The organism is Enterobacter sp. MGH 33, assembly GCF_000534535.1.
Taxonomy (GTDB): domain Bacteria; phylum Pseudomonadota; class Gammaproteobacteria; order Enterobacterales; family Enterobacteriaceae; genus Enterobacter; species Enterobacter hormaechei_C.
The window spans coordinates 3,552,369-3,610,039 of the sequence record NZ_KI973212.1 but is presented as its reverse complement, the minus strand read 5'-3'; the positions used below and the strand labels follow the sequence as shown (position 1 = coordinate 3,610,039).

Sequence of the window (57,671 nt, the reverse complement as noted above, 5' to 3'; positions counted from 1 at the left end):
GCGGAGCACTGCCGCGCAACTGGCGTACGTAATAATCACCCATCTGCATCTCCTGCCCGATGGAGAGCGTGCTTCCTGCCGTGGTGCCCATGTCCGGCAATGAATCGGACGAGTCAGCGAAAGCGGGCAACACCTGACCCACCGTCACGGCGGCAATCAGTGTCGCAACCAGTGTTTTTCTCAACTGCCTGAACATAACCACTGTCCTGTATGTTGGATGTGCTAATTTGACCGATGAACCCGCATAACGTTCATCTCCGCTGCTCTGCGAGTGTAGCCGTGTTAAGAGATGAAGAAAATCCCATTCATCAGGGTTTTGCGAAACCTGACAGTGAAACAAAAAGGAAAGTCTTTTTTGTGACAGTTAGATACAATTCACCGTCTCACTCCCGCCATTCGATTCAGGGAAGGGTTGTATGCTCGAAATGTTAATGCAGTGGTATCGGCGTCGGTTTAGCGACCCGGAAGCCATTGCTTTGCTGGTCATTCTGGTTGCCGGATTCGGTATCCTGTTCTTCTTTAGTGGCCTGCTGGCGCCGCTACTGGTGGCGATTGTGCTGGCGTATCTGCTGGAGTGGCCCACCGCGCGTCTGGAACATATCGGCTGTTCCCGCCGCTGGGCGACCAGCATTGTTCTGGTGCTGTTTGTCGGCATTCTGCTGCTGATGTCCTTCGTGGTGATGCCCATCGCCTGGCAACAGGGGATCTACCTGATCCGCGATATGCCCGGCATGCTGAATAAACTGTCTGATTTTGCCGCCACGCTGCCGCGCCGCTATCCTGCGCTGATGGACGCCGGGATCATCGATGCGATGGCCGAAAACATGCGCGCCCGCATCATGACCATGGGTGACTCGGTGGTGAAATACTCTCTGGCCTCGCTGGTAGGCCTGCTGACGCTGGCGGTTTACCTTGTTCTCGTGCCGCTAATGGTGTTCTTCCTGGTCAAAGATAAAGAGCAGATGCTGAACGCGGTGCGCCGCGTGCTGCCGCGCAATCGCGGTCTCGCCGGTCAGGTCTGGCAGGAGATGAACCAGCAGATCACCAACTACATTCGCGGCAAAGTGCTGGAGATGATTGTGGTGGGCGTGGCGACCTGGATTGGCTTCGTGATCTTCGGACTGAACTACTCGCTGCTGCTGGCGGTGCTGGTCGGATTCTCGGTTCTGATCCCGTATATCGGCGCGTTTGTGGTGACCATTCCGGTAGTCGGTGTGGCGCTGTTCCAGTTTGGTCTGGGTACGGAGTTCTGGAGCTGTTTCGCCGTATACCTGATTATTCAGGGACTGGACGGGAACCTGCTGGTACCGGTGCTGTTCTCAGAAGCAGTTAACCTGCATCCGCTGGTGATTATCCTGTCAGTGGTGATTTTCGGCGGGCTGTGGGGATTCTGGGGGGTATTCTTCGCCATTCCGCTGGCGACGCTGATTAAAGCCGTGGTCCACGCGTGGCCGGACGTGCCAGCGGTGGAAGAGAAGTAGATTTAGTGCGGGCTGATGCCCTCACCCCAACCCTCTCCCGCGGGGAGAGGGGGCAAACACTAAAAACGGTAGCGCATGCTACCGTTTTGCATTTACCTTGTAGCCCGGGTAAGCGCAGCGCCACCCGGCACTAAAATGATCACGCGTTCTCTTTCAGCCACTTCAACACCACGTCGTGGTGGTTGCTGGTTTTGAAATCATCAAACACGTGCTCAACTTTACAGTCAGCGTCAATCAGGAAACTGATGCGGTGAATACCGTCGTACGTTTTGCCCATAAAGGACTTCTCACCCCAGACGCCAAACTGCTCGCAAACCTGGTGGTCTTCATCGGAAAGCAGCGTGAAGTTCAGCAGCTCTTTTTCCGCAAAGCGTGACAGCTTCTCTGGCTTATCGGTGCTGATGCCCAGCACTTCCACACCGACCTTTTTCAACTCATCCATGTTGTCGCGTAGACCGCAGGCCTGTACGGTACAGCCCGGGGTCATGGCTTTCGGGTAGAAATAGACCAGAACACGCTGTCCCTGGAAGTCGGTCAAATTTACTTGCTCGCCGTCTTGATCCGGTAAGCTAAATTTCGGTGCGATATCACCGGCTTTCAGTGGGTTCATTACTCAACTCCATCCTGTTCGTGCTGCGAATAATCGACGACGCTTATACTGCCTTGCGCGTGTAATTCTGTACAGAGGGCTTTGAACGCTTGCTCGATATTTGACGCATCCTGCGAGGCAGGGCTGTGTGCGGTAATTTGAATAAACAGCGTCGGGATTGCGTTTTCATCGCCCGGCTGCGTGCGGGAAACCAGTTCGGCAATGTTCATCTGATGGCTGTCAAACAGCGCCGTAAAACGTTCAATCAGATGAGGTGAATCAGGCACTTCAACCTGTACCCAGACCGTGGCAGGCAGAGCCGGACGCGGGCGCGCGGTGGTGCGCTTCATCACAATCAGTAAATCCAGCTCTGCGCCTTTCAGCGGCAGGGTAGATTCGATGAGGGTAATGGCATTCCATGTTCCGGAAAGCAGCATGATGAACGTGAACTCTTCGCCAAGCATAGCCAGCCGGCTATCTTCGATGTTGCAGCCGCAGCTGCTCACGTGGCGAGTGATGGTATTCACGATACCCGGCCTGTCAGCACCCAGCGCAGTGATAACCAGGTAATGTTGTGATGAGGTTGTCAAACCTGTTCTTCCTTTGCGTGGTTAAGTCTTCCTAAGGAAAGCATAAAAAAAACATGCATACAACCGCCTGAGAGCCTCAGGTCGCTTGCTTTTATTACAGTTCCAAACGTAACATTGAGGCTCTTGTTCGCACAGAGGATGGCTCATGTTCACGGGAAGTATTGTCGCGCTTGTTACACCGATGGATGAAAAAGGTAATGTCTGCCGGTCAAGCATGAAGAAGCTCATTGATTACCATGTCGCCAATGGAACCTCGGCGATCGTTTCGGTAGGGACTACCGGTGAATCCGCTACGCTGAGCCACGAAGAGCACGGCGACGTTGTGATGCTGACCCTGGAACTGGCGGACGGGCGTATTCCGGTCATCGCGGGGACGGGCGCAAACGCAACGGCAGAAGCGATTAGCCTGACTCAGCGTTTTAACGACAGCGGCATTGTCGGCTGCCTGACGGTGACCCCTTATTACAACCGTCCTACTCAGGAAGGTTTGTTCCAGCATTTCAAAGCCATCGCTGAACATACTGACTTGCCACAAATTCTGTATAATGTGCCGTCCCGTACCGGTTGCGATATGCTGCCGGAAACCGTTGGCCGTCTCTCGAAAGTAAAAAATATTATCGGGATTAAAGAGGCGACAGGGAACTTAAGCCGCGTTCATCAGATCAAAGAGCTGGTTTCAGACGACTTTATCCTGTTGAGCGGTGATGATGCGACAGCGCTGGACTTTATGCAGCTCGGTGGTAATGGCGTGATTTCCGTTACGGCGAACGTGGCGGCGCGTGATATGGCTGACATGTGCAAACTGGCCGCAGCCGGTCACTTTGATGAAGCTCGCGTGATTAATCAGCGTCTGATGCCGTTGCACAATAAATTATTTGTCGAACCCAATCCGATCCCAGTGAAATGGGCATGTAAGGAGTTGGGGCTTGTAGCAACCGACACGCTGCGTCTGCCAATGACACCGATTACCGACCACGGTCGTGAAATTGTCGCTGGCGCGCTGAAGCATGCCGGTTTGCTGTAAAGTTTAGGGAGATTTGATGGCTTATTCAGTACAGAAGTCGCGCCTGGCGAAGGTTGCGGGTGTTTCGCTTGTTATGCTCCTCGCTGCCTGTAGTTCAGACTCGCGCTACAAGCGCCAGGTGAGCGGTGATGAATCCTATCTGGATGCGCCGCCGCTTGCTGAACTTCACGCGCCTGCCGGCATGATCCTGCCGATCCAGAACGGTGATTATAATATTCCGGTTACCAACGGCAGTGGCCTGGTGGGTAAAGCGCTTGATATTCGTCCGCCGGCTCAGCCTCTGGCGCTGGTGAGTGGCGCGCGCACGCAGTTTACCGGTGATACGGCCTCTCTGCTGGTGGAAAGCGCACGCGGTACCACGCTGTGGCCGCAGGTTGTGAGCATTATTCAGTCGAAAAACTATACGATTGATAAACGCGACGACGCCAGCCAGACCTTAACCACCGACTGGATTGAGTGGAACCGTCTCGATGAAGACCAGCAGTATCGTGGTCGTTATCAAGTCTCCGTTAAGCCGCAGGGTTATCAGCAGGCGGTTACCGTCAAGCTGTTGAATCTTGAGCAGGCAGGTAAACCGGTTGCCGATCCGGCCGCCATGCAGCGCTACAGCACTGAAATGCTGAACGTGATTGCCGCAGGTCTGGATAAAAACGCTACCGATGCCGCAAACGCCGCGCAGAACCGTAACGGTTCAACGTTTGATGTGCAGAGCGGTGCAGACGATACCGGCCTGCCAATGCTGGTGGTGCGTGCGCCGTTTAATCAGACCTGGCAGCGCCTGCCAGCAACGCTTGAAAAAGTGGGCATGAAGGTGACCGACAGCACCCGTTCAACGGGCAGCATCACAGCGACCTATAAGCCGCTGTCTGATAGCGCCTGGCAGGAGCTGGGGGCAAGCGATCCACAGCTGCCTTCCGGTGACTACAAAATCCAGGTTGGCGACCTCGATAACCGCAGCAGCCTGCAATTTATCGATCCGAAAGGACACACGCTGACCCAGGCGCAGAACGATGCGCTGGTCGCTGCCTTCCAGGCCGCATTCAGCAAATAATAGTGAGGGCTGGTTAATCCAGCCCTTTTTATTTTCGTGCTACGCAAACGTGTGCGTGGCATAATATGGCCAGTTTTGAATACAAATCATCACACCAGGAGTAATGAAGATGCAGAAGCAAGCTGAGTTGTATCGTGGCAAAGCGAAAACCGTATACAGCACGGAAAACCCGGATCTGTTGGTGCTCGAATTCCGCAATGATACGTCAGCAGGAGACGGCGCACGCATTGAGCAGTTCGATCGTAAGGGCATGGTGAACAACAAGTTCAACCACTTCATTATGACCAAACTGGCCGAAGCCGGTATCCCGACTCAGATGGAAGCGTTGCTGTCCGATACGGAATGTCTGGTAAAAAAACTGGATATGGTGCCGGTTGAGTGCGTGATCCGTAACCGTGCCGCAGGCTCCCTGGTGAAGCGTCTGGGCATTGAAGAGGGTATCGAACTGAATCCACCGCTGTTCGATCTGTTCCTGAAAAACGACGCCATGCATGACCCGATGGTCAACGAATCCTACTGCGAAACCTTCGGCTGGGTAAGCAAAGAGAACCTGGCGCGCATGCAGGAACTGACCTACAAAGCCAATGACGTGCTGAAAAAGCTGTTTGATGACGCGGGCCTGATCCTGGTCGACTTCAAGCTGGAGTTCGGTCTGTACAAGGGCGAAGTGGTGCTGGGCGACGAATTCTCGCCGGACGGCAGCCGCCTGTGGGACAAAGAGACGCTGGATAAAATGGACAAAGACCGTTTCCGCCAGAGTCTGGGTGGCGTGGTCGAAGCGTACGAAGCGGTTGCTCACCGTTTAGGCGTTAAGCTCGACTAAACTGCGCATTTGCCAAAGGATGTTGGCATCCTTTGGCGTCTTATCCTTGTTTACTATGGTAATCCTTTCATTAACCGCCTACGATCATAGCTATTATAAATGGAATAGTTCGAGGTGTTTATGCGCTGGCAAGGGCGTCGTGAAAGTGACAACGTAGAAGACAGACGCAGCAGTGGTGGCGGTGGTCCGTCTATGGGCGGGCCAGGTTTCCGGTTACCCAGCGGCAAGGGCGGCATTATTCTGCTGGTCGTCGTGCTGGTGGCGGGCTACTACGGCGTCGACCTGACCGGTTTGATGACCGGTGAAACCGGGCAACAGCAGCAGTATTCTCAGCGCTCCATCAGCCCGAATGAAGATGAAGCGGCGAAATTTACTTCCGTTATTCTCGCGACGACCGAAGATACCTGGGGTCAGCAGTTCGAGAAAATGGGGCGGACTTATCAGCCGCCAAAACTGGTGATGTACCGGGGCGCAACCCGCACCGGCTGCGGCACCGGGCAGTCCGTTATGGGGCCGTTCTACTGCCCGGCGGACAGCACCGTCTATATCGATCTCTCCTTCTATGACGACATGAAAAGCAAGCTGGGCGCCGACGGCGATTTTGCCCAGGGCTACGTGATCGCGCATGAAGTCGGCCACCACGTGCAGAAGCTCCTCGGTATTGAGCCTAAAGTGCGTCAGATGCAGCAGAATGCTTCTCAGGCGGAGGTGAATCGTCTGTCCGTACGCATGGAGCTTCAGGCCGACTGCTTCGCTGGCGTCTGGGGACACAGCATGCAGCAGCAGGGCGTGCTGGAAACAGGCGATCTGGAAGAGGCCCTGAATGCCGCACAGGCGATTGGTGACGATCGCTTGCAGCAGCAGAGCCAGGGGCGCGTTGTGCCAGACAGCTTTACCCATGGCACCTCGGAGCAGCGCTACAGCTGGTTTAAGCGTGGCTTCGACAGCGGCAACCCGTCGCAGTGTAATACCTTCGGCAAAGCTATGTGATGTTGGGGTTTGAACAGCTGGTCAACCAGCTTCAGCGTACCGGGCACCGCCGGCTGGTGGTGCTCAGCGGCGATGAAGCGTGGACGTTGAGCCAGGCGACCATCCTGCGCGATACGTTACCAGGAGACTGGCTGTGGCTGGAGGAAAACCCCTCTAAGACCATCAGCGGCCTGCTGGGACGTGAATACCTTCACGCCGTTTTTGACGCGCGTCGCGGGTTTGACGTCTCGGCCTTCGCCGCCCTCAGCGGGACCCTGCGCGCCGGAAGCCTTCTGATTCTGCTGGTGCCGCCGTTCTCCGTCTGGGCTAACAGGCCCGACGCGGATTCTCTACGCTGGAGCGACAGCGCCGAGCCGATCGCCACCCCGCACTTTGTTCACCACTTTTGCCGGACGCTTGACGCCGATTCAGATGCCATCGTCTGGCATCAACATCGTCCTCTGTGCCTTCCCGTTGCGCCAGTTTTACCCGCCTGGCAGCCCGCCAGCGGTGAACCGCAGCGCGAGCAAGCTGAGATCCTCGACGCTCTTCTGACCATGCCTGCGGGCGTGGCCGCCGTGACGGCACCGCGCGGACGCGGAAAGTCCGCCCTGGCGGGCATGTTGCTCAACGGCATTCAGGGGAGTGCAGTCGTGACGGCACCGGCAAAAGGGGCGACGGATGTCATCGCGCGTTTCGCCGGGGAACATTTTCACTTTATGGCCCCGGATGCGCTGCTGGCCTCCACAACAGAAGCTGACTGGCTGATTGTCGATGAGGCGGCCGCCATCCCCGGCCCGCTGCTGGAGAAGCTGGCGTCGCGCTTTCCCCGCGTGTTGCTGACCACCACGGTGCAGGGTTATGAAGGCACGGGCAGGGGATTCCTGCTGAAGTTCTGCGCCCGGTTCAGCGGGCTGCGGCGTTATACCTTATCCACGCCAGTTCGCTGGGCTGCCGGATGTCCCCTTGAGCGGATAGTGGCGAACGCGCTGCTGTTCGACGATGCGCTTATCGATCGCAAACCGGAAGGCGAGGTACGTTTAACGTCGCTGGAGCCCGGGATGTGGGAGAGCGATCCGACGCGCGGGGCAGGCGTGTATGAACTGCTTTGCGCCGCGCACTACCGGACGTCACCCCTCGATTTACGCCGGATGATGGACGCCCCCGGCCAGCACTTTGCTGTTGCTCAGGCGGGCGCGGAGATCGCGGGCGCGCTCTGGCTGGTGGAGGAGGGGGGATTACCCCCTGCACTTAGCCGCGCAGTCTGGGCGGGCTTTCGTCGGCCGCGTGGAAATCTGGTGGCGCAGTCGCTGGCAGCGCACGGCGGCTCGCCGCTCGCGGCGACGCTGAAAGGCCGACGCGTCAGCCGCATTGCGGTTCATCCCCATCGCCAGCGGGAAGGCATCGGCCAGCGGCTGATCCGCAGTGCCAGCGGAGAAGATTATCTCTCGGTCAGCTTTGGCTATACCGACGAGCTGTGGCGTTTCTGGCGGCAGTGCGGGTTTGTGCTGGTGCGAATGGGCAGCCACCGGGAAGCCAGCAGCGGGTGCTATACGGCGATGGCGTTGCTGCCGCTGAGCGAGGCGGGGCATCAGCTCTGCGAACAGGCGCATCAGCGGTTATGTCGTGATATGCGCGTCCTGTCGGCCTGGAATGGCGAAAAGATCCCGGTGACGGATGCATGGGAAGCTACCCTTAATAGTGACGACTGGCTGGAGCTGGCGGGGTTTGCCTTTGCTCACCGGGCGTTTTCAACTTCGGTTGCGGCGCTGACGCGGTTGTTGTTAGCCGTGGACATGCCGCTCCCGGCGCTGCGGGGGAAAATGGAAGGGAATACGCACGATTTCGGGCGCAAAGCGTTGCTGGCGAAGCTACGCGAGGAAACCGCTCACGCGCTTGAAAGGCTTGATTACTCCCGTAGCCAGCAGCTGAAAGCCGACATTTTGCAATGGCAATTTTTTCAATGACTTCTTCAGTAAAGTGGCATGGTCATTACCCCGCAGAGGCGTAAAATCCTGCTTACCAATTAAGGAGATCGCCATGAAACATGACCATTTTGTTGTGCAAAGCCCGGATACACCTGCTAAACAGCTCCTGCTTCTGTTTCATGGCGTGGGCGACAATGCCGTCAATATGGGACAGATTGGCAGCTGGTTTGCACCCGTTTTCCCACAGGCGCTGATCGTCAGCATCGGCGGCGTGGAGCCGTGCGGTCCGGACGGGCGGCAGTGGTTTTCCGTCGAGGGCGTGACGGAGGAGAATCGTCAGGCGCGTATTGATGCCGCTATGCCAGCCTTTATCGATACCGTGCGTTACTGGCAGCAGCAGAGCGGCGTAGGCGCCGACGCAACGGCGCTGATTGGCTTCTCTCAGGGCTCAATCATGTCGCTGGAAAGCGTAAAAGCGCAGCCCGGACTGGTGTCCCGCGTGATTGCCTTTAACGGGCGTTTTGCGACGTTACCGCAAAGCGCGACCACGCAGACCACGATCCATCTCATTCATGGAGGGGAAGACCGGGTAATTGAGCTTTCGCATGCGGTTGCTGCCCAGGAGACGCTGATGCGCGAGGGCGGAGATGTGACGCTGGATATCGTAGACGATCTGGGGCATGCCATTGACGATCGCAGCATGCAGTTCGCGCTCGATCATCTGCGTTATACCGTACCGAAGCACTACTTTGATGAAGCGCTCAGCGGCGGTAAGCCGAATGACGATGATATCGTCGAGTTTATGTGAGGTGTCCCCCTCTCTTTAGGGAGAGGGGAAACAGAGCGATTACTTCTTCTGGTCCTTCTTCGGCCAGTCGTCTTCATCGTCCCACTTGTCGTTAAAATCACGGTGCGGCGGAAGATCCGGTTTGTTGGCAAGGAACTTTTTGTGGTCAACGCGCTTGAGATCTTTAATCACGTTAAGCAGCACGCCTACCAGAAATACCAACACCAGAATCCACCAGTACTTTGAAAGCCAGTCCATTCGCTAATCCTCTTTAAGCACCCGTCAGGCGACGAGCTGCTCCATAATACGTTGATACATGCGGGCCAGCAGTTGTAAATCGGCAGCGTTCACGCATTCATTGATTTTGTGAATCGTCGCGTTAACCGGACCCAGTTCGACAACCTGTGCGCCCATGCGGGCGATAAAGCGTCCGTCAGACGTGCCGCCCGTTGTCAGCAGTTGTGGCTTAATTTCATTATAGTGCGCAATGGCGTTCACCACCGCATCCACCAGTTTACCGCGCTGCGTCAGGAACGGCTGGCCAGACAGCCACCAGTCGAGGGTATAGCGCAGCTGATATTTCTCGAGCAGCGCAATCACGCGCGCTTTGATCATCTCGTCGGTCAGTTCGGTGCTGAAGCGGAAGTTAAACTGGACGAAGAGATCGCCGGGAATGACGTTGTTGCTGCCGGTGCCAGCCTTGATGTTGGCTATCTGCATGCTGGTTGGCGGGAAAAATTCGTTGCCTTTATCCCATTCAATGCCTACCAGTTCGTTCAGCATCGGCGCGGCGCGGTGTACCGGGTTCTCCGCCAGGTGCGGATAGGCAACGTGGCCCTGCACGCCATGAATAGTCAAATTACAGGTCAGGGATCCACGGCGGCCATTTTTCACCACATCGCCAACCACTTCGGTGCTGGACGGTTCGCCCACCAGACAGTAGTCCAGACGTTCATTGCGCGCCATCAGCGCCTCAACGACCTTCACGGTGCCGTTGTGGGCGCTGGCTTCTTCATCGGAGGTAATCAAAAACGCAAGACGGTTTTTATGGTTCGGATGCTGGGCGACGAAACGCTCTGCCGCCACGACCATCGCAGCCAGAGAACCTTTCATGTCCGCAGCGCCGCGTCCGAAAAGCATGCCGTCGCGGATGGTCGGCTCAAAAGGCGGGTTGATCCAGCGGTCTGCGTCGCCTGCGGGAACTACGTCAGTATGTCCGGCAAACGCCAGCGTCTCTCCCTGACCGCGCCATGCCCAGAAGTTCTGCGTATCGCCAAAATCCATATGCTCCACGGTAAAACCGATGGCACGGAGGCGCTCAATCATTAATGCCTGACAACCTGCGTCGTCCGGGCTAAGGGAAGGACGGCGAATAAGCTGCTGAGTCAGCTCAATGACCGGGCATGACATAGACTACACCTCAACGAATAAATCTGAATAAAGGGTTTCACTGAAACCCAGCAGCATAGGCTGACCTGGCTTGCAGAGCAATGGGCGTTTGATGATTGCCGGCATTTCAAGCATCAGTTTGGCTGCGCTGTCGGCGTCGTTGATCGTGGTCCGGAGAGATTCATCCAGTTTTCGCCAGGTGGTCCCGCGGGTATTCAGTAGCGCTTCCCACCCCAGTTCGTTGATGGCGGAATGGAGAAACGCGGGGTCAAGCCCGTCGGCACGGTAATCGTGGAAGCGATAGTCGATGTTGTGTGCTTCCAGCCAGCGGCGGGCTTTTTTAATCGTGTCGCAATTCTTAATGCCGTACATCACAATCATAGTGAATCCTTTTGTTCTTTTGTGGATTAAATGTTCAATATTTTCGAAGATATATCCTTAAGTGGAATATAACACATTCGGAATTTTTCGGGATTTACAATTCTCCATAATTCAACGAACAGCTGTAAGCTGAATAGTCTTTCATCTTTTAAGCATAGTTGTCCACCCTGTTTAAATTGCCAATAAACTCAGGGGGAAATTAAAAATGCTGTCATTTTTCCGACTATTTCAAAATATTGCTGTAGGTCACATAAAATTTACCCGACAACGCTCATAGTGATCCTAAACCTACCAGCACAGCGGGGCTCAATCACAGCAATCGGTTAAAGTGGCTTCACAATGATGATACGTTTTCGTAGAATGCACATAATAATAAGAGAGGTTGTTATGATTGAACGTGAACTGGGGAACTGGAAAGATTTTATCGAAGGCATGCTTCGTAAATGAATTTCCGGTAAGAAATGCAAGAGCACTTAATTAACTAAAATAACCATAGTGTGAAAGAATCACACAATAAAAAGGCGGCCTGTAAAGCCGCCTTTTTTATTTCAACGTGTTATTCCGGCTTATCCTTCAGCGGGAAACGACGGCGTACCAGCACAAAGAACAGCGGTACGAAATAGATAGCCAGAATCGTCGCCGAAATCATTCCCCCCATAACGCCCGTTCCCACCGCGTGCTGGCTGCTGGAGCCTGCGCCGGAGCTGGTGGCCATCGGCAGGACGCCAAACACAAACGCCAGAGAAGTCATCAGGATCGGGCGCAGGCGCTGACGACAGGCGTGCAGCGTGGCGGCCATCAGTTCGTGACCTTTGGCATTCATCTCATTGGCAAATTCGACGATCAGAATGGCGTTTTTCGCCGACAATCCGATTACGGTGAGGAGTCCGACCTGGAAATAGACATCATTTTCCAGGCCGCGCATCCAGGTTGCCAGCAGCGCTCCGATGACCCCGAGAGGTACCACCAGCATCACCGAGAACGGCACTGACCAGCTTTCATACAGCGCCGCCAGACAGAGGAACACTACCAGCAGCGAAAGGGCATACAGGGCAGGCGCCTGAGCGCCGGAAAGCCGTTCCTGGTAGGACATCGCTGTCCACTCCAGGCCAAAGCCGGTCGGTAACTGCTGAACCAGTTTTTCCATAATGTCCATTGCGGTACCGGTACTGACGCCCGGCGCGGCTTCACCAACAATCTCCAGCGCCGAATAGCCGTTGTAACGCTCCAGACGCGGTGAACCGGTCTCCCAGCGTGACGTCGCAAATGCCGAGAACGGCACCATGCCGCCGGTGTTATTGCGCACATACCAGCGGTTGATATCGTCCGGCAGCATGCGGTATTTGGCGGCAGACTGAACGTAGACCTTCTTCACGCGGCCGCGATCCATAAAGTCATTCACGTAGCTTGAGCCCCATGCCGTTTGCAGGGTGTCGTTAATGTCGTCGATGGAGACGCCCAGCGCCTGCGCTTTACGCTGGTCAATATCCACCTGTAGCTGGGGACTGTCATCCAGACCGTTATGACGAACGCGGGTAAGCTGCGGATCTTTCCCGGCCAGCTCCAGCAGCTTGTCGCGAGCAGCCATCAACGCGTCATGCCCGGCACCCGCGTGATCCTGAAGCTCCATATCAAACCCGGCTGAGCTGCCCAGGCCGCTGATGGCGGGCGGGCTGCTGGCGAAAACGCGCGCTTCCTTGATTTTGTTGAACGCTTTGGTTGCACGTTCAATGATGGCAAAGGAGGAGCCGGTATCGCTGTCGCGCTGGTCCCAGTCTTTCAGGCGCACAAACATACGCGCCACGTTCTGCCCGTTACCGCCAGGGCCAGAGCCGACGGTGGAGAAGACGGAGACCACGTTGTCTTTCTCCTGAGTATGGAAGTAGTTCTCAACCTTCTGCACCACTTTCAGGGTCTGCTGCTGGGTCGAGCCGCTGGGTAACTGTACGGAGGTGATAAACATGCCGCGATCTTCCAGCGGCAGGAACGAGGTTGGCAGCCGCAGGAACAGGAAGACCATGCCGCCGAGCAGCAGGACATAAACCACCATCCAGCGCACGCTGCGGTGCAGTACTTTACCCACGCCCGCTTCATAGCGCGCCGCATTGCGGTTAAACATGCGGTTAAACCAGCCGAAGAAGCCTTTTTGACCGTGGTGTTCGCCCTTATGCAGCGGTTTCAGCAGCGTCGCGCACAGGGCAGGGGTAAGGATCATCGCCACCAGTACGGAGAGCACCATTGCAGAGACGATGGTGATCGAGAACTGGCGATAAATCGCGCCCGTGGTGCCGCCAAAAAACGCCATCGGGATAAATACCGCCGACAGCACCATGGCGATACCGACCAGCGCGCCCTGAATTTGTCCCATCGATTTGCGCGTGGCCTCGCGGGGCGAAAGCCCTTCCTCGCTCATGATGCGCTCAACGTTTTCCACCACCACGATGGCATCATCCACCAGCAGACCGATGGCCAGCACCATGGCGAACATGGTCAGGGTGTTGATGCTGTAACCGAAGGCATACAGCACCGCAAAGGTACCCAGCAGCACCACCGGCACCGCAATAGTGGGGATCAGCGTAGCGCGGAAGTTTTGCAGGAACAGGTACATCACGAGGAACACCAGCGCGATAGCTTCGAGCAGGGTTTTCACCACATCTTCGATGGAGGCTTTTACGAACGAGGTGGTTTCGTAGGCGACTTTGTACTCCAGTCCGTGCGGGAAGAAATGCGACAGCTCATCCAGACGCTCTAGCACCCGCTGCGCGGTCGCCATTTCGTTGGCGCCGGAGGCCAGTTTCACCCCCAGCCCGGACGCGGCATTGCCGTTGAAGCGGCTCAGGTAGTCATATTTTTCCGCCCCCATTTCCACGGTGGCGACATCCCCCAGACGCACTTCCGAACCGTCCTGATTCACGCGTAGCGTGATATTGCGGAACTGTTCAGGTGTCTGGAGCAGCGACTGGGAGTTGATGGTGGCGTTAAGCGCCTGGTTGTCCACGGACGGCGTACCGCCGAGCTGCCCCACGGCAATCTGGGCGTTCTGCGATTCGATAGCGTCGGTGACATCTTTGGCGGTCATCTGCACGCTGTTCAGCTTGTTGGGATCCAGCCAGATACGCATGGAGTACTGCGAGCCGTAGGCGTCGATATCACCCACGCCGTTGATACGGCTGAGCGGGTCCTGAATATTACTGGCGACGTAGTCCGCGATGTCCTGCTTATCCATTGAGCCATCGGTTGAAACAAACGCGATGGTCAAAATATTGGTGTCACCGGTTTTACGCACGGTCACCCCCTGGTTCTGCACTGCCTGAGGCAGTTTACGCAGGGCCGATTGCAGCTGGTTTTGCACCTGCTGCACCGCTTCATCCGGATCCGTGCCCGCCGTAAAGCTCAGGGTTACCGTCGCCTGGCCCGTGGCGCTGCTCTGTGAGGACATGTACATCAGGTTATCGAGACCCGTCATGTTCTGCTCGATAACCTGGGTGACGGTATTTTCCAGCGTCTGTGCCGAGGCGCCAGGGTAGTTCGCCGTGATACGCACGTTGGGGGGCGCGAGGTCAGGGTATTGCTCAACAGGAAGGGACGTAATCGCCAGGACACCCGTCAGACACAACAGGATTGCAAGCACCCAGGCAAAAATGGGGCGATCGATGAAAAAATTCGCCATTAAAGTGTGACCTCGTTTTGCTGCACGTCATTATTGTTTATTGCCCGCCTAACTTTAGCGGTAAGGCCCAGGTCAAACGTGGAGAAATAAAGGAGATAATGTAAATTATCATGCGCTTTTTTCAGCGCGCCTTCTTTCTCGCTATTTTTCAGCCTGGGCCGCAGGCGTCTGGAACGTTACGCTGACCTGTGTCCCGCCCTGTGGCGGCTGAGAAAAGTGTAATGTCCCGCCGAGCCGTCCCGCGCGTTCGCGCATGATATTCAGCCCGTAATGCCCCGGCGGTTCACTGGCGTCGCCGATACCAATGCCGTTGTCGCGGATCGTGACCGTGTGAGTGCCGTCCGCGATGGTGACGCAGCTGACCACAATCTCGCTGGCGTCGGCATGTTTAATCGCATTCAGCACTGCCTCACGCACAATCTGTAAGAGGTGCACCTGTTTTTGTGCGTCCAGCGCCAGCGATGAGAGACGGCAGTCGAGCACCAGCTTCGCGCGGGTCTGGCTTTGCAACCCGTCGAGAGACTCCTGTAGCGCGGCAGGAAGATTGGCGTGATTGAGCGTCAGGCGGAAGGTGGTGAGCAGCTCGCGTAGCTGATGCCAGGCATTATTCAGCTCGCGGGAGAAGTCCGTAATGATGGTCTGCGCCGGAGCATTGTCGCCGGGCACGGCATGCTTCAGCAGCGTAAGCTGAATACGCAAATAGGAGAGCACCTGCGCCAGCGAATCATGCAGCTCGCGCGCGATGGTGGCGCGCTCCTCCATCAGCAGCAACTGCTGATAATGTTTCTGCGCCTGATTAAAATAGAGCCCCCGGCCCAGCATCGTCGCCACGCTTTCCATGAGCGGCAGCGGAACATCCCCGGTCGCGCTTTGCCAGCGCAGTTCGCCGTACAGGGTGTCCTGCATTAACACCGGTAAATTGTGCATTTTCTCGCCCGGGGACTCCTGTCCTTCGTAAAGCTGCCAGTCGTCACTGGTGCGCAATTGCAGGTAATTCATCTGCGTATAGTCATGCACAATCTGCAAAATATGCCGGAAACAGTGGCTGTCTATCTGCCCGGTATTCAACGCCTGTGAGCATTTAAACAGCATTTCGAGCTGCTGATGCGCTTCATTCAGGTGGCGGGTTTTTTCAGCAACGGAGCGCTCAAGTGAACGGTACAGGGTGTGTAATTCCGCCGACATATGGTTGAAGGCGCGGGAAAGCTGGCCCAGCTCGTTGGGAAGCGTAGTATCCGGCGCGGGAGTGTCGAATTGCCCCTGTTCGATACGCTCGCTCGCCGCCACCAGATTATTCAGCGGCAGCACAACCTGACGGCGGATGCGCCGCAGGGTCACCACCGCCAGCAGCAGGATGCCCAGGCCACCCGTCAGCGACATGAAAATCACCAGCTGAATTTTATGTTCGGTGTAGTGCTGTAGCGCCAGCACAAAGGCATCTATCCGGCCCACGAAATCCTCTATGTGGTTCTGATACCATCCGGTATCGCCGCTGGCGATGCGCGTGTCCATCTCCTGCCAGCCAAGGTGCAACTGCTGGTAACGCTGTTTGACGTCCTCTGGCACATACCAGCGGTTTAGCTTCTGCAACGCAGGCGCGCTCAGCGTTTTTTGCCAGACCGCGCGGTGCTCTGCCAGCGATGGGCCGGCGCGCTGCATTTCGTAGCCCAGGCGGTAGCTCTGCATACGCAGCGAGCCGGCGATGTTAATCGCCTCGGCGTCGCGCTGGCTGCTGGCGAGTGTGACCAGCGCAATGGCGCTGATCAGAACGGACAAGACAATCATCGAAAAGAAAGCCCGAGCCAGGCTTCCCGATACGGGGCGTTTAACGGTCACTCATCAGCTTCCTGAATTAAATTGATCTGCCACAGGTTCACTGGAAATAGTTCGGCTTCCTGGGCATTTGAACATTGCGTCGCCATGCCGCTGTGGGTAAATACGATAACAATAGAAAGAACAAGGTTATTGAACCAAAAACAGGTGTTGTTATGAATCGTTTTATTATGGCCAACGCTCAACAGTGTATCGGTTGTCGCGCCTGCGAAGTTGCCTGTGTGATGGCGCACAACGGGGAGCAGCACGCGCTGAGCGAGCGCCATTTTCATCCCCGCATTACGGTCCTTACCTCAGGCTTGCGAAAAAGCCCCGTGACCTGCCACCACTGTGAAAACGCGCCCTGCGCGCAAAGCTGCCCGAACGGAGCCATCACGCAACACAGCGACAGCGTACAGGTCAATCAACAAAAATGCATTGGCTGTAAAGCCTGCGTGGTGGCCTGTCCGTTTGGCACGATGGACATGCTGATCGCCCCGCTGGAAAACGACAGCGTAAAGGCCTCGGCGCACAAATGCGACCTCTGCCTGGAAAGGCCGCAAGGCCCGGCCTGCGTGGAAAACTGCCCGGCGGAGGTGCTTACGCTCGCCACCCCAGCCGTACTGGATAAGCTGGTTAAGCAGCGCCGACAGCGCAGCGCAAGGCTGGACGCGCTGCCGTGGCACAGCGAGGCGGTTCAGTCAGCCCCTCCGCAAACCAAACGGCAACAGATGCAAAACACCCCGGCGCGCGGTGAGCCGGATAAGCTCAGCCCCGAAGCACGCGCATACCATTTTAACGAGATCTACCTGCCGTTTCGCCCGGAACAGGCGCAGCGTGAGGCATCCCGGTGCCTGAAATGTGGCGAGCATAGCATTTGCGAGTGGACCTGCCCGCTGCATAACCACATTCCCCAGTGGATTGAGCGGATCGGGGCGGGGGATATCGTCGGTGCGGCTGAGCTTTCTCACCAGACTAACTGTTTACCGGAAATTACCGGCCGCGTCTGCCCACAGGATCGATTATGTGAAGGCGCCTGCACCCTGCGGGATGCGTCAGGGGCAGTAACCATCGGTAATATCGAACGGTATATCTCGGATCGGGCGCTGGCGATGGGCTGGACGCCGGACGTCAGCCACGTTAAGCCGGTCGGTAAGCGCGTCGCCATCATCGGCGCCGGTCCGGCAGGGCTGGCCTGCGCCGACGTGCTGGTGCGCAGCGGCGTCGGCGTGACGGTCTACGACCGCCATCCGGAAATCGGCGGATTGCTGACCTTTGGTATTCCGGCCTTCAAGCTGGATAAATCCCTGTTAGCGCGGCGCAGAGAGATATTCAGCGCGATGGGCATCCGCTTCGAGCTGAACTGCGAGGTGGGAAAAGACGTGTCGATGGCCCAACTGCAAAACGACTACGATGCCCTGTTCATCGGCGTAGGGACCTATCGTTCCATGAAAGCGGGTATCCCTCACGAAGACGCGCCGGGCGTGTACGACGCGCTGCCGTTTTTAGTGGCAAACACGCGGAACGTGATGGGCCTTGATCCTGCCGCAGACGAACCGTTTATCGACACACAGGGTTTAAACGTGGTGGTGCTCGGCGGGGGCGATACGGCGATGGACTGCGTGCGCACCGCGCTGCGGCATGGCGCGGCGAAAGTAACCTGCGCCTATCGGCGGGACGAGGCCAACATGCCGGGCTCAAAGAAAGAGGTTAAAAACGCGAAAGAAGAGGGCGCAGCGTTTGAATTTAATGTCCAGCCGGTTGAGCTCACGCTGGATACCGACGGGAAGGTTAACGGTATCCGGATGCTGCGCACCAGGCTGGGCGAGCCGGATGCGCAGGGGCGGCGGCGTCCTGTCCCGGTGGCGGGCAGTGAGTTTGTCATGCCAGCGGATGCGGTGATCATGGCGTTTGGTTTTAATCCGCACGCCATGCCGTGGCTTCAGGCGCAGGGCGTCGACACCGACGACTGGGGGCGCATCAGGGCCTCCGTGGAGAGCCGTTATCGCTACCAGACCTCGAATCCGCAGATTTTTGCTGGCGGTGATGCGGTACGCGGTGCGGATCTGGTGGTCACCGCGATGGCGGAAGGGCGTCATGCCGGGCAGGGGATCATGGACTGGCTTGGCGTGCCGCCGCGCAACATGCATTAATGCAGACGGGCGACAAAGCGGGCTTCACGGCGTAGTATAAACAGACTCATTTTGCCGTGGAGCCCGTATGTCCCTGAACATTACCGTTATTAAAGACAAAATCCTTTCTGAAAATTACTTTGTCCTGCGTAACATCACTTACGATCTCACCCGTAAGAACGGGGACGTCATTCGCCATAAACGCGAAGTCTACGACCGGGGCAATGGTGCAACCATCGTGCTGTATAACCGTGAAAAGCAAAGCGTGGTGCTGATCCGCCAGTTTCGCATCGCGACATGGGTCAATGGCAACGCGGACGGACGTCTGATTGAAACCTGTGCAGGTCTGCTTGATGACGATGAGCCGGAAGTGTGTATCCGCAAAGAAGCCATTGAGGAGACGGGTTTTGAAGTGGGTGCGGTGCAGAAAGTCTTTGAGCTGTTTATGTCCCCTGGCGGGGTTACCGAGCTGGTTCACTTCTTCATTGCGGAATATACCGATGCTCAGCGCACGCACCGGGGCGGCGGCGTGGACGATGAAGACATTGAAGTGCTGGAAATGCCTTTCGCTCAGGCTGTCGACATGGTGAAACGCGGCGAGATCCGCGACGGTAAAGCGGTGATCCTGTTGCAGTATCTGCAAACCAGCGGGCTGATGAATGCGGCGGCGGAAGCGCGATAAGTTGTATTTCAGATAAATCTATCCGATAAATCCGATTGAGCCAGCCCGCCCTGGGCACGAAGATACGCCCCAGATTGACCTATTCGTTTCCGGGGCTGTGCCGTTCATGCGCTACTGCGTTTATCTTCTCTTCTTCATTTGCGTGCTTCCCGCGCCTTTGGTGTGGGCTGCGCCTGCGCAGCAGTCTTTTTCAGACTGGCAGGTGACCTGCAATAACCAGAACTTCTGCGTAGCGCGCAATACCGGCGAGCATCGCGGTCTGGTCATGACGCTGAGCCGCAGTGCGGGGGCAAAAACGGACGCCTGCCTGCGCATCGATCTCGGCGGGCTTTCGGCGCCACCGGTGAAAGAGCCTGACATCGCCCCGCGCCTGCTACTCGACAATGTGCCGCTTAAACTCACGTCGCAACACTGGCAGTTAGCCCCCTGGCATCTTAAAACAAACGATACGTCCACCATCACCACGTTTCTGAAAACCATTCAGGAAGGGCAGGCGCTGACCCTGCGCGGGGGGAAGCAGACAATTTCTCTGGCCGGTCTGAAAGCGGCGCTGCTGTTTATCGATGCCCAGCAAAAACGCGTCGGAAGTGAAACGGCGTGGATTAAAAAAGGGGATAGTCCACCGCTGAGCGTGCCGCCTGCGCCGGCATTAAAAAAGGTGGCGGTGGTGAACCCCACGCCAACGCCGCTGACGCATAACGAACTCAACGATCTGCTGGATTACGGTACCTGGCGCATGAACCATAGCCAGTGCTCTCTCGATCCGAACCGGCGTGAAGTGCGCGTGACCGCGCTGACCGATGACAAAGCGCTGATGATCATCAGCTGTGAGGCGGGGGCGTACAACACCGTCGACCTGGCGTGGCTGGTGTCGCGTAAAAAACCATTTTCGGCCAGGAGCGTGAGATTGCGCCTGCCGTTTACCCCTTCCAGCCAGAGTAGCGACATGGAGCTGATGAATGCCAGCTTCGACGAAAAAACGCGCGAGCTGACCACGCTGGCGCTGGGACGCGGGATTGGCGACTGTGGGATCCAGACCCGCTGGCGTTTTAACGGCCAGCGCTTCCGCCTGGTACGCTACGCGGAAGAGCCAAGCTGTGATAACTGGAATGGGCCAGATGCCTGGCCCACGCTGTGGATCACAAGGTAGGGTTTTGCCGGGTGGCGCTGTCGCTTACCCGGCCTACTTTTTAGAACCGTAGACCCGGTAAGGCGTAGCCGCCACCGGGCACGAGGGCATCACCGATCGCTCTTACGGAAAAAGTCGTTATACAGCATATACAAATGCGCCGCGCTCCAGGAGAAGTTAGGTGCGCCCTGCTGTGCTCCGGTCAGGGGGTTATAGTTCTCCTGAATCGGGCCGTCCGAGGTTAACCCTTTAGCATGCTTAAAGAAGGTTTCGGCGAGGGTTTGCGCCTGCTCACGATAGCCGTAACGTTCCATGCCTTTTAGTCCAAACCAGAACTGATCGACCCAGACCCGGCCGCGCCAGTATATGTCTGCGCCGAACGCCGGGTTTGTCAGCGCGGCGGTGCCGAGCGGTACCCAGGTATTGAACTCCTTCGGATCCAGCATCACCTTGACCACGGCATCCGCATGTTCCTGCGTCGCGGCACCGTTAAACAGCGGAGACCAGCCTTCCGGCCCTTTACCACGCTCGACGATAGGTTTGCCCGCACAGCCGTTCGCCAGCGGCTTATCCTCGATACGAAGGTCATAGTAAAACCCGCTTTTCGCATCGAACATGCAGGTGTTGATATAGGTTGCGAGCTTATCTGCCAGCTGGCGATAGTGGCTGGCCTCCTGCTCTTTACCCAGCAGGCTCGCCATCTGCGCCAGATAGTGATTGTCGCTGTACATATAGCTTGCCTGGTCAACGGACTCCTGTAATAAGGAATACCCTAACAGATCGCCTTTTTTACTCCTGTTTTCGGCAAATTTAACCGTCCAGTCGCTGCGTTTCCCGCCGTTTTCAACGTAATTATCCAGCTGCGCTTTATCGATAAATCCGAATACGGCGGCATCATCGCGCCCGGACTCCCACGAGGCGGCCACCTGCGCGGGGATCTCCAGGCTGTCGTACTGGCCGTTATCAATTATCCGTGCGTAGTTATTCAGGCCGGAAAGCGACTCTTCTTTATCACCTTTTTTCACCGTGAACAGCATCTCGCCGGTAGCGGTGTTATGGGCCTTATCACGCGTCGCACCGTACTCCGGCACGCCGTTGCCGTTATGATCGCGGTTACGCAGCCACCAGTCGTGATAGGCAACCAGTTTTGGATACATCTCGGCAAGCCAGGCTTTATCCTGCGTGGTGTTATACACCTCCATCACCGACCATGCCGCCAGGCTCGGCTTGGTGTTACGCTCGTTCCAGTTACCGCCGTCGCCGCCTCGTTCCGGGCTCAGGTTCCAGGCGATTAAATCCGGCACAAATCCGGTATCCTGCGGGCGCACCGGATCGTCGGGTTTGATCTGCCAGGAGAAGACCGCGCGGATGTTCTCTTTGGCGATCTCCGGGTTGAAATGCGCCATGGCAAATGCCTGTTTCCAGGTGTCCCACGGCCAGGTCTGGTTGCCGGAGAACCAGCGTCCGGTTACGGAGGGCGTCACCGTGTTAAAACGCACCGCGCCGCCTGGCGAACGCCAGTTACCGTTCAACGTCTCGATGGCTTTCACCGCCACGCGCGTTTGTTCTGGAATCGCGTGCGGGTTGGTTAACCCTTGTTGTAAATACCTCTCCCAGCGCGCTTGCGAGGCGGCCATAAAGTAGGCCGGACGCGCCAGAATGTCGCGGATCTGCGGCTGTTCACGCGCGACGTCATCGGCGTTCAGCAGATGGGAGTAGGTAGTGTACAGCGTGGTGCTGCCGGAAATCTGTGCCCGGCTGGTAAAGCGATGTCCGTCAACGGTGGTCTCGGCAGGAAGAGAGCGGTGTAACTGATATTCGGAACTGCCGGAGGTGAGCAGATCCCAGGTGGAGCGTAACTTGCCGAAGGTCACCTTCAGGCCGTCGCGCGTGGCTACAATTTTACGCTGATAATCAGGATATGCGCTGTCGATGGTTTTATCCGAACGCGGCTTGCCCTCTTTGGCCTCCAGTTTTTCCAGCAGCTCGCCGTCCCACACCAGCTCCAGCGGCGTTTTGCTGGTAATACGGGTTTCAAGCAGCGAAGTACGCGCAGAAGCAAAGCGCAGCGTCATCACGATCTGAACATCCCTGGCGCTCAGTTTCTGCACCAACGCGCCAGGGAGGCTGTAGGCTTCAAGGGTGAAATCCACTTTTTTACCGTTCTGGTAAACGGACAGGCGATCAAAATTCGTCGCCATAAAGTTGATGTACTCTTCGGTGAGCAGCGCTACGCCGGGAAATCCGCCCTGGGTCTGCGGCCCGTCCGGCAGCAAATGCCCATGCCAGGCACCCATATCAAAAAAGGGATTAAACCGCTGGTGGTCGTCGTAGTCGAAATCCTGCATGAAGAGCGGCGCGCCGGTACGGTTGATGACGTTTTTGAAGTCAGTTGCGGTGGCGGCGTGAGCCGAAAAACTGAGCGCCAGCGCGCAGGCCAGCGGCGTGAGGACGTATTTCATGGTGGTAGATCCTTTTTACCAGTAGAAGTATTGCATCAGGAAGACCTGATCGCTCGGGTCGCCGGAGGCATTTTTCATATAGAAGCGGCTGTCGGCAGCGGTGGCAAAACGCCCGCCGCCGTACTCGTACCAGATCCCGAACTGCATAAACGAGGTAGTTTTTTCAGCCGCATCGTCCGGACGATGTTTCGCGTAGCTGTAAGCAGTGGAGAGATAAACGCCTTTCAGGGCTTCCACCATGGCGCTGACCATAAATCCGCTCTCCGTGCCGGAGACGTTCTGTCCATCTGCCCGTCCGGTATGATGCCACGCGCGTGCCGCCAGGTTGGGTGTCAAAACGCCTGTTAAAAAGAGCTGGCCTGTACCGTCGGTAATTTCAAGACCGTTCATCCAGGTGACATCTTTCATGATGTCGTACTGAATATAGCCATTCGCCATTGCCGGATAGGTATATTTGTCGTCATAACGATCGTATTTGCCGAAGTGCAGCCAGGCCTTGCTTTCGTCATGGTGACCCGCTGGCGTGGCGGTGACGCTATAGCGCAGGTTGCCGGAGAGGTTTTGCACCTTTAGTGCGTACAAGATGTCGCGGGTGTTGGGGATCACATAACCCAGATCCGGCGTAAAATCGCCCCACCATTGCAGGTCATCGAGAGACGAGTCCTGGCGCAGGCTGAGCATGATCTCGGTGCTGTTATCGGTTTTGTAACCGCCGTAGAAGCGGTTAATCCCACCTTCAAACCCGCCCCAGCTGTGATCGGGCACCCAGGCGTTGCCCTGATGATCCGCCTGTACGGTCCAGCCTTCGCCGTAAATCAGGCCGAACCAGTTCCCCTGTTTTATCTCCAGACCGCCCTCAATATAAGTGCCGTCGCTGTATTTATGTTTATCCTGACCTTCTAAATCCATATACCCACCGACGCCCATCTCGCCATAAAAACGAAATGATGGGGAGGTTATTGCCGGTGTTTTGGTATCGTCATGTTCAGCGGGCCGGGCATCTTCTGCGGCAATAGCAGGGCAGCAGAAAGAGAGGGCAGCGAGTGCCCAAAATGTTTTTTGTTTAATTTTCATAAACTCATCCCAATGAGATAAAATCCATGCCTTTTATTTCAGTTAATATTCGAGGCAGGTGATGCTTCAATTTTTTGTTGTTCTTTTGATAATCCGTTTACGTATTTGCTGTATTTCCACCAGGCAAATCCGAGGAATAAAACAATGCCACCGACGTTATAGAAAATAATCGTCAGAATATTGGCACCGGTAGGGAAAGTGGATGCCACAAAACCAATGGCGAAAATAACAATCAGCATCGACACTATGGTTATACCCGTGGTTCGTGAACCCATCCTGAAATCGCGCGGCAGGTGATCGAGCTTACGACGCAGGTTGAGGTAGGCCAGCATAATAAACAGCGGCGGTAACATGGAGGCCGCAGCGGTCATATTGATGACGGTGTTCATCAGCTCCTGCGCGGTACTGGAGCCCATGGTCGGGATAATCATCAGTGGGATCACAATCAAATACTGGATCCAGGCCGCGCGCGCCGGTACGCCGTTTTCGTTCAGCGCCACGGTTTTCGGACCAAAAATGCCGGTCGGGATCTCCGAGAAAAAGATTTTGACCGGCGTCGCCGTCCACATCAGCAGGGAACCGAACATGGCGGTAAAGGAAACCAGACCGACGAAACGGTTCATCAACACTTCCGGCAGGCCAAACCACACCGCCAGACCGTGGAACACCTGCACCGAACCCCCGGTAAACTTCAACGCTTTGCTGCTGATAAAGACGTTGATCAGTACCGAGGAGATGGAGTACAGCACGCCGATAAAGATCCCCGCCAGGATGATCACTTTAACGAAAGATTTCGAACCGCCTTTCACATCGTTTACGTACACCGCGACGGATTCCGCGCCCCCGGCAGCCATAAATATCCAGGTGGTAATGCCGAGGAATGCCCAGTTAAAATGCGGGATCATCGCGTCGACGGTAATCGGATCAGCGGGCTGCACCCCACCCATTAGCGCCGCGCCCGCCAGCAGAATGTAAGAGAGCGTCAGCAGCAGCATCAGCGTGGAGGTTACAGACGTAATTGGCCCCAGCATCTTCGCCCCGTTGGTGGAGACCCACGTTGAGAAGGCGAACAGCACCATACTTAGCACCGTTGTGGCAAATGGTGTGAGAATGTACTCATAGCCAAGAAAGGCATAAGAGGCATAGGCAATGACGCGCGGTAATAACGAGGTGAAGAAGAATAAATTCACGAACCAGTATGTATAAGCGGTAATAAATGCCCAGCGCCCGCCGAGTGAACTTTTTACCCAGGCATAAACTCCAGCTTCTGAGTTTTTATTCAACGAGACAAACTCAGCGATAATTAAGCAGAACGGGATAAAATAGAACAGGGTTGCTAAAAAGAACATCGGCGCGGAGGCAAGCCCGAGTTCGATATTATTATTGATCACGTTGTTAAAACTAAACACGGCGGCAAAGGTCAGCGACAGCAGGCCGAATTTGCCGATGATATTGCGTTTGGTGGTTTCAGACATAACGTTTCTCCGGGTAAGAGGCTAGCGGTGCTTCATTGGCACCGCTCGTTTTTTTATTTGTTATGGAAATAACCGTCTTCGATGGTCACATTGAGAATGACTTTTTTGACCGGCTCCTCGCTGATAAAGCGATACGCCTCATGGTTCTCACAAATTACGATCTGCCCCTCGCGCACCTGTTCGGTGGTACCCACGCCTTTCAGGTATTCTCGATCGGTCTCATCGCGGTAGCACTCCACTGTCTGAAGCGCATCTTTGGCGGCATATTCAATTTTCTGCGCGCCCTGAAGGTAGTAATGCACCTCGAAATAGCGGCGATGCCCGACAAACAGCGCGTCGGTGCTGGCATCATTGGTCACACGGTAGGCCAGCGAATCGCCAATCGAATGGGCTACGCCGGGCGAGATATTATCGATATTGTTAATGGCTTCTGAGCAGCGCTGCCATTTGCGACCCGTGCGGTAATGCTGTTGAAACTGTTCCAGGCTCTCAAGAACGATCATTTGTCTGCCTCGCTGTGCAAATCCATGGAGAAGAAACCGGTGCCGAATTGCTGGCGTGCCAGCGCCATCGAGGCGATGCGGCCGCCATTGAGCGGGAGCAATGTGAAGCCGTAGCGGAACGGACTGAACCAGACGCGCCAGCTCTCCAGTACCTCACTTCCCCAGGAATTGGAGCCTAAGCCCAGCACCTGGTGGTCAAGATTAAGCGTGATGTCATCGCAGCGGCGCAGTTCGTTGCAGTGCTGTGCGGCGTGAATATTCTCAGCCGTGTAGTGCCAGGCGCTGAAGTGGAGAGGCTGTTGCGGTACGACCAGCACGCCGCTGCCATGACGATCCGCGAGGGAGGCCCAGCGCACCTGCTGACGGTTGCCGTTGTTTTGAGGGAACGGATAATTTTCAAACATCTTATCAACCGTGGTGTGCCACAGGTCGATGGTGCTGGCCTGCTGGCTGTCCGGATAGTTTTCACCCGGCCCTCGCCCGTAGTAGCTCACCTGATCGAAACCGCCGTTGATGCCAAGCGTAAAGCCGATGCACGGAATAATGTGCGGGTACTCGCCGTAGCGCTCACCGCATAGCTCAACGTTGATCTGCCCGTCGGCGGCGATGCGCCAGCGATAGGTACAGCGCATGCCAAAATCAAACACTGGCGGAGCAATCAGGGTACGGGTGGTGACGATGACCGCATCGTTATGCTGCTCAACCTCGAAACCGCGCAGATGCTCCTGCATGATCTGGAAATGATACGGCTGCCACAGCCCTTCATACTCCTGCTTATGGTTATCAATCATGGGCTTGAAGAAGTTAATCTTCGGCTCACGGGTAAGGTATTCCTCACCGTTCACCTGCCAGGCGCTGAGTTTTCCCGATACTTTAGAGAAGCTCGCGCGGAAGTTATGCCCGGTCACGGTGCAGCTCAGGCGATCTTCCTCCAGACGCAGCGGAGTGGCACTGGTGTTGATAAACGGTGTCGGGCGTGCCGTGCGGCCTTTTAACGGGAACTGATACACCGCGATCTCGTGCCCGACCTCGCTGTAGCGCGTGGGACTGTTTTTGATAATACGTACAGTCAGAAATGCTTCGCGCTCGTCCAGTTCCGGCACGTGCAGGCTGACGCTGCGGGAGCTGTTGGGGGCCAACCCGGTGATGTTCAGTGGCTCGCTGTGCAGCGTTTCACCTTCCGCACGCACCTCCGTGAGCAGGGTGTAATCATCCAGGCTGGTGAACCATAAGCGGTTATCAACGTGCAGCTCACCGTTTTGCCAGCGCAGTTTGACCGGGGCGATCACCTGCTTGTACTCACGCAAACCTGGCCCGGGCGTTTGATCGGAGTAGATCAGCCCGTCGAGGCAGAAGTTGTAATTATTGGGGTAATCACCGAAGTCGCCGCCATAGGCGTACCAGATGTTGCCGCTGGCGTCTGTTTTCTGAATACCGTGGTCGCACCACTCCCAGACATAATGCCCCTGAATGCAGTCGTGGCGATCGAACACGTTCTGATACTCGGTCAACCCGCCGGGACCGTTGCCCATCGCATGGGCGTATTCGCAGATAATGCGCGGTTTGGCGTGCGGGTATTCGCCAAACAGATTCATCAGCGGTACGCGGGTATACATGGTGGAGATAATGTCCACCACCTCGGCGTCGCGATCTTCTTCGTAGTGAAGCAGGCGAGTATCATCCAGCGCTTTTGCCGCACGGGCCATCGCGCGGATGTTACAGCCGTAGCCGGACTCATTTCCGAGCGACCAGATGATGATCGACGGATGATTTTTCTGCGCGTGAATATGGCGTTCGATACGCTCAACGTAGACCGGCTCCCACACCGGATCGTCCGTAATGCGGCTCAGGTCGCCGACGTTGGCGAAGCCGTGAGATTCCACATCCGTTTCAGCCATCACAAACAGGCCGTACAGGTCGCAAAGCTCGTAAAAGCGCGGGTCGTTCGGGTAGTGGGCGGTACGTACCGAGTTGATATTGTGCTGCTTCATCAGGATCAGGTCGCGCTCCACGCGATCCATCCCCACCGCGCGGCCCCTCAGATGATCGTTGTCATGACGATTGACGCCGTGCAGCTTCAGATAACGGTTGTTAACGTAGAACAGGCCGTCTTTCACCTTGATATCCCGAAACCCGATGCGCTGCGGGATGATTTCCAGCGTCTGGCCATGGTTATCTTTTAAAGTCATGACCAGATGATAAAGATCCGGCGATTCAGCGGACCACTGGCGGGGTTGCCTCACCTCAATGCTGAAGGCGGTTTCCGCACGCTCGCTGACGGTCAGGTTGTCGGTTGTTCCCTTGTGCAGCACTGTCTCGCCGTCGTACAGGGTATAATCCAGTTGAACACAGCCAGGGCGTGCAGCAAGGTTTTCCAGCTCAAGCTGACAGAAGAGGGTGGCGTCCCGGTATGCCTCGTCAAAGGTGGTTTTAACCGTGAAATCGCGGACATGTGTGAGTGATTTTCCCAGCAGGTAGACGTCGCGGAATATCCCCGCCGTCCACCACATGTCCTGATCCTCAATGTAGGTGGAATCTGCCCACTGCATAACCCGCACGCACAACAGGTTTTGCCCGCTGTGTACCGCATCGCTGATATCAAACTCGGCAGACAGTCGGCTGCCTTTGCTAAAGCCTATATAGCGGCCATTCACGTAGACTTCGAAATAGGTTTCGACGCCGTCAAACTTGATAAGGGTCTGTTTCTCTTGCCAGCTTTCAGAAAGCGTAAACCAGCGCTGGTATGCCCCGGTCGGGTTGTCTGACGGCACCCATGGTACGTCCACCGGGAAAGGAAAGCCTTCGTCGGTGTACTGCAACTGACCGTGACCTTCCATCTGCCACATGCCCGGCACGGTAATATCGCCCCAGTCGGCCATGTATTCTGAGGTAAAGTTTTCCGGGACAAGCAGCGGGTTCGTGAAGAAGCGAAAGTTCCACTTTCCGCTTAGCGACAGAAAGTGGCTGCTGGCTTCACGCGCAAACGTGCGCGCCCGGGAAACGGTGTCATAAGAGAAGAAGTACGCACGCGGCGGGAGCCGGTTTTCATGCGTGAGTTGAATATTTTCCCAGCGATTCATGTGATCTCCCTGTAGGGGTAAAACATCATTGCTGGAGATTTTAGTAAATATTTTACTAAATAAAATCAGTAAAACCGATTTGCTTTAACTCGATCACGAAATTAAAAAAGCCGGGCGTGCCCGGCGGGAGAGTTAACAGGTGGAAATCAGCGGGTGGTGCCGCGCAGCTTCAGTACGCTCGGGACAAAGACCTGAAGCGGTAGTGCGCGGCCATCGCGGGCCTTTTCCAGCAGTAGATTAACGCCCTGGCTGCCCATCATTTCAGAGTGAATGCGCACGGTGGAAAGAGGCGGGAAGGTAAAGCGGGCGGTTGGAATGTCGTTCACGCTGATCAGTGAAATATCTTCCGGGATCGCCAGCCCTTTTTCGTGAATGGCGCGTAACACCCCGATGGCGATGGAATCGGAGGCCACGAACAAGGCGGAAGGCCAGCACTGTTGTGCCAGCATGATTTTTGCCAGTTCATAACCGGACGAGCTGGAAAAACCGCCGCGCCAGATGTCCTGTTCCGATACCACCCCTTTCAGGAGCCCGTACTCCACGAAGGCGGCTTCCCGAATATCAGCCTTGCCTGGCTCATCTTCGCCGCCGATAAAGCCAATCCGCTTAACTCCCTGAGCAATAAAGAAATCCACGATCTGCTTGCTGATGCGCGAAAGGTCAATATCGACAGAATCGTACTCGCTGCCTGGCTCGTGAAAGTCGATAAAACAGACGTTGTCGGTCAACGACATTGCCGCACGTCGAAGCGCAGGGGAGGGTTTGCCTACAATCAACACCCCGGTGAGCTTTTTCAGCTCCGGCAGGGTGGCATTAGCGTAGCAGTTACTCAGTTCGACCCCCAGTTTTTCGCACTGCGTCTCAATGCCGTGGCGAATGGCAAGATAGTAAGGGTCGTTGATCTCCAGTTCCTGCTGGTAGCTGTAGAGCGCCAGAATATGTTGCTGACCGGCAGCGACAGACTGCATTTTACGGGAGGTCGTGCTTTTGTATTCCAGCTTCTCGGCAATCTCCAGAATGCGGTGTTTCGTCTCTTCTTTCACATTCAGCGTCGGGTCATCGTTTAAAACCCGGGATACCGTTGCCAGCGAGACGCCAGCTTCCGTCGCGATGTCTTTCAGCGTTGCCATGTTTGTCCTTATTCCCCACGAGATAGCTTATTGTAAAGGATGCGTTCGGACATGCATTAATTTTTAGTAAATAACATCCCTGTTGCCCTCGCCAGTTATCGTGCTAGTATTTAGTAAAATTTTACCAAGGAGGCAAAAGTGGAAACGGTAGCGTACGATGATTTTGCAAAGCTCGAGCTCCGCGTGGGGAAGATTGTTGACGTTAAACGTCACGCCAATGCGGACAAGCTCTATATTGCGCAGATAGAGGTGGGAGACAGAACGTTGCAAACCGTCACCAGCCTGGTGCCGTATTACCGGGAAGAGGAGCTGATGGGCAAAACGGTGGTGGTGTTGTGTAACCTGGCAAAGGCTAAAATGCGCGGTGAAACATCTGAATGCATGTTGCTCTGCGCGGAAACCGATGACGCCCGAGAAAGTGTGTTATTAACGCCGGAGCGGGTGATGGCGGCAGGGGTAAGAGTGGTGTGAAAAAGCCGGGTGGCGGCTACGCCTTACCCGGCCTACAAAGCCTCGAACCGCAGGCCGGGTAAACGACAGCGTCACCCGGCAAAAGCACTACAGCACGCTTAGCGCCTTCTCCACCACGTTCTCAACGGTAAAGCCGAAATATGGGAACAGCTTGTCGGCCGGGGCGGATTCACCGTAACCATGCATCCCGACAATTGCCCCTTTCAGGCCCACGTATTTGTACCAGTAGTCGGCAATGCCAGCTTCAACCGCCACGCGCGCCGCGACGTTTGAAGGCAGCACCGATTCGCGGTACGCCTCATCCTGAGCATCAAAGATATCCGTTGAAGGGAGTGAAACCACGCGCACCGCGTGACCCTCGGCGGTCAGTTTCTCCGCCGCTTTTACCGTGATTTCCACCTCGGAACCGGTGGCGATCAGGATCACGTCTGGCTTGCCGCCGCTGTCTTTCAGGATGTACCCGCCGCGGGCGATATTTTTCACCTGCTCCGGCGTGCGCTCGATCTGCGCCAGGTTCTGGCGCGACAGGATCAGCGCCGTGGGTCCGTTATGACGCTCTACGGCCAGCTTCCAGCCCACTGCCGCTTCCACCTGATCGCAAGGACGCCAGGTGCTGAAGTTTGGCGTTAAGCGCAGGCTCGCCAGCTGCTCTACCGCCTGGTGCGTCGGCCCATCTTCACCCAGCCCGATAGAGTCGTGGGTGTACACCATGATTTGCCGCGCCTTCATCAGGGCCGCCATACGCGCCGCGTTACGGGCATATTCGACAAACATCAGGAAGGTGGCGGTGTACGGCACGAAGCCGCCATGGTGGGCGATGCCGTTGGCAATGGCGGTCATCCCAAACTCGCGCACGCCGTAGTGGATGTAGTTCCCGGCAATGTCCTCCTTCAGGGATTTAGAGCCGGACCAGAGGGTAAGGTTACTTGGCGCCAGATCCGCCGAGCCGCCCAGCAGTTCGGGCAGGATTGGGCCAATCGCGTTCAGGGTGTTTTGTGATGCCTTACGGGTGGCAATTTTCGCCGGGTTGGATTGCAGGTTCTCAATCAGCGCATGAGTTTTCTCTTCCCAGTCTTCCGGCAGGCCGCCGCTCATGCGGCGGGTAAACTCAGCCGCCAGCTCCGGATACGCTTTTTTGTAGGCGGCAAACTTTTCGTTCCAGGCCTGCTGCGCTTTTTCACCTGTTTCGCGAGCATCCCAGGCCTTGTAGATCTCTTTTGGGATCTCAAAGGCCGGGTGTTTCCAGCCCAGTTTCTGGCGGGTCAGCGCCACTTCCTCTTCACCCAGCGCCGCGCCGTGCGCCTCCTCTTTGCCCGCTTTGTTCGGCGAGCCGAAGCCGATGGTGGTGCGGCAGATGATCAGGGACGGTTTGTCCTTCACGCTCTGCGCTTCCTGAATCGCTTTTTTCACCGCCTCTGGATCGTGACCGTCGATCTCGTGCACCACGTGCCAGTGATAGGCTTCAAAGCGTTTCGCCGTATCGTCGGTAAACCAGCCCTCGGTTTCCCCGTCAATGGAGATACCGTTGTGATCGTAGAAGCCAATCAGCTTGCCCAGCCCCAGGGTGCCCGCCAGAGAACAGACCTCGTGAGAGATCCCCTCCATCAGACAGCCGTCGCCCATAAAGACATAGGTATAGTGATCGACAATCTCGTGGTCGGGCTGGTTGAACTGCGCGGCCAGCGTACGTTCGGCAATCGCCAGGCCAACCGCATTCGCCAGCCCCTGGCCCAGCGGGCCGGTAGTGGTTTCAACGCCCGGCGTATAGCCGATCTCCGGGTGGCCCGGCGTTTTGGAGTGCAGCTGGCGGAAGTTTTTTAATTCCTCAAGCGGCAGATCGTAGCCGGAAAGGTGCAGCAGGCTGTAGAGCAGCATCGAGGCGTGCCCGTTGGAAAGAATAAAACGGTCGCGGTCGTACCAGGTCGGATCGGTAGGGTTGTGCTTCAGGAAGTCGTTCCACAGCACTTCGGCGATATCAGCCATACCCATGGGGGCGCCAGGGTGGCCGGAATTGGCTTTTTGTACGGCATCCATGCTGAGGGCGCGAATGGCGTTGGCGAGCTCTTTACGGGACATAGTTCACTCCGTGGCAAGGTTAAAGTTTGGCGGCGAGAAGATCTTCGAGTTTGCGCTGGTCGACGGCGAACTGACGGATGCCGTCCGCCAGTTTTTCCACGGCCATTGGATCCTGATTGTGCTCCCAGCGGAATTCCGCTTCGGTCATGGGTTTTGGTTTTGGCAGAACGGTGGAGGTTGGCACCAGCTTGCGGATCACCGTCTCTTCACTCTCCTGAAGCTTTTTCAGCAGGTCAGGGGAGATGGTCAGCCGGTCGCAGCCCGCGAGCGCGAGGATCTGCTCGGTGCGGCGGAAGCTGGCCCCCATCACGATGGTCTCGTAGCGGTGCTGCTTGTAATAATCGTAGATATTACGCACCGATTTCACGCCGGGATCTTCGTCCACCACATACGGATCCATCGGCTGTTTCGCCTGATACCAGTCGTAGATACGTCCGACAAACGGTGAAATCAGGAACACGCCCGCTTCGGCGCAGGCACGCGCCTGGGCGAAGGAGAACAGCAGCGTCAGGTTACAGTTGATCCCCTCTTTCTCCAGCACTTCCGCCGCGCGGATGCCTTCCCAGGTGGAGGCAAGCTTGATCAGGATGCGTGATTTATCGATCCCCTGCTCCTGATAGAGTTCCACCAGGCGGCGAGCCTTGCTAATGCTCTTTTCCTGGTCGAATGAGAGGCGGGCATCCACTTCGGTGGAGACGCGTCCCGGTATGCTTTTAAGAATTTCCGCACCGATATTGACCGCCAGCTTGTCACTGGCCTCGGCGACCTGCTGCTCCTGCGTTTTCCCGCGCTGTTTGCCGTAGGCAAGGGCGTCATCAATCAGATGACTAAAGTGCGCAAGACCGGCCGCCTTGAGCAGCAGCGAGGGGTTGGTGGTCGCGTCTTCCGGCTGGTAGTGACGAATCGATTCGATGTCGCCGCTGTCTGCAACCACGGTGGTAAATTGTTTGATGCCGTCTAGCTGGTTCATAATTACTCCTTGGAAATAAAAGAGTTAGTCGAGTGCGTCAGGTCACACTTCTGAGAAAATCATGATGGACTTAACAAAAAAGCATAGCAGACGGGGGAGGCATTGCTGTCTGAGACGGGTAACATGGCTGTTATAAATTGATAACAATTTTTATTCTGCAATGGTGAGAGTTTGGCAGCCTTCAAAGTTTAGGAGCCTGCCTGCGGCGATACTATGCGGCACACCAGGGTGTGCATAGGAACGTCAACATCACCCTTTTTGACCGAAACGTGAAAGGAATAACAAGATGGATGATCAGTTAAAACAAAGCGCTCTCGATTTTCACGAGTTTCCTGTTCCGGGTAAAATCCAGGTATCCCCGACCAAACCGCTCGCGACCCAGCGCGATCTGGCGCTGGCCTACTCGCCAGGCGTAGCTGCCCCGTGCCTTGAAATCGAAAAAGATCCGCTGGCAGCGTACAAATACACCGCCCGTGGCAACCTGGTGGCCGTTATCTCTAACGGTACGGCGGTACTGGGGTTAGGGAACATTGGCGCGCTGGCCGGTAAGCCGGTGATGGAAGGGAAGGGCGTTCTGTTTAAGAAATTTGCCGGTATCGACGTCTTTGATATCGAAGTGGACGAACTGGACCCGGATAAATTCATCAACGTGGTGGCGGCGCTGGAGCCGACCTTCGGCGGCATCAACCTGGAAGACATCAAAGCGCCGGAATGTTTCTATATCGAGCAGAAGCTGCGCGAGCGTATGAACATTCCCGTGTTCCATGACGACCAGCACGGCACGGCGATTATCAGTACCGCCGCCATTCTGAACGGTCTGCGTGTGGTGGAGAAAAACCTCTCCGACGTGCGCATGGTGGTCTCCGGCGCTGGCGCCGCGGCCATCGCTTGTATGAACCTGCTGGTGGCGCTGGGCATGCAGAAACACAACATCGTGGTCTGCGACTCCAAAGGCGTGATTTACAAAGACCGCGAGCCAAACATGGCGGAAACCAAGGCGGCCTATGCGGTGGAAGACGACGGCAAGCGCACGCTAGAAGACGTCATTGAAGGTGCCGACATTTTCCTCGGCTGTTCAGGCCCGAAAGTACTGACCCAGGAGATGGTGCAGAAGATGGCGCGCGCGCCAATGATCCTGGCCCTTGCGAACCCGGAGCCGGAAATTCTGCCGCCGCTGGCGAAGGCAGTGCGTGAAGACGCGATCATCTGTACCGGACGTTCGGACTACCCGAACCAGGTGAACAACGTGCTCTGCTTCCCGTTCATCTTCCGCGGTGCGCTGGACGTCGGCGCTACGGCAATCAACGAAGAGATGAAGCTCGCCGCCGTTCATGCTATCGCAGAGCTGGCGCACGCCGAGCAGAGCGAAGTGGTGGCCTCCGCCTATGGCGATCAGGATCTGAGCTTCGGCCCGGACTACATCATCCCTAAACCGTTTGACCCGCGTCTGATCGTGAAGATCGCGCCAGCGGTGGCCAAAGCGGCGATGGACTCTGGCGTGGCGACGCGGCCGATTGAAGATTTCGATGCCTACGTCGATAAACTCACCGAGTTCGTCTACAAAACCAACCTGTTTATGAAGCCGATCTTCTCCCAGGCGCGCGCTGACGCGAAGCGCGTGGTGCTGGCGGAAGGGGAAGAGGCGCGCGTGCTGCATGCCACGCAGGAGCTGATCACCTTAGGGCTGGCGAAACCGATCCTGATTGGTCGTCCGAGCGTGATCGAGATGCGTATCCAGAAGCTGGGCCTGCAAATTAAGCCGGGCGTCGACTTTGAGATCGTCAATAACGAATCCGATCCACGCTTCAAAGAGTACTGGAACGAATACTATTCGATCATGAAGCGCCGGGGGATCACCCAGGAGCAGGCGCAGCGGGCGGTGATCAGCAACACCACGGTGATCGGCGCGATCATGGTTCACCGCGGTGAGGCGGATGCGCTGATCTGCGGGACCATCGGCGAGTACCATGAGCATTTCAGCGTGGTGCAGGAGATCTTCGGCTATCGCGAGGGTGTTCATACTGCCGGCGCAATGAACGCGCTGCTGCTGCCAAGCGGTAACACCTTTATCGCCGATACCTACGTCAACGACGATCCTTCCCCGGACGAACTGGCGGAAATCACCGTGATGGCGGCGGAAACCGTGCGCCGCTTTGGTATCGAGCCGAAAGTGGCGCTGCTGTCGCATTCTAACTTCGGGTCATCCAAATCCGCGGCGGCGTGCAAAATGCGCCAGACGCTGGACCTGGTGCGCGAGCGTGCGCCGGAACTGATGATCGACGGCGAGATGCACGGCGACGCCGCGCTGGTGGAGAGCATTCGTAATGAACGTATGCCGGACAGCCCGCTGAAAGGCTCCGCGAACGTGCTGATTATGCCGAACGTAGAAGCGGCGCGTATCAGCTATAACCTGCTGCGCGTGTCGAGTTCTGAAGGGGTGACCGTAGGGCCAGTGCTGATGGGGGTGTCAAAACCTGTACATGTATTAACGCCGATTGCCTCTGTGCGTCGTATCGTCAACATGGTAGCGCTGGCGGTGGTTGAGGCACAGACGCAGCCGCTGTAAGCGCTTTATGTCGGGTGGCGCGTTCGCTTACCCGACCTACGGGACTCGTAGGCCGGATAAGCCCAGCGTCATCCGGCAGTTACACCCAGTCCCGAACCCGAATAAACTCACGCAAGGCAGCCTCCGGGCTGCCTTCTTTGGGTTCAAAGCTGTATTCCCAGCGCACCAGCGGCGGCATCGACATCAGAATGGACTCCGTGCGCCCACCGGTTTGCAGGCCAAACAGCGTCCCGCGATCCCATACCAGGTTAAACTCCACGTAACGCCCGCGGCGGTACAGCTGGAACTCACGCTCGCGAACGCCGTAGTCGGTGTTTTTGCGGCGTTCGACAATCGGCAGATAGGCATCGGTAAAGCCTTCACCCACTGCACGCATAAATCTGAACGCGGTATCAAAATCCGGCGTGTTGAGATCGTCAAAGAACAGCCCGCCGATGCCGCGTTGCTCGTCGCGATGCTTCAGATAGAAATAGTCATCGCACCACTTTTTGTATTTCGGGTAAACGTCTTCGCCAAACGGCAGGCAGAGGTCGCGCGCGGTGGTGTGCCAGTGCACGGCGTCCTCTTCGAAGCCATAGTAAGGCGTTAAGTCGAAACCGCCGCCAAACCACCAGACCGGATCGGCCCCCGGTTTTTCCGCGATGAAAAAGCGCACGTTGGCGTGGCTGGTTGGCACAAACGGGTTATGCGGATGCACCACCAGCGAGACGCCCATCGCCTCGAAGCTGCGGCCCGCCAGTTCAGGCCGATGCGCCGTGGCGGACGCCGGCATTGCATCACCGTGGACGTGGGAGAAGTTAACCCCGGCCTGTTCAAAAATACCGCCGTTACGCAGCACGCGGCTGCGCCCGCCGCCGCCCGCTTCGCGCTGCCAGGCGTCTTCCTGGAATTCACCGCCGTCTGCGGCGGCCAGTTTCTGGCAAATCGCGTCCTGTAGCTGCATCAGGAACGTTTTGACCAGCTGTGCATTCGGTTTCATCAACGTTTCCTGGAGTGCGCTTTTTGATTATCGAACCAGTTGAAATAACTGATGACCCCGGAGGCGATGGCGTTCGCGATCTTCTGACGAAACGCCGTGGTGCCGAGTAAACGCTCCTCTTCCGGGTTGGTAATGAACGAGGTTTCAACCAGCACGGACGGAATGGACGGGGACTTCAGCACCACAAACGCGGCCTGCTCGGTGCTTTTACTGTGCAGACGGTGCACGGGCTTAATCCGTTTAAGGATATGCGAGCCGAGCGTCAGGCTGTTTTTGATGGTATCGGTCTGCACGAGATCAAACAGAACCTGCTGCAACAGATGGTCTTTGTCGGTGGCTTTTTTCCCGGCCACTTCATCCGCCCGGTTTTCGCGATCGGAGAGGTATTTCGCCATGGCGCTACTGGCGCCACGGTTGGAGAGGGCGAACACCGATGCGCCTGCGGCGGAAGGGTTTGTGAAGCCATCCGCGTGAATGGACATAAACAGGTCGGCGCCGTGCTTATGGGCAATTTCCACGCGATCGTACAGCGGGATAAACGTGTCGCCCGTGCGCGTCAGGCGGGCGTCAATGCCGTTGCTGCGTAAAATTGCGCGCACATTTTTTGCAATTGCCAGCACGACGTGTTTTTCTTTCGACCCGTTTCGGCCAATGGCGCCGGTGTCGATCCCGCCGTGGCCCGGATCGAGCATGACCAGACGCTTTGCGCCGGCTTTTTTGGTTTTCGGCTTGCTGTGTCCGTTACTGGTTTTAAGCGAGCTCTCTTCTTTTGCCTGAGCCTGCTTTGCGATGCCTGTTAACGTTAAGGCCGCCAGCCCCGCTTTGAGAACCTGACGACGCGATGTGAGTGCTTTTAATGGTTTGAATGTGCTCATGCGGCCTGAATTGTAAAAATTGGGGTCCTGGTGTTATATCGTATCGCGTTTTGCGTGACGACATTCCTTATTGAGAATTGTTTTACTTTTCATTTCAATACGTGACAAAGTGACATTATGCCAAATTTTGGCGAGTTTTTCCCCGGTTATTGGCTAAATGCCCTGTTCACGCCATAATCACTGTTTTTAAACCCGAAAAGGCGGTTAATACCATGGAGATACGCGTTTTTCGCCAGGAAGATTTCGAAGAGGTGATCACCCTTTGGGAGCGCTGCGATCTGCTGCGTCCGTGGAACGATCCGGAAATGGACATCGAACGGAAGGTGAATCACGACGTCAGTCTGTTTCTGGTCGCTGAGGTCAACGGCGAGGTGGTCGGGACGGTAATGGGCGGGTACGACGGCCACCGCGGGTCGGCCTACTATCTGGGCGTGCACCCGGAATATCGCGCGCGCGGCATCGCCAACGCGCTGCTTAACCGTCTGGAAAAGAAACTGATCGCCCGTGGCTGCCCGAAAATCCAGATTATGGTGCGGGAAGATAACGACGTGGTGCTGGGCATGTATGAACGTCTGGGCTACGAGCACGCGGATGTACTGACGCTGGGTAAGCGCCTGATCGAAGATGAAGAGTACTGAGTTCCACCCTGGCGACTATGATGTTCACGGTCGTCTGCGTCTGCCTTTTTTATTCTGGTGCGTTCTGCTGTTGCAGGCCCGCACCTGGGTGCTGTTCGTGATGGCTGGCGCGTCACGCGGGCAGGGCGATACGCTACTGAATCTCTTTTATCCCGATCACGATGCGTTCTGGCTGGGGTTACTGCCCGGTGTACCGGCGGTGCTGGCGTTCCTGTGCAGCGGTCGGCGGCAGTTCCTCCCGCGTTTCTGGCGCGCGCTTCGCTGGCTGTTGATTCTGGCGCAGGTTGTGCTCCTGGTCTGGCAGCCCGTGCTCTGGCTGTACGGCGAGCCGCTTTCCGGTATCGGGATTGCGCTGGTGGTGGCGGATATTGTCGCGCTGCTGTGGCTGGTCACGAACCCCCGTTTACGCGCCTGTTTTACGCAAGAGTCAGATTAAAACGGCACTTTTTGCCGATACTGCACTCCAACAAGCGTTGATTTATTACGTAAGGACGTCTCAATGAAATCGCTGCGTTTACTTTTATGCGCTCTCCCGCTGGCGTTAACCGGCTGTTCCACGCTCTCATCCATCAACTGGTCTGCGGCCTATCCGTGGAACTGGTTTGGCTCCTCAACGGAAGTGACCGAGCAGGGCGTGGGCAAAATCACCGCCTCGACGGCGCTGGATCAGGATGCCATTCAGGAGGCCATCGGCAGTGATTATCGCCTGCGCAGCGGCATGAAAACCGAGAACGGCAACATCGTGCGCTATTTCGAAGCGTTGAAAGACGACAAGGTGGCGATGGTCATCAACGGCGATAAAGGTACGGTCAACCGCATTGCGGTGATGGATGAAGAGATTCCGACCTCAGGTGGCGTGAAGGTAGGTACGCCGTTTGGCGAGCTCTACCAGAAAGCGTTTGGCCACTGCGCCAGCGTGCCGTCGGATGACAGCGTGGCGGTCGAGTGTAAGGCCGACGGCAGCCAGCACATTAGCTATGTATTCAGCGGCACCTGGAACGGTCCGGAAGGGTTAATGCCCTCTGACGACACCCTGAAAAAGTGGAAAGTGAGCAAAATTATCTGGAAGCAGTAATTTGCGCCTGAGCAAGCCGCCTCGCTGAAATCCAGGTATAATAGCCGCCATCAATGCCACGCTGTCGTGGCATCTTTTTTTCAGGAGGAGCGATGTCTCAGGTTCAGAGTGGCATTTTGCCAGAACATTGCCGCGCGGCGATTTGGATTGAAGCCAACGTCAAAGGGGACGTGGATGCCCTGCGCGCGGCCAGCAAAATTTTCGTTGATAAACTGGCCACCTTTCAGGCCAAATTCCCCGAAGCCCATCTGGGTGCGGTGGTTGCCTTTGGCAACACCGTCTGGCGTCAGCTGAGCGGCGGCGAAGGCGCAGAAGAGCTGAAAGACTTTATTCCTTATGGCAAAGGACTTGCGCCCGCCACCCAGTATGACGTCCTGATTCATATCCTCTCCCTGCGCCATGACGTGAATTTCTCCGTCGCTCAGGCAGCGATTGAGGCCTTTGGTGACAGCATCGACGTGCAGGAAGAGATCCACGGTTTCCGCTGGGTGGAAGAGCGCGATTTGAGCGGCTTCGTCGACGGCACCGAAAACCCGGCCGGGGAAGAGACGCGTCGCGAGGTGGCTGTAATCAAGGATGGCGTGGACGCGGGCGGCAGCTACGTGTTCGTCCAGCGCTGGGAGCATAACCTCAGGCAGCTCAACCGCATGAGCGTGCATGACCAGGAGATGATGATTGGCCGCACCAAAGACGCCAATGAAGAGATTGACGGCGATGCGCGTCCGGTCACGTCCCACCTGACCCGCGTTGACCTTAAAGAAGACGGTAAGGGGCTGAAGATTGTTCGCCAGAGCCTGCCGTACGGCACCGCGAGCGGTACGCACGGCCTGTACTTCTGCGCTTACTGTGCACGCCTCTACAACATCGAACAGCAGCTGCTGAGCATGTTTGGCGATACCGACGGCAAGCGTGACGCCATGCTGCGCTTCACCCGTCCGGTGACCGGCGGCTACTACTTTGCGCCGTCCGTTGAGCGCCTGCTGGCGCTGTAAATCGCTCTCCATTCGTAGGCCGGGTAAGCGTTAGCGCCACCCGGCAATTTCTCCCGCACCCCTTATTCCCTTTTCTGCTTCTAAATCACCAAACGGTATATAAAACCGTTACTCCTTTAGACTCCGTTATAAATATTATGACTATAAGATAGTCATCACATTTATAAGGGTGCGCAATGGCCGTTACTGTACTGAAAAAAGGATCGCTGGCACTGGCAGGTTTACTGCTGGTGGCGCAGGCGCAGGCAACCGAGTTGCTGAACAGTTCTTATGATGTTTCGCGCGAGCTGTTTGCCGCCCTTAATCCCGCATTTGAACAGCAGTGGGCGAAAGAGAACAACGGCGACAAGCTGACCATCAAACAGTCGCACGCTGGCTCATCCAAGCAGGCGCTGGCCATTTTGCAGGGGCTGAAAGCGGATGTGGTGACCTACAACCAGGTCACGGATGTGCAGATCCTGCACGACAAAGGCAAGCTGATCCCGGCGGACTGGCAAAGCCGCCTGCCGAACAACAGTTCGCCGTTCTACTCCACCATGGGCTTCCTGGTGCGCAAGGGCAACCCGAAAAACATTCACGACTGGAACGACCTGGTGCGTTCTGACGTCAAGCTGATTTTCCCGAATCCGAAAACCTCCGGCAACGCGCGTTATACCTATCTGGCGGCGTGGGGCGCGGCGGACAAAGCTGACGGTAACGATAAAGCGAAAACCGAACAGTTTATGACCCAGTTCCTGAAAAATGTCGAAGTGTTTGACACCGGCGGCCGGGGCGCAACCACCACTTTCGCCGAGCGCGGGCTGGGCGACGTGCTGATCAGCTTTGAATCCGAAGTGAACAATATTCGTAAACAGTACGAAGCGCAGGGCTTCGAAGTGGTTATCCCGAAAACTAACGTTCTGGCCGAGTTCCCGGTGGCGTGGGTGGATAAAAACGTCAAAGCCAACGGCACTGAGAAAGCGGCAAAAGCCTATCTCAACTATCTGTACAGCCCGCAGGCGCAGACGGTGATTACTGACTATTACTACCGCGTTAATAATCCGGACGTGATGAACAAGCTGAAAGACAAATTCCCGCAGACCGAGCTGTTCCGCGTGGAAGATCATTTCGGCGCCTGGCCTGAGGTGATGAAAACGCATTTTGCCAGCGGCGGTGAGTTAGACAAATTGCTGGCGGCGGGGCGTAAGTAATGTTTGCAGGATCAACAAGACGTGTGCTGCCGGGTTTTACCTTAAGCCTCGGGACCAGCCTGCTGTTCGTCTGTCTGATTTTATTGTTACCGCTCAGCGCTCTGGTGATGCAGCTCGCTGAGATGAGCTGGTCCCAGTACTGGGAAGTGGTCACCAATCCGCAGGTGGTGGCGGCCTACAAGGTCACGCTGCTGTCTGCATTCGTGGCCTCGATTTTTAACGGCGTGTTTGGCCTGCTGATGGCATGGATCTTAACCCGCTATCGCTTCCCTGGCCGCACGCTGCTCGACGCCCTGATGGATCTGCCGTTTGCCCTGCCGACGGCGGTGGCCGGTCTGACGCTGGCGTCGCTGTTCTCCGTGAACGGCTTTTACGGCGAATGGCTGGCGAAGTTTGATATTAAAGTGACCTATACCTGGATCGGTATCGCGGTGGCGATGGCCTTCACCAGCATCCCGTTTGTGGTACGTACCGTGCAGCCGGTGCTGGAAGAGTTAGGCCCCGAATACGAAGAGGCTGCGGAGACCCTGGGCGCCACGCGCTGGCAGAGTTTCCGTAAGGTTGTGCTGCCGGAACTTTCTCCGGCCTTGCTGGCGGGGGTGGCGCTTTCCTTTACCCGCAGCCTCGGTGAATTTGGCGCGGTCATTTTTATCGCCGGGAACATCGCGTGGAAAACCGAAGTGACCTCGCTGATGATTTTTGTCCGTTTGCAGGAGTTTGATTATCCGGCCGCGAGCGCGATTGCCTCGGTGATCCTTGCCGCGTCGCTGCTGCTACTGTTTTCGATTAACACTCTGCAAAGTCGCTTTGGTCGACGTGTGGTAGGTCACTGATGGCGGAAGTTACGCAATTGAAGCGCTATGATGCGCCCCGCATCAACTGGGGCAAATGGTTTCTGATTGGTACCGGCGTGCTGGTCTCCGCATTCATTCTCGTCGTGCCGATGGTGTACATCTTCGTGCAGGCCTTCAGCAAAGGGATTATGCCCGCGCTGCAAAACCTGGCCGATCCGGACATGCTCCACGCCATCTGGCTGACGGTGATGATTGCCCTCATCACCGTCCCGGTGAATCTGGTGTTTGGCGTATTGCTGGCCTGGCTGGTAACGCGCTTTAACTTCCCGGGGCGTCAGCTGCTGCTGACCCTGCTGGATATCCCGTTTGCGGTGTCTCCGGTGGTGGCGGGTCTGGTTTATCTGCTCTTCTACGGCTCCAATGGCCCGCTGGGCGGCTGGCTGGATGAGCACGACCTGCAAATCATGTTCGCCTGGCCGGGGATGGTGCTGGTGACCGTCTTTGTCACCTGTCCGTTCGTGGTGCGCGAGCTGGTGCCGGTGATGCTCAGCCAGGGCAGCCATGAAGATGAAGCCGCGGTGCTGCTCGGCGCTTCCGGGTGGCAGATGTTCCGCCGCGTCACGCTGCCGAATATCCGCTGGGCACTGCTTTACGGCGTGGTGCTGACCAACGCCCGTGCGATCGGTGAGTTTGGCGCGGTGTCGGTGGTATCCGGCTCGATTCGCGGCGAAACCCTGTCGCTGCCGTTACAGATTGAATTACTGGAACAGGACTACAACACCGTCGGTTCCTTTACTGCCGCAGCGTTGCTGACGCTGATGGCGATTTTGACCCTGTTTTTGAAGAGTGTGGTGCAGTGGCGTTTAGAGAATCAGGAAAAACGTCAGCATCAGGAGGGAAATCATGAGCATTGAGATTGCCAATATTAAGAAGTCTTTTGGTCGCACCCAGGTGCTGAATGATATCTCGCTGGATATCCCTTCCGGACAAATGGTGGCGCTGCTGGGGCCGTCTGGCTCCGGTAAAACCACGCTGCTGCGTATTATCGCCGGGCTTGAACACCAGACCAGCGGACATATTCGCTTCCACGGTACGGACGTTAGCCGCCTGCACGCCCGCGACCGTAAAGTGGGCTTTGTATTTCAGCATTATGCGCTGTTCCGCCACATGACGGTATTCGACAACATCGCGTTTGGCCTGACCGTGCTGCCGCGTCGTGAACGTCCAGATGCCGCCGCCATCAAAGCGAAAGTGACCAAACTGCTGGAGATGGTGCAGCTTGCGCATCTGGCGGACCGCTTCCCGGCTCAACTTTCCGGCGGGCAGAAGCAGCGCGTGGCGCTGGCGCGTGCGTTAGCCGTTGAACCGCAAATCCTGCTGCTGGACGAACCGTTTGGCGCGCTGGATGCACAGGTGCGAAAAGAGCTGCGCCGCTGGCTGCGTCAGCTGCATGAGGAACTCCAGTTCACCAGCGTTTTCGTGACCCACGATCAGGAAGAGGCGATGGAAGTGGCCGATCGCGTGGTAGTGATGAGTCAGGGCAACATTGAGCAGGTTGACGAGCCAGAGCAGCTCTGGCGTGAACCGGCGACCCGCTTTGTGCTGGAGTTTATGGGGGAAGTAAACCGCCTTCAGGGCACCATTCGCGGCGGTCAGTTCCACGTTGGCGCGCACCGCTGGCCGCTGGGGTATACCTCCGCGCATCAGGGGCCGGTGGATCTGTTCCTGCGTCCGTGGGAAGTGGACGTCAGCCGCCGTACCAGCCTGGATTCACCGCTTCCGGTGCAGGTGCTGGAAGCTAGCCCTAAAGGGCACTACACCCAATTGGTGGTACAGCCCCTGGGCTGGTACACCGAGCCGCTGACCGTGGTTATGCGTGACGACGTGCCGCCACACCGGGGGGAGCGTCTTTTTGTGGGGCTGCAACACGCGCGCATTTATCATGGCAACGAGCGCATTGAAACGCGCGAGGATATTGCTCTGGCGGAGTCAGCCTGATAGGTTATTAGTATGTTTATCGCCCGGTGGCGCTGCGCTGACCGGGCCTACAGTTATCACTGCGTCTTGTAGGCCGGGTAAGCTAAGCGCCACCCGGCTTTTTTATTGAGTAAAAATCGTGAATACACTCGAACACACCATCGGCAACACCCCTCTGGTCAAACTTCAGCGCATGGGGCCTGATAACGGCAGCGAAATCTGGGTCAAACTCGAAGGCAATAACCCGGCGGGGTCGGTGAAAGACCGGGCGGCACTGTCGATGATTGTCCAGGCCGAGAAGCGCGGTGAAATTAAGCCAGGCGACGTGCTCATTGAGGCCACCAGCGGAAATACCGGTATCGCGCTGGCAATGATTGCCGCCCTGAAAGGCTACCGCATGAAGCTGCTGATGCCGGATAACATGAGCCAGGAGCGCCGGGCCGCCATGCGCGCCTATGGAGCCGAGCTGATTCTGGTGAGCAAAGAGCAGGGGATGGAAGGGGCGCGAGATTTAGCGTTAGCGATGGCGGAGCGCGGGGAAGGCAAGCTCCTCGACCAGTTCAACAACCCGGACAACCCGTACGCGCACTACACCACCACCGGCCCGGAAATCTGGCAGCAAACCGACGGGCGCATCACCCACTTTGTCTCCAGCATGGGGACCACGGGCACGATCACCGGTGTGTCACGCTTTCTGCGCGAACAGGAGAAGCCGGTGACGATTGTCGGCCTGCAACCGGAAGAGGGGAGCAGTATTCCGGGCATCCGCCGCTGGCCGGCGGAGTATATGCCGGGCATCTTTAATGCGCAGCTTGTGGACCAGGTGCTGGATATTCATCAGCGCGAGGCGGAAAATACCATGCGTGAGCTGGCCGTGCGTGAAGGTATCTTCTGCGGCGTCAGCTCTGGCGGTGCCGTAGCGGGTGCGATCCGGGTGGCTGAGTCCACGCCGGGGGCGGTGGTCGTAGCGATTATTTGCGATCGCGGCGACCGTTATCTGTCTACCGGCGTCTTTGGTGAAGAGAGTTATTCGCAGGGGGCGGGGATTTAAGCGTCATGGAGATGATTTTATTCCGGGATAAAACCCGGGCGCAGCAAACCGATATTGTCGCCGTACAGTCGCAGGTGGTGTACGGCAGCGTGGGAAACAGCATCGCGGTGCCGAATATTCGAACCCACCGGCTGAACGTTACCGCCGTGCCAACGGTGCTGTTCAGCAATACGCCGCACTACGACACCTTCTACGGCGGGGTGATCCCGGACGAGTGGTTCAGCGGCTACCTTAAGGCGCTGGAAGAGCGCGAGATCCTGCGCGAGCTTAAAGCGGTCACCACCGGCTATATGGGCAGCGCCAGCCAGATCGCGCTGCTGGCGCAGTGGCTGAAGGCAATCAAAGTGCAACATCCCGATCTGCTGGTGCTGGTCGACCCGGTAATTGGGGATATCGATAGCGGGATGTACGTGAAGCCGGATATTCCTGAAGCCTACCGTGAGCATCTGCTCCCGCTGGCCCAGGGCATTACGCCCAACGTGTATGAACTGGAAGTGCTGAGCGGCAAACCGTGCCGTACGCCGGAGAGCGCCATTGCCGCCGCGCAGGGGCTGCTGTCCGACTCGCTGAAATGGGTAGCGATCACCAGTGCGCCAGTGTCTGACGATCCGCAGAATATTCACGTTGTGCTGGTGAGCGAAGAAGGTGTTACCGTAAGCGCGCACCCGCGCGTAGAGACGGATCTGAAAGGAACGGGCGATCTGTTCTGTTCGGAGCTGGTCAGCGGCATTGTGGGAGGGAAAACCGTTGCCGATGCCATTCGCATGGCGGGCGATCGGGTGACTGACGTTATGATCTATACGCAGTCGAAAGGCTATGACGAGCTTATCCTGCCGGCATAAACAAAAATGGCGCCCGAAGGCGCCATTTTTCTGTGCGGCAAGAATTACTTCTTGATGCGGATAACCGGGGTTTCACCCACGGTGACGCTGCCAGACAGTTTGATCAGTTCTTTGATTTCGTCCATGTTGGAGATAACAACCGGAGTCAGGGTAGACTTCGCTTTTTCTTCCAGCAGCGGCAGATCGAATTCAATTACCGGGTCGCCAACTTTAACACGCTGGCCTTCTTCTGCGATACGCTTGAAGCCTTCGCCTTTCAGTTCAACGGTGTCGATACCGAAGTGAACGAACAGTTCGATACCGCTATCGGATTCGATAGAGAACGCATGGTTGGTTTCAAAAATTTTACCGATGGTGCCGTCAACTGGAGCAACCATTTTGTTGCCAGTTGGTTTGATAGCAATGCCATCACCAACGATTTTCTCAGCAAACACTACATCCGGCACGTCTTCGATGTTGACGATCTCGCCGGAGAGCGGAGCAACAATCTCAATAGTTCCGGAGTCTTTCTTGTCATCAGAAACCAGAGATTTCAGTTTATCGAACAAACCCATGATCTTCTCCTAAGCAGTAAATTGGGCCGCATCTCGTGGATTAGCAGATTGTTTTTTCTTCAATGAACTTGTTAACCAGCGTCATTAACTCGTCCGTTGTCGGTTGAGCAAGAGCCTGCTCTGCTAACACCTTCGCATCTTCGAAGTTCGTGTTACGGATAATCTTCTTAATGCGCGGGATGGAAATGGCGCTCATAGAGAATTCGTCCAGACCCATACCCAGCAACAGAAGTGTAGCACGTTCGTCGCCTGCAAGCTCACCACACATGCCAGTCCATTTACCTTCTGCATGAGAAGCATCAATAACTTGCTTGATCAAATTCAGTACGGACGGTGACATTGGCTGGTAGAGATGTGAAATCATATCATTACCACGGTCAACTGCCAGGGTGTACTGCGTTAAATCATTGGTACCGATACTAAAGAAATCAACTTCTTTGGCTAAATGACGCGCAATGGTCGCGGCTGCCGGTGTTTCCACCATCACGCCGATCTCAATGGATTCGTCAAAGGCTTTACCTTCGTCGCGCAGTTCCTGTTTGTAGATTTCGATCTCTTTCTTCAGTGCACGCACTTCTTCAACAGAGATGATCATCGGGAACATGATGCGCAGTTTACCGAAAGCGGAGGCACGCAGAATAGCGCGAACCTGGTCACGCAGGATCTCTTTGCGATCCATGGCGATACGCACGGCACGCCAGCCCAGGAACGGGTTCTCTTCTTTCGGGAAGTTCATGTACGGCAGCTCTTTGTCGCCACCGATGTCCATAGTACGGACGATTACAGCCTGCGAGCCGCACGCTTCCGCAACCGCTTTGTACGCTGCAAACTGCTCTTCTTCCGTTGGCAGAGCGTCGCGATCCATGAACAGGAATTCAGTACGATACAGACCTACACCTTCCGCGCCGTTGCGCTCAGCGCCGTCAACGTCACGTACGGTACCGATGTTAGCGCACACTTCAACCTGATGGCCGTCCAGCGTGATAGCTGGCAGATCTTTCAGTTTAGCAAGTTCCGCTTTCTCGGTAGCAACCTGCTCCTGAACGGAACGCAGCTGCTCGATCACATCGTTAGTTGGGTTGACGTAAACCACATTGTTTACGGCATCCAGAATCAGATAGTCGTCGTTTTTAACCTGGGAGGTAACGCTACCGGTACCCACAATGGCTGGCAGCTCCAGAGAACGCGCCATGATTGAGGTGTGGGAGGTACGTCCACCTGCATCAGTAATGAAACCCAGCACCTTGTTCAGGTTCAGCTGTGCGGTTTCAGACGGGGTCAGGTCAGCGGCAACCAGGATGACTTCGTCCTGAATCGCGCTCAGATCGATGATGGCCAGACCCAGGATGTTGCGCAGCAGGCGCTTACCGATGTCACGTACGTCAGCCGCACGTTCTTTCAGGTATTCATCGTCCAGCTCTTCCAGGGCAGATGCCTGACCTTCGATAACTTCATGCGCAGCCGCGTCGGCCGTCATGCCTTTATCTTTAATCAGGGCTATGATTTCCTGCTCCAGCTCCTCATCTTCGAGCAGCATAATGTGCCCTTCGAAGATGGCTTCTTTTTCTTCACCGAAAGTTTCGCCAGCTTTAGTTTTAATCGCTTCCAGTTGCGCAGATGCCTTGGCACGACCGCTCAGAAAACGTTCAACTTCCTGATCAACCTTGTCGGCAGAAATTTTTTTCCGGTCAATGACGATTTCGTCTTCTTTCAGCAGCAATGCTTTGCCGAAAGCGATACCCGGGGATGCTAAAATGCCTGAAATCATAACCCTACCTTACTTGTGACTGATATTGAAAAGAACCCGGTAAACTTACTCGAGTTCAGCCATCAGCTTAACCAGATGCTCAACTGCTTTCTGCTCGTCTTCACCTTCAGCGGAGATGGTAACAACGGTACCCTGAGTCAGGCCCAGAGTTTGCAGCTTGAACAGGCTTTTTGCGCTAGCGCTTTTGCCGTTGGAAGTCACAGTGATTTCAGAAGTGAAGCCTTTCGCTTCTTTAACAAACTGAGCAGCAGGGCGGGTGTGCAGACCGTTCGGAGCGGTAATGGTAACTTCTTGCTGGAACATTGTATTTCCCCAACTTATAGGTTTAGTGTTGTGGAACTAAAGTCTAGCCTGGCGACTTAACTTTAGCCTGTATAGTTAGCGCTGACGTTTCAATCGTCATTAAACATTATGCAGTGAAAGCAAGACTTGAACCAAATCATAAAATCGATTCAGCAGCGCTATTTCGTTCACCGATTAATTTCGCGCATCAAAATAATTGCTGGTTTAAATACCAGACCCAACGGGGTGAAGCAATGCCAGGAGGGGTAAAACTTTGAAGCAGGCCACAAAAAAGCACCTGAAAAGGTGCTTTTTTACGCGTTTTTAACATGCTGGCATCACTGTTGCAGTTCTTTCTCTGTGAAGAGATCGGCAAACAGTGCTGTGCTTAAGTAACGCTCACCCGAAGACGGTAGGATAACCACAATGTTCTTATTGGTAAAGGTTTCATCTTCCAGCAGTTTGAGGGCTGCCGCAACCGCCGCACCGGAAGAGATACCCGCCAGAATGCCTTCCTCGTCCATCAGGCGACGCGCCGTGGAGATGGCTTCTTCATTGGTAATGGCGACGACTTTATCGATCAGCTTCAGATCCAGGTTGCCTGGAATAAAGCCAGCGCCGATACCCTGGATTTTGTGTGGGCCAGGTTTGATCTCTTCGCCTGCCAGCGCCTGAGCGATAACCGGTGAGTCGGTTGGCTCAACGGCAACGGTAATCAGATCTTTTTTACCTTTCGTGCCTTTAATATAGCGAGACACACCAGTCAGCGTACCGCCGGTGCCTACGCCGGAGATAAACACATCAACCTGACCGTCGGTATCTTCCCAGATTTCCGGGCCGGTGGTTTTCTCATGAATTTCCGGGTTGGCCGGGTTGCTGAACTGCTGGAGCAGCAGATACTTTGCCGGATCGCTGGCAACAATTTCTTCGGCCTTCTGAATCGCGCCCTTCATGCCTTTTGCGCCTTCGGTCAGGACCAGGTTCGCACCCAGCGCTTTCAGCAACTTACGACGCTCAATGCTCATGGTTTCAGGCATAGTCAGCGTCAGCTTGTAGCCACGCGCCGCCGCAACATAGGCCAGAGCGATACCGGTATTGCCGCTGGTGGGTTCAACCAGCTCAACGCCAGGTTTCAGCACGCCACGCTTTTCAGCATCCCAAATCATATTCGCACCGATACGGCATTTAACGCTGAAGCTTGGGTTACGAGATTCGACCTTCGCCAGAATGCGTCCATTACCGATACGGTTCAGTCGAACCAGGGGCGTATGACCGATAGTCAGCGAGTTGTCTTCATAAATCTTACTCATGGCCTGTCCTTAACTGTATGAAATTGGGATACCGACCCAGCATACCTGTTGAACAGGTATGGGGAAGTAAGGAAATCGCATATCTATATGCTGCAAGGAAATAATGGGGATCAGTATGGAATAAGGGGCGGCATAAGCCACCCCTCTTTTACACATTTTTGCATTACTTCCATAACGCGTGCTTAGCACGGTAACAGTCCACCCACATCGCCGTCGCGCCGCAAACGGCAACGGGCATGATGAACAAATTCAGGAAAGGGATCATGGTGAACAGGCTGGTCAGCGCGCCAAATTGCATGTTGGCAACCTTCTGAGTGCGCAGGGCAGTGCGCATCTCTTTAAACGGCACTTTGTGGTTATCGAACGGATAATCACAGTACTGGATAGCGAGCATCCAGGCGCTGAACAGGAACCACAGCACGGGCGCGACCGTCTGGCCAATCCCGGGTACAAAATAAAGAATAAGCAGCACAATCGCCCGCGGCAGGTACCAGGCGAACTTCTGCCATTCACGCTTCATGATGCGGGGGAGATCTTTCACGATCCCGAGTACGCCCGTGTCAGGTGGCGTCGCACCGGTCAGGCGCGCTTCCAGCTGTTCGGCCAGCAGACCGTTGAACGGCGCGGCTATCCAGTTTGCTATCGTCGAAAAGAAATAACCGAAAACCAGCAGCACGGAGATAACCGCAATCGGCCAGAGCAGGTAGTCTAGCCACTGTAACCAGTCCGGCACATAGCTCATCAGGGAAGGGATCCAGCTTTCCAGTCTGGTGAACAGCCACCAGAAGGCCCCGCCCATCAGAATAATGTTGATCAGTAACGGCAAAATAACGAAGCGTCGAATGCCCGGCAGGGAGACCAGTTTCCAGCCCTGAGAAAAGTACCAGACCCCGCTGCGTGGGGCAGAAGAAGATGTTGAAACCATACCAGGCTGTACTCCTTTTTACACAACCAGTGGAATTGCCCGCCTATATTATCCAGTTACGGGCCAATGACCAGTTCGGAAATGTTCGAAAAACCAGCAAAAAGCACGATTTAGTTCATCTTTATGCTGTGAATGCTCTGCATACACTTGCACTTGACGTAAACGGCAAATACTCTTAGTGAGTAAATGTTTGCCGTGGTGGCAAGGTGTTAGAACAACAGAGAATATAATGATGCAGGATTTGCGTCTGATATTAATCATTGTTGGCGCGATCGCCATAATCGCTTTACTGGTACATGGTTTCTGGACCAGCCGTAAAGAGCGTTCCTCTATGTTTCGCGATCGTCCACTGAAGCGCATGAAGTCCAGTCGTGACGACGATGACGTTGAAGACGACATCGACGGTCCTGACGACGACGGCGTGGGTGAAGTTCGTGTTCATCGGGTCAATACTGCGCCCGGCGCAGCGCATGGAGAGCATGAAGCCCCCCGCGCTCCGCAGCACCAGTATCAACCACCGTATGCCTCTGCCCAGCCGCGCCAGCCAGCGCCGCCGCCAGTGGAAGAACCTGTTCGTCATCCGCCGCAGCAGCCTGTGCAACAGCAGCCCGTTGCGCCACAGCCTGTACAGCCGCAACCTGTGCAACAGCCTGCACAGCCAGTGCATCAGCCACAGCCTGTTCAGCAGCCGCAGCCGGTACAACAACCGCAGCCGCAGCCTGAACCGCCTGCGCCACAGCCCGCTCCGCGCGTTGAGCCAGAGCCGGTCGCAGAGCCAGAACCGGTTGTTGAAAAGCCGCAGCGTAAAGAAGCGGTGATCATCATGAACGTGGCTGCTCATCATGGCACCCATCTGAACGGTGACGTGCTGCTTAACAGCATCCAACAGGCAGGCTTCAAGTTCGGCGACATGAATATTTTCCATCGCCACCTGAGTCCCGACGGTAGCGGTCCGGCGCTGTTTAGTCTGGCCAATATGGTCAATCCAGGCACGTTTGACCCGGAAATGACCGGTGATTTCGTCACGCCGGGGGTTACGATCTTTATGCAGGTGCCGTCCTACGGTGACGAGCTGCAAAACTTTAAGCTGATGCTACAGTCCGCTCAGCACATCGCCGACGAAGTGGGCGGTGTGGTGCTCGACGATCAGCGTCGAATGATGACGCCGCAGAAACTGCGCGAGTATCAGGACCGCATCCGCGAAGTTAAGGAAGCGAACGCGTAATCGTCGCGTTAACTTCACCTCCTCCTCAACCCCCGCCTGTCGGGGGTTTTTCTCATTGATGGTGCGATATGGACTCAATCGAACAACAACTTACTGAACTGCGAACCACGCTTCGCCATCATGAATATCTCTATCATGTTATGGACGCACCGGAAGTGCCGGATGCGGAATATGACCGCCTGATGCGTGAACTGCGCGAGCTGGAAGCGCAGCACCCCGAACTGATTACGCCCGATTCCCCAACGCAGCGCGTCGGCGCGGAACCGCTGGGCGCTTTCAGCCAGGTGCGACATGAAGTGCCGATGCTGTCGCTGGATAACGTGTTTGATGAAGAGAGTTTTCTGGCTTTCAACAAGCGTGTGCAGGATCGCCTGAAGAGCATCGACAATCTGAGCTGGTGCTGCGAGCTAAAGCTGGATGGTCTGGCCGTTAGCATTCTTTATGAGAACGGCGTGATGGTGCGTGCCGCAACGCGCGGCGACGGCACTACCGGGGAAGACATCACCACTAATGTGCGCACTATTCGTGCGATCCCGCTGAAACTGCGTGGCGATAACATTCCCGCCCGGCTGGAAGTGCGCGGGGAAGTGTTCCTTCCGCAGGCGGGCTTCGAGAAGATCAACGAAGAAGCGCGTCGTACCGGTGGGAAAGTGTTTGCAAACCCGCGTAACGCGGCGGCAGGTTCGCTGCGTCAGCTCGATCCGCGAATCACCGCGAAGCGACCGCTTACTTTCTTCTGCTACGGCGTCGGGATCCTGGAAGGCGGTGACCTGCCAGATACTCACCTGGGTCGTTTAATGCAGTTCAAAGAGTGGGGGTTACCAGTTAGCAACCGCGTGCAGCTCTGCGACTCTCCGGAGGCGGTGCTGGCGTTCTATCACAAGGTTGAAGAAGATCGTCCCACGCTCGGGTTTGATATTGATGGCGTGGTGATCAAGGTTAACTCGCTGGCGTTGCAGGAACAGTTAGGATTTGTGGCCCGTGCGCCGCGCTGGGCGGTGGCCTTTAAGTTCCCGGCGCAGGAGCAGATGACCTTCGTTCGCGACGTGGAGTTTCAGGTAGGGCGTACGGGGGCGATTACGCCTGTGGCGCGTCTGGAGCCTGTGCAGGTGGCTGGCGTGCTGGTAAGTAACGCCACGCTGCATAACGCCGATGAAATTGCCCGCCTGGGCCTGCGCATTGGTGACAAAGTGGTGATTCGCCGCGCGGGCGACGTGATCCCACAGGTGGTTAACGTTGTTGAGTCTGAACGTCCTGCCGATACCCGTGCCATCGAGTTTCCAGCCCACTGTCCGGTATGTGGTTCGGACGTTGAGCGCGTGGAGGGGGAAGCGGTAACGCGCTGTACGGGCGGGTTAATCTGCGGCGCGCAGCGTAAAGAGTCCCTGAAGCACTTTGTCTCCCGCCGGGCGATGGACGTCGACGGAATGGGTGACAAGATTATCGACCAGTTAGTTGAGAAAGAGTACGTCCATACGCCAGCGGACCTCTTTACCCTGACGGCAGGTAAGCTGACCGGTCTTGATCGTATGGGGCCGAAATCTGCCCAGAACATCGTTAACGCGCTCGAGGCGGCCAAAAACACCACCTTTGCCCGTTTCCTTTACGCGCTTGGCATTCGTGAAGTCGGAGAGGCGACGGCGGCAGGGCTGGCGGCGTATTTCGGCACGCTGGACGCGCTGGAGAAAGCCACCATCGACGAGCTACAGAAAGTCCCTGATGTCGGCATTGTGGTCGCTACCCACGTTTTCAACTTCTTCGCCGAAGAGAGCAACCGTGAAGTGATCGGTAAATTACTGGAACAGGGCATTCACTGGCCTGCACCGGTAGTGGTTAATGCCGAAGAGATCGACAGCCCGTTTGCCGGTAAAACGGTAGTGCTGACCGGCAGCCTGAGCCAGCTCTCGCGCGATGACGCGAAAGCGCGCCTGGTGGCGCTGGGGGCAAAAGTGGCGGGCAGCGTATCGAAGAAAACCGACCTGGTGATTGCCGGGGAAGCGGCCGGTTCGAAGCTGGCAAAAGCGCAGGAGCTTGGCATCGAGGTAATCGACGAAGCGGAAATGATGCGCCTGTTAGGAGAGTGACGTGGAAAAAGAGCAGCTCGTTGAGATCGCCAATACGGAGATGCCGTTCGGTAAATATAAGGGTCGCAGGCTGATTGATTTACCGGAAGAGTATCTGCTGTGGTTTGCCCGTAAGGATGAGTTCCCCGCCGGGCGTCTGGGCGAGCTGATGGCTATCACGTTACTGATCAAAACAGAGGGGCTGACCCAGCTGGTTCAGCCCCTGAAACGTCCTTAAACTTTCGCGGCGCGGGTCTCTTCCTGCGCCAGCTTTTCTGTCTGCGCCTTGTAACGCCGCGCCAGTACCGCACACACCATCAGCTGGATCTGATGGAAAATCATCAGCGGTAACACCATCATCCCAATGACGGACGTCGGGAACAGAATATTGGCCATCGGGATCCCGTTGGCCAAGCTCTTTTTCGATCCGCAAAATACAATGGTGATTTCATCGGCCTTGTTGAAGCCGCATTTGCGGGCCACAAAGACGTTAACCGCGATGACAATGGCCAGCAAAACGATGCTTACCACCACAATAAACAGCAGCGATCCAGCGCCCACCCTGTGCCAGATGCCGTTCACCACGGCTTCGCTGAAGGCCGTGTAAACCACCAGCAGAATTGAGCTTTGGTCCGTTTTCCCGATCCATTTTTTATGTTTTGCCACAAACGCCCCAATCCAGGGACGGGATAAGTGTCCGAGCACAAACGGCAGCAGCAGTTGCAGACAAATTTTACCCACCTGCTCCAGATTGCCTTCCGCCCCGTGCATGTTCATCAGCAGACCGACCAGTAGCGGTGAAACAAAGATCCCCAGCAGGCTGGAAGCGGAAGCAGAACAAACCGCCGCCGCGACGTTACCGCCCGCCAGCGAGGTAAAGGCAATAGCGGACTGCACGGTGGCCGGCAAAATGCACAGATAAAGGAAACCGGTATACAGCGCCGGATCGACATTCACCGGCGCCCACCAGGCGAACAGCACGCCCAAAACCGGGAAGAGGATAAAGGTGCTGCACATTACCCACAGGTGCAGTCGCCAGTGGCTACCGCCTGCAATAATGGCTTCCCGGGAGAGTTTGGCGCCATGCATAAAGAACAGCAGGGCAATGGCTGCCGTGGTCAGTCCTTCAATAACCGGAACGAAACTGCCCCGCGCCGGGAAGAACGAGGCCAGCAAGACGACACTAATCAGGGTCAGCGTAAACGGATCAAGGATACGAAAAAGTTTCATAATCACTCCTGAAAACAGATGCCGCTATTGTGCTTTCTTCCCTTTGAGAAATAAAATTGATTTATTGCATCCATTCATGAATTAAACAGATGAATTATTCGTTACGTCAGCTTCGCGTTTTCGTCACCGTCGCGCAGGCCCGCAGCTTTAGCCGGGCAGGGGAGATCATTGGCCTCAGCCAGTCGGCGGTGAGCCATAGCGTTAAGGAGCTTGAAACGCAAACGGGAGTGAAGCTGCTCGACCGTACGACGCGAGAAGTGGTACTCACCGAAGCGGGACAGCAGCTGGCAATGCGACTGGAAAGGCTGCTGGATGAACTGAACAGTACGCTCAGGGATGTTGGCCGGCTCGGACAACAGCTTTCCGGTACCGTGAGAGTGGCGGCGAGCCAGACGATTTCAGCGCATCTTATTCCCCAGTGTATCGCTGAAAGTAATCACCGCTATCCGGATATCGATTTTGTTTTGCACGACAGGCCGCAGCAGTGGGTACTGGAGAGTATCCGTCAGGGGGATGTGGATTTTGGCATCGTTATTGATCCCGGAGCGGTAAGCGACCTGGAATGTGAAGTGGTGCTCTCGGAGCCCTTTTTATTGCTCTGCCGCGATGATGATCCGCTGGCATCGCTGCCACACGTGGCCTGGCAGGCCTTGCAGGGGGCAAACCTGGTGTTACAGGATTATGCATCAGGCAGCCGTCCGCTGATAGATGCCGCTCTGGCCGCGCAGGGCGTTAAGGCAACCATTGTGCAGGAGATTGGGCATCCTGCCACGCTCTTCCCGATGGTCGAAGCGGGGATTGGCATCAGCGTTCTGCCGGCGCTGGCGCTGCCACTGCCGCAGGGGAGTCGTTTAACGGTGAAGCGTTTCGTACCCTGTGTCGAACGCCAGCTGATGCTGGTACGCCGTAAAAACAGGTCACTTTCCGGCGCGGCGCATGCCTGCTGGGATGTGGTGCGTATGCAGGCCGAACGTTTGATGGAGGCCCGCACACGCGATCCACTTTTTAACGAAACCAATAATCAGATGTAGATATTAATCTGATGCTCCGCGGAGGGCTTATTGATGCCTTCCGCGACTGCCTGACCTTTTTCCTGTTTTGGCATCGCCTCTTCTGCCTGCTGACGCTGCAATTGCGCCAGCTGTGCCTGCAACATAGCCAGCTGAGATTCGAGTAATTCCTGCTGCTTTTGCTTCTCTTCTGCTGTGGCATCACCCATGGCCACTTCTTTGAGCTGCTGAGTGACTTTCGTTATCTGTTTGGTCAGACGGGTGATTTGAGAAGCAATGTCGTTTCCGCCGGAGCTGTTATCTACGCTGCCGATTTCCATCGCCGACAGAGAAACGGGCTTAAGAGTTGTCATATTGAGATCCTTTTCGCCATAAAATAGAGGTATCGGCAAAGAAGGCGTGAGCTTGAGTAAAACAAGCGGTCTGGCTGCAATGGGGATGTGCTATATCGCAGATAGCAAAAAAGCGCCTTTAGGGCGCTTTTTTACATTGGTGGGTCGTGCAGGATTCGAACCTGCGACCAATTGATTAAAAGTCAACTGCTCTACCAACTGAGCTAACGACCCGAAATGGTGGGCGATGACGGGCTCGAACCGCCGACCCCCTCCGTGTAAAGGAGATGCTCTACCAACTGAGCTAATCGCCCA

At 56.1% G+C, this 57,671-nt stretch carries 52 protein-coding genes and 2 tRNA genes (1 of these 54 only partly in view); 27 read left to right on the top strand and 27 right to left on the bottom strand.

From position 1 onward, the window contains the following. A protein-coding gene (bepA, locus tag L379_RS07255; RefSeq protein ID WP_015572197.1) for a beta-barrel assembly-enhancing protease crosses the window boundary here: on the bottom strand, positions 1-196 show its beginning. The gene continues 1,268 nt to the left of window position 1, outside the view; only the first 196 of its 1,464 coding nucleotides appear in the window; the start codon lies at positions 194-196; its stop codon lies off the left edge, out of view. Between the two features lie 220 nt (positions 197-416). On the opposite strand from bepA, the gene L379_RS07260 reads away from it, so the two are divergent. Beyond that, the gene (locus L379_RS07260; RefSeq protein ID WP_003860546.1) at positions 417-1,481 is read left to right on the top strand and encodes an AI-2E family transporter; all 1,065 of its coding nucleotides are present in this window, start codon (positions 417-419) and stop codon (positions 1,479-1,481) included. Between the two features lie 139 nt (positions 1,482-1,620). Here the strand turns inward: L379_RS07260 and bcp are convergent, their stop codons facing one another. Together bcp and L379_RS07270 are read right to left on the bottom strand one after the other, a co-directional pair. After that, the gene (gene bcp / locus L379_RS07265) at positions 1,621-2,091 is read right to left on the bottom strand and encodes a thioredoxin-dependent thiol peroxidase (protein ID WP_032654413.1); all 471 of its coding nucleotides are present in this window, start codon (positions 2,089-2,091) and stop codon (positions 1,621-1,623) included. After that, entirely contained in the window at positions 2,091-2,660 is a 570-nt protein-coding gene (locus L379_RS07270; protein ID WP_000213743.1) for a glycine cleavage system transcriptional repressor, read from the bottom strand. Before L379_RS07270 ends, bcp begins: the two co-directional genes overlap by 1 nt. A 145-nt stretch (positions 2,661-2,805) precedes the next feature. Between L379_RS07270 and dapA the strand changes: the two genes are divergently transcribed. From dapA to ypfH, 6 genes are all read left to right on the top strand, one after another. Next, a complete protein-coding gene (dapA, locus tag L379_RS07275; protein ID WP_003860542.1) occupies positions 2,806-3,684 on the top strand; it encodes a 4-hydroxy-tetrahydrodipicolinate synthase in 879 nt (292 codons plus the stop codon). Between the two features lie 16 nt (positions 3,685-3,700). Then, entirely contained in the window at positions 3,701-4,735 is a 1,035-nt protein-coding gene (gene bamC, locus L379_RS07280; RefSeq protein ID WP_032654411.1) for an outer membrane protein assembly factor BamC, read from the top strand. A gap of 109 nt (positions 4,736-4,844) precedes the next feature. Beyond that, positions 4,845-5,558, top strand: a complete 714-nt coding sequence (gene purC / locus L379_RS07285; protein ID WP_001171626.1) for a phosphoribosylaminoimidazolesuccinocarboxamide synthase — start codon at positions 4,845-4,847, stop codon at positions 5,556-5,558. Between the two features lie 120 nt (positions 5,559-5,678). Beyond that, complete coding sequence (locus L379_RS07290) at positions 5,679-6,548, top strand: KPN_02809 family neutral zinc metallopeptidase (protein ID WP_001303362.1); 870 nt, start codon at positions 5,679-5,681, stop codon at positions 6,546-6,548. Next, a complete protein-coding gene (locus tag L379_RS07295; RefSeq protein ID WP_032654409.1) occupies positions 6,548-8,494 on the top strand; it encodes a tRNA(Met) cytidine acetyltransferase TmcA in 1,947 nt (648 codons plus the stop codon). Before L379_RS07290 ends, L379_RS07295 begins: the two co-directional genes overlap by 1 nt. A gap of 73 nt (positions 8,495-8,567) precedes the next feature. Beyond that, positions 8,568-9,263 carry an esterase gene (gene ypfH / locus L379_RS07300; RefSeq protein WP_032654407.1) on the top strand — a complete coding sequence of 232 codons (696 nt, stop codon included), beginning with the start codon at positions 8,568-8,570 and terminating at the stop codon, positions 9,261-9,263. Positions 9,264-9,302: 39 nt separating this feature from the next. Here the strand turns inward: ypfH and L379_RS07305 are convergent, their stop codons facing one another. From L379_RS07305 to L379_RS07315, 3 genes are read right to left on the bottom strand one after another with little or no spacing between them, the layout of a single operon-like run. Next, the gene (locus L379_RS07305) at positions 9,303-9,500 is read right to left on the bottom strand and encodes a YpfN family protein (protein ID WP_000383991.1); all 198 of its coding nucleotides are present in this window, start codon (positions 9,498-9,500) and stop codon (positions 9,303-9,305) included. 24 nt (positions 9,501-9,524) lie between these two features. Further along, positions 9,525-10,652, bottom strand: a complete 1,128-nt coding sequence (dapE, locus tag L379_RS07310) for a succinyl-diaminopimelate desuccinylase (protein ID WP_032654405.1) — start codon at positions 10,650-10,652, stop codon at positions 9,525-9,527. A gap of 3 nt (positions 10,653-10,655) precedes the next feature. Then, a complete protein-coding gene (locus tag L379_RS07315; RefSeq protein WP_017383495.1) occupies positions 10,656-11,012 on the bottom strand; it encodes an ArsC family reductase in 357 nt (118 codons plus the stop codon). A 387-nt stretch (positions 11,013-11,399) separates the two neighbouring features. On the opposite strand from L379_RS07315, the gene ypfM reads away from it, so the two are divergent. Beyond that, entirely contained in the window at positions 11,400-11,459 is a 60-nt protein-coding gene (ypfM, locus tag L379_RS25925) for a protein YpfM (RefSeq protein ID WP_015572204.1), read from the top strand. A gap of 109 nt (positions 11,460-11,568) precedes the next feature. Here the strand turns inward: ypfM and acrD are convergent, their stop codons facing one another. Both acrD and narQ read right to left on the bottom strand, forming a co-directional pair. Next, positions 11,569-14,682 carry a multidrug efflux RND transporter permease AcrD gene (gene acrD, locus L379_RS07320; RefSeq protein ID WP_017383494.1) on the bottom strand — a complete coding sequence of 1,038 codons (3,114 nt, stop codon included), beginning with the start codon at positions 14,680-14,682 and terminating at the stop codon, positions 11,569-11,571. Positions 14,683-14,823: 141 nt separating this feature from the next. After that, positions 14,824-16,518, bottom strand: a complete 1,695-nt coding sequence (gene narQ, locus L379_RS07325; protein WP_023304187.1) for a nitrate/nitrite two-component system sensor histidine kinase NarQ — start codon at positions 16,516-16,518, stop codon at positions 14,824-14,826. 152 nt (positions 16,519-16,670) lie between these two features. Here narQ and aegA point away from each other — a divergent pair, with 152 nt between their 5' ends. The 3 genes from aegA to L379_RS07340 all read left to right on the top strand — a co-directional run bounded on the left by aegA (position 16,671) and on the right by L379_RS07340 (position 20,458). Beyond that, positions 16,671-18,647, top strand: coding sequence for a formate-dependent uric acid utilization protein AegA (gene aegA / locus L379_RS07330; protein ID WP_071992886.1), 1,977 nt, complete (start codon positions 16,671-16,673; stop codon positions 18,645-18,647). A gap of 67 nt (positions 18,648-18,714) precedes the next feature. Then, positions 18,715-19,308, top strand: a complete 594-nt coding sequence (gene nudK, locus L379_RS07335; protein WP_015572208.1) for a GDP-mannose pyrophosphatase NudK — start codon at positions 18,715-18,717, stop codon at positions 19,306-19,308. Positions 19,309-19,414: 106 nt separating this feature from the next. Further along, on the top strand, positions 19,415-20,458 hold the full coding sequence (locus L379_RS07340; RefSeq protein WP_032654398.1) for a DUF1176 domain-containing protein: 1,044 nt from the start codon (positions 19,415-19,417) through the stop codon (positions 20,456-20,458). An 89-nt stretch (positions 20,459-20,547) separates the two neighbouring features. On the opposite strand, the gene ygjK is transcribed toward L379_RS07340, so the two are convergent. From ygjK to ebgR, 6 genes are all read right to left on the bottom strand, one after another. Next, on the bottom strand, positions 20,548-22,899 hold the full coding sequence (ygjK, locus tag L379_RS07345; RefSeq protein ID WP_032654396.1) for an alpha-glucosidase: 2,352 nt from the start codon (positions 22,897-22,899) through the stop codon (positions 20,548-20,550). A gap of 15 nt (positions 22,900-22,914) precedes the next feature. Further along, complete coding sequence (ygjJ, locus tag L379_RS07350) at positions 22,915-23,973, bottom strand: protein YgjJ (RefSeq protein WP_017692955.1); 1,059 nt, start codon at positions 23,971-23,973, stop codon at positions 22,915-22,917. A gap of 38 nt (positions 23,974-24,011) precedes the next feature. After that, positions 24,012-25,448 (bottom strand): amino acid permease, encoded by a 1,437-nt coding sequence (locus L379_RS07355; RefSeq protein ID WP_032654393.1) that lies wholly within the window; start codon positions 25,446-25,448, stop codon positions 24,012-24,014. Between the two features lie 53 nt (positions 25,449-25,501). After that, a complete protein-coding gene (locus L379_RS07360) occupies positions 25,502-25,951 on the bottom strand; it encodes a beta-galactosidase subunit beta (protein ID WP_015572213.1) in 450 nt (149 codons plus the stop codon). Further along, a complete protein-coding gene (ebgA, locus tag L379_RS07365; protein WP_017383486.1) occupies positions 25,948-29,031 on the bottom strand; it encodes a beta-galactosidase subunit alpha in 3,084 nt (1,027 codons plus the stop codon). The genes L379_RS07360 and ebgA overlap by 4 nt, the downstream gene beginning before the upstream one ends. A 146-nt stretch (positions 29,032-29,177) precedes the next feature. Beyond that, a complete protein-coding gene (gene ebgR / locus L379_RS07370) occupies positions 29,178-30,161 on the bottom strand; it encodes a transcriptional regulator EbgR (RefSeq protein WP_015572215.1) in 984 nt (327 codons plus the stop codon). A 138-nt stretch (positions 30,162-30,299) separates the two neighbouring features. Between ebgR and L379_RS07375 the strand changes: the two genes are divergently transcribed. After that, positions 30,300-30,632, top strand: coding sequence for a tRNA-binding protein (locus L379_RS07375; RefSeq protein WP_017692958.1), 333 nt, complete (start codon positions 30,300-30,302; stop codon positions 30,630-30,632). 87 nt (positions 30,633-30,719) lie between these two features. Here L379_RS07375 and tkt read toward each other — a convergent pair whose 3' ends face one another. Both tkt and tal read right to left on the bottom strand, forming a co-directional pair. Further along, positions 30,720-32,708, bottom strand: coding sequence for a transketolase (gene tkt, locus L379_RS07380; protein WP_032654391.1), 1,989 nt, complete (start codon positions 32,706-32,708; stop codon positions 30,720-30,722). 19 nt (positions 32,709-32,727) lie between these two features. Continuing rightward, on the bottom strand, positions 32,728-33,678 hold the full coding sequence (gene tal / locus L379_RS07385; protein WP_015572217.1) for a transaldolase: 951 nt from the start codon (positions 33,676-33,678) through the stop codon (positions 32,728-32,730). Positions 33,679-33,964: 286 nt separating this feature from the next. On the opposite strand from tal, the gene maeB reads away from it, so the two are divergent. Then, positions 33,965-36,244, top strand: coding sequence for an NADP-dependent oxaloacetate-decarboxylating malate dehydrogenase (gene maeB, locus L379_RS07390; protein WP_023295115.1), 2,280 nt, complete (start codon positions 33,965-33,967; stop codon positions 36,242-36,244). Between the two features lie 79 nt (positions 36,245-36,323). Here the strand turns inward: maeB and hemF are convergent, their stop codons facing one another. Further along, the gene (hemF, locus tag L379_RS07395; RefSeq protein WP_032654389.1) at positions 36,324-37,223 is read right to left on the bottom strand and encodes an oxygen-dependent coproporphyrinogen oxidase; all 900 of its coding nucleotides are present in this window, start codon (positions 37,221-37,223) and stop codon (positions 36,324-36,326) included. Further along, entirely contained in the window at positions 37,223-38,098 is an 876-nt protein-coding gene (gene amiA, locus L379_RS07400; RefSeq protein WP_015572219.1) for an N-acetylmuramoyl-L-alanine amidase AmiA, read from the bottom strand. The genes hemF and amiA overlap by 1 nt, the downstream gene beginning before the upstream one ends. Positions 38,099-38,310: 212 nt before the next feature. On the opposite strand from amiA, the gene L379_RS07405 reads away from it, so the two are divergent. The 10 genes from L379_RS07405 (at position 38,311) to pdxK (ending at position 46,657) form a co-directional block, all read left to right on the top strand. Then, positions 38,311-38,736 carry a GNAT family acetyltransferase gene (locus L379_RS07405; protein WP_003861292.1) on the top strand — a complete coding sequence of 142 codons (426 nt, stop codon included), beginning with the start codon at positions 38,311-38,313 and terminating at the stop codon, positions 38,734-38,736. Next, positions 38,723-39,172 (top strand): DUF2919 domain-containing protein, encoded by a 450-nt coding sequence (locus L379_RS07410; protein ID WP_003861294.1) that lies wholly within the window; start codon positions 38,723-38,725, stop codon positions 39,170-39,172. Before L379_RS07405 ends, L379_RS07410 begins: the two co-directional genes overlap by 14 nt. Positions 39,173-39,235: 63 nt before the next feature. Then, the gene (locus L379_RS07415; RefSeq protein WP_015572220.1) at positions 39,236-39,811 is read left to right on the top strand and encodes an RpoE-regulated lipoprotein; all 576 of its coding nucleotides are present in this window, start codon (positions 39,236-39,238) and stop codon (positions 39,809-39,811) included. A gap of 92 nt (positions 39,812-39,903) precedes the next feature. Next, positions 39,904-40,803 (top strand): Dyp-type peroxidase, encoded by a 900-nt coding sequence (locus L379_RS07420; RefSeq protein ID WP_017383480.1) that lies wholly within the window; start codon positions 39,904-39,906, stop codon positions 40,801-40,803. 176 nt (positions 40,804-40,979) lie between these two features. Further along, positions 40,980-41,993, top strand: coding sequence for a sulfate ABC transporter substrate-binding protein (locus tag L379_RS07425; RefSeq protein WP_032649009.1), 1,014 nt, complete (start codon positions 40,980-40,982; stop codon positions 41,991-41,993). After that, positions 41,993-42,826, top strand: coding sequence for a sulfate/thiosulfate ABC transporter permease CysT (cysT, locus tag L379_RS07430; RefSeq protein ID WP_017383478.1), 834 nt, complete (start codon positions 41,993-41,995; stop codon positions 42,824-42,826). The genes L379_RS07425 and cysT overlap by 1 nt, the downstream gene beginning before the upstream one ends. Further along, positions 42,826-43,701 carry a sulfate/thiosulfate ABC transporter permease CysW gene (gene cysW / locus L379_RS07435; RefSeq protein ID WP_003861305.1) on the top strand — a complete coding sequence of 292 codons (876 nt, stop codon included), beginning with the start codon at positions 42,826-42,828 and terminating at the stop codon, positions 43,699-43,701. The genes cysT and cysW overlap by 1 nt, the downstream gene beginning before the upstream one ends. Next, entirely contained in the window at positions 43,691-44,785 is a 1,095-nt protein-coding gene (gene cysA, locus L379_RS07440; protein ID WP_017383477.1) for a sulfate/thiosulfate ABC transporter ATP-binding protein CysA, read from the top strand. The genes cysW and cysA overlap by 11 nt, the downstream gene beginning before the upstream one ends. Positions 44,786-44,903: 118 nt before the next feature. Beyond that, the gene (cysM, locus tag L379_RS07445; RefSeq protein WP_017383476.1) at positions 44,904-45,815 is read left to right on the top strand and encodes a cysteine synthase CysM; all 912 of its coding nucleotides are present in this window, start codon (positions 44,904-44,906) and stop codon (positions 45,813-45,815) included. Between the two features lie 5 nt (positions 45,816-45,820). Further along, positions 45,821-46,657, top strand: a complete 837-nt coding sequence (pdxK, locus tag L379_RS07450) for a pyridoxine/pyridoxal/pyridoxamine kinase (protein WP_017383475.1) — start codon at positions 45,821-45,823, stop codon at positions 46,655-46,657. 44 nt (positions 46,658-46,701) lie between these two features. On the opposite strand, the gene crr is transcribed toward pdxK, so the two are convergent. From crr to cysZ, 5 genes are all read right to left on the bottom strand, one after another. Beyond that, positions 46,702-47,211 (bottom strand): PTS glucose transporter subunit IIA, encoded by a 510-nt coding sequence (crr, locus tag L379_RS07455; protein ID WP_003861316.1) that lies wholly within the window; start codon positions 47,209-47,211, stop codon positions 46,702-46,704. Positions 47,212-47,251: 40 nt separating this feature from the next. Beyond that, positions 47,252-48,979 (bottom strand): phosphoenolpyruvate-protein phosphotransferase PtsI, encoded by a 1,728-nt coding sequence (ptsI, locus tag L379_RS07460; protein ID WP_006811455.1) that lies wholly within the window; start codon positions 48,977-48,979, stop codon positions 47,252-47,254. Positions 48,980-49,024: 45 nt separating this feature from the next. Then, a complete protein-coding gene (ptsH, locus tag L379_RS07465) occupies positions 49,025-49,282 on the bottom strand; it encodes a phosphocarrier protein Hpr (RefSeq protein WP_000487600.1) in 258 nt (85 codons plus the stop codon). Between the two features lie 317 nt (positions 49,283-49,599). Next, on the bottom strand, positions 49,600-50,571 hold the full coding sequence (gene cysK / locus L379_RS07470; RefSeq protein ID WP_006811453.1) for a cysteine synthase A: 972 nt from the start codon (positions 50,569-50,571) through the stop codon (positions 49,600-49,602). A 163-nt stretch (positions 50,572-50,734) separates the two neighbouring features. Next, entirely contained in the window at positions 50,735-51,496 is a 762-nt protein-coding gene (gene cysZ / locus L379_RS07475; protein WP_006811452.1) for a sulfate transporter CysZ, read from the bottom strand. Between the two features lie 229 nt (positions 51,497-51,725). Here cysZ and zipA point away from each other — a divergent pair, with 229 nt between their 5' ends. The 3 genes from zipA to L379_RS07490 all read left to right on the top strand — a co-directional run bounded on the left by zipA (position 51,726) and on the right by L379_RS07490 (position 55,022). Beyond that, complete coding sequence (gene zipA, locus L379_RS07480) at positions 51,726-52,721, top strand: cell division protein ZipA (protein ID WP_015572226.1); 996 nt, start codon at positions 51,726-51,728, stop codon at positions 52,719-52,721. Positions 52,722-52,789: 68 nt separating this feature from the next. Then, positions 52,790-54,805, top strand: a complete 2,016-nt coding sequence (ligA, locus tag L379_RS07485; RefSeq protein ID WP_017383473.1) for an NAD-dependent DNA ligase LigA — start codon at positions 52,790-52,792, stop codon at positions 54,803-54,805. A 1-nt stretch (position 54,806) separates the two neighbouring features. Continuing rightward, positions 54,807-55,022 carry a DUF3820 family protein gene (locus L379_RS07490; RefSeq protein ID WP_003861328.1) on the top strand — a complete coding sequence of 72 codons (216 nt, stop codon included), beginning with the start codon at positions 54,807-54,809 and terminating at the stop codon, positions 55,020-55,022. On the opposite strand, the gene L379_RS07495 is transcribed toward L379_RS07490, so the two are convergent. Next, positions 55,019-56,014, bottom strand: a complete 996-nt coding sequence (locus L379_RS07495) for a bile acid:sodium symporter family protein (RefSeq protein ID WP_023304176.1) — start codon at positions 56,012-56,014, stop codon at positions 55,019-55,021. The two genes, L379_RS07490 and L379_RS07495, sit on opposite strands and share 4 nt — an antisense overlap. Positions 56,015-56,103: 89 nt before the next feature. On the opposite strand from L379_RS07495, the gene L379_RS07500 reads away from it, so the two are divergent. Beyond that, positions 56,104-57,045, top strand: coding sequence for a LysR family transcriptional regulator (locus L379_RS07500; RefSeq protein ID WP_017692971.1), 942 nt, complete (start codon positions 56,104-56,106; stop codon positions 57,043-57,045). Here the strand turns inward: L379_RS07500 and L379_RS07505 are convergent. The 3 genes from L379_RS07505 to L379_RS07515 all read right to left on the bottom strand — a co-directional run bounded on the left by L379_RS07505 (position 57,036) and on the right by L379_RS07515 (position 57,670). Continuing rightward, complete coding sequence (locus L379_RS07505; protein WP_017383471.1) at positions 57,036-57,377, bottom strand: FlxA-like family protein; 342 nt, start codon at positions 57,375-57,377, stop codon at positions 57,036-57,038. The two genes, L379_RS07500 and L379_RS07505, sit on opposite strands and share 10 nt — an antisense overlap. A 137-nt stretch (positions 57,378-57,514) precedes the next feature. Beyond that, positions 57,515-57,590, bottom strand: a tRNA-Lys gene (locus L379_RS07510). Positions 57,591-57,594: 4 nt separating this feature from the next. Beyond that, positions 57,595-57,670: transfer RNA gene (locus tag L379_RS07515), tRNA-Val, on the bottom strand. Between the last annotated feature and the right edge of the window lies 1 nt (position 57,671).

Coding starts and splice junctions, on each gene's coding strand:
- L379_RS07260 (WP_003860546.1), top strand. CDS start 417: ATGCTCGAAATGTTAATGCAGTGGTATCGGCGTCGGTTTAGCGACCCG.
- bcp (WP_032654413.1), bottom strand. CDS start 2,091: ATGAACCCACTGAAAGCCGGTGATATCGCACCGAAATTTAGCTTACCG.
- dapA (WP_003860542.1), top strand. CDS start 2,806: ATGTTCACGGGAAGTATTGTCGCGCTTGTTACACCGATGGATGAAAAA.
- bamC (WP_032654411.1), top strand. CDS start 3,701: ATGGCTTATTCAGTACAGAAGTCGCGCCTGGCGAAGGTTGCGGGTGTT.
- purC (WP_001171626.1), top strand. CDS start 4,845: ATGCAGAAGCAAGCTGAGTTGTATCGTGGCAAAGCGAAAACCGTATAC.
- L379_RS07290 (WP_001303362.1), top strand. CDS start 5,679: ATGCGCTGGCAAGGGCGTCGTGAAAGTGACAACGTAGAAGACAGACGC.
- L379_RS07295 (WP_032654409.1), top strand. CDS start 6,548: ATGTTGGGGTTTGAACAGCTGGTCAACCAGCTTCAGCGTACCGGGCAC.
- ypfH (WP_032654407.1), top strand. CDS start 8,568: ATGAAACATGACCATTTTGTTGTGCAAAGCCCGGATACACCTGCTAAA.
- L379_RS07305 (WP_000383991.1), bottom strand. CDS start 9,500: ATGGACTGGCTTTCAAAGTACTGGTGGATTCTGGTGTTGGTATTTCTG.
- dapE (WP_032654405.1), bottom strand. CDS start 10,652: ATGTCATGCCCGGTCATTGAGCTGACTCAGCAGCTTATTCGCCGTCCT.
- L379_RS07315 (WP_017383495.1), bottom strand. CDS start 11,012: ATGATTGTGATGTACGGCATTAAGAATTGCGACACGATTAAAAAAGCC.
- acrD (WP_017383494.1), bottom strand. CDS start 14,682: ATGGCGAATTTTTTCATCGATCGCCCCATTTTTGCCTGGGTGCTTGCA.
- aegA (WP_071992886.1), top strand. CDS start 16,671: ATGAATCGTTTTATTATGGCCAACGCTCAACAGTGTATCGGTTGTCGC.
- nudK (WP_015572208.1), top strand. CDS start 18,715: ATGTCCCTGAACATTACCGTTATTAAAGACAAAATCCTTTCTGAAAAT.
- L379_RS07340 (WP_032654398.1), top strand. CDS start 19,415: ATGCGCTACTGCGTTTATCTTCTCTTCTTCATTTGCGTGCTTCCCGCG.
- ygjK (WP_032654396.1), bottom strand. CDS start 22,899: ATGAAATACGTCCTCACGCCGCTGGCCTGCGCGCTGGCGCTCAGTTTT.
- ygjJ (WP_017692955.1), bottom strand. CDS start 23,973: ATGAAAATTAAACAAAAAACATTTTGGGCACTCGCTGCCCTCTCTTTC.
- L379_RS07355 (WP_032654393.1), bottom strand. CDS start 25,448: ATGTCTGAAACCACCAAACGCAATATCATCGGCAAATTCGGCCTGCTG.
- L379_RS07360 (WP_015572213.1), bottom strand. CDS start 25,951: ATGATCGTTCTTGAGAGCCTGGAACAGTTTCAACAGCATTACCGCACG.
- ebgA (WP_017383486.1), bottom strand. CDS start 29,031: ATGAATCGCTGGGAAAATATTCAACTCACGCATGAAAACCGGCTCCCG.
- ebgR (WP_015572215.1), bottom strand. CDS start 30,161: ATGGCAACGCTGAAAGACATCGCGACGGAAGCTGGCGTCTCGCTGGCA.
- tkt (WP_032654391.1), bottom strand. CDS start 32,708: ATGTCCCGTAAAGAGCTCGCCAACGCCATTCGCGCCCTCAGCATGGAT.
- tal (WP_015572217.1), bottom strand. CDS start 33,678: ATGAACCAGCTAGACGGCATCAAACAATTTACCACCGTGGTTGCAGAC.
- maeB (WP_023295115.1), top strand. CDS start 33,965: ATGGATGATCAGTTAAAACAAAGCGCTCTCGATTTTCACGAGTTTCCT.
- hemF (WP_032654389.1), bottom strand. CDS start 37,223: ATGAAACCGAATGCACAGCTGGTCAAAACGTTCCTGATGCAGCTACAG.
- amiA (WP_015572219.1), bottom strand. CDS start 38,098: ATGAGCACATTCAAACCATTAAAAGCACTCACATCGCGTCGTCAGGTT.
- L379_RS07405 (WP_003861292.1), top strand. CDS start 38,311: ATGGAGATACGCGTTTTTCGCCAGGAAGATTTCGAAGAGGTGATCACC.
- L379_RS07410 (WP_003861294.1), top strand. CDS start 38,723: ATGAAGAGTACTGAGTTCCACCCTGGCGACTATGATGTTCACGGTCGT.
- L379_RS07415 (WP_015572220.1), top strand. CDS start 39,236: ATGAAATCGCTGCGTTTACTTTTATGCGCTCTCCCGCTGGCGTTAACC.
- L379_RS07420 (WP_017383480.1), top strand. CDS start 39,904: ATGTCTCAGGTTCAGAGTGGCATTTTGCCAGAACATTGCCGCGCGGCG.
- L379_RS07425 (WP_032649009.1), top strand. CDS start 40,980: ATGGCCGTTACTGTACTGAAAAAAGGATCGCTGGCACTGGCAGGTTTA.
- cysT (WP_017383478.1), top strand. CDS start 41,993: ATGTTTGCAGGATCAACAAGACGTGTGCTGCCGGGTTTTACCTTAAGC.
- cysW (WP_003861305.1), top strand. CDS start 42,826: ATGGCGGAAGTTACGCAATTGAAGCGCTATGATGCGCCCCGCATCAAC.
- cysA (WP_017383477.1), top strand. CDS start 43,691: ATGAGCATTGAGATTGCCAATATTAAGAAGTCTTTTGGTCGCACCCAG.
- pdxK (WP_017383475.1), top strand. CDS start 45,821: ATGGAGATGATTTTATTCCGGGATAAAACCCGGGCGCAGCAAACCGAT.
- crr (WP_003861316.1), bottom strand. CDS start 47,211: ATGGGTTTGTTCGATAAACTGAAATCTCTGGTTTCTGATGACAAGAAA.
- ptsI (WP_006811455.1), bottom strand. CDS start 48,979: ATGATTTCAGGCATTTTAGCATCCCCGGGTATCGCTTTCGGCAAAGCA.
- ptsH (WP_000487600.1), bottom strand. CDS start 49,282: ATGTTCCAGCAAGAAGTTACCATTACCGCTCCGAACGGTCTGCACACC.
- cysK (WP_006811453.1), bottom strand. CDS start 50,571: ATGAGTAAGATTTATGAAGACAACTCGCTGACTATCGGTCATACGCCC.
- cysZ (WP_006811452.1), bottom strand. CDS start 51,496: ATGGTTTCAACATCTTCTTCTGCCCCACGCAGCGGGGTCTGGTACTTT.
- zipA (WP_015572226.1), top strand. CDS start 51,726: ATGATGCAGGATTTGCGTCTGATATTAATCATTGTTGGCGCGATCGCC.
- ligA (WP_017383473.1), top strand. CDS start 52,790: ATGGACTCAATCGAACAACAACTTACTGAACTGCGAACCACGCTTCGC.
- L379_RS07495 (WP_023304176.1), bottom strand. CDS start 56,014: ATGAAACTTTTTCGTATCCTTGATCCGTTTACGCTGACCCTGATTAGT.
- L379_RS07500 (WP_017692971.1), top strand. CDS start 56,104: ATGAATTATTCGTTACGTCAGCTTCGCGTTTTCGTCACCGTCGCGCAG.
- L379_RS07505 (WP_017383471.1), bottom strand. CDS start 57,377: ATGACAACTCTTAAGCCCGTTTCTCTGTCGGCGATGGAAATCGGCAGC.